Source organism: Kibdelosporangium persicum (assembly GCF_013280595.1).
Classification (GTDB): Bacteria; Actinomycetota; Actinomycetes; order Mycobacteriales; family Pseudonocardiaceae; genus Kibdelosporangium; species Kibdelosporangium persicum.
Window position 1 is genome coordinate 1 of sequence record NZ_JAAATY010000045.1, and the last position, 57,671, is coordinate 57,671.

Below are 57,671 nucleotides of genomic sequence, written 5' to 3' on the forward strand. Positions count from 1 at the left end.
TGTTGGACACCACACCCGAGGAACTACAGGGCTGGCTACGCCGTCACGGCGAACAACCCGACACCTGGACACGTCCCGGTGGCCCCTCGTCAACGGACACGACCAACCTCTGAACCTCACCCACTGTCCACACACGACCCCGGCGCCCTGGTCACAGTGACCACGGCGCCGGGGACTGGACGGGAGATCCCAGCCATGACCAACACATCCACCAACCCCGCTCCCACGCCACGGCACAACCCCACCGACAACACCCAACCCAACCACGAGAAGATCCGCAGCCCGCACCACATCCCGTCCCAAGCGGTCAGTTCCCTGCTACAGCAGTGGTCCGAAATCAGCCATCGAACCTTCATCGCCCACCACTCACCTGAAATGGACGTCAGTCCCGACGACTTGTTCGCCGAGTTGGCCTACAGCGCGCGAATCGCACGAGAAATCACCGCAAGCCGCTGGTGCGTCGTCGCCGAACTGCTTCGCGCAGGCGCCGTCGAGTCCTGGACCGACGTCGCTACCGCAATGGACATCACCGAAACAGAAGCGCGCAGCGGATTCCACGCCTGGATCACCGACCAGATCAATCTACGACGCTGGTCGGGCACCCTCGGACTCACCGACACCCACGCCCGCGAACTGTCCATGCTCGCCCAGGCGGTGGCCCAGTGACCACCGCGCCCTCCTCGGCACCCGACACCGAAGCCGACACGGCCACCGCTCCCAACACCGCGCAAATCCACCTCGACACCCCGGACCATCAGCCACAGAACACCATCACGGCCGACCCACCCCACGCCATCGCACCGGCAAAAGCACGCAACGCCGTCCAGGTGACCACCGTCGCCGCGGTCAGCGTCGTTGCCGCAGTGGCCGCAGTCGTCAGTTTCATGCACATGTACGAACTCGCCGCACGCGCCGGTGAAGGATGGCGCGCGTGGCTCGTGCCGCTCGCGATCGATGGCCTTGTCGTCGCAGCAAGCATGACCATGGTCGTGCGGCGCCGTGCCGGCATGAAAGCCGGTTGGCTGGCCTGGACCAGCATGCTCCTCGGGATCTCCGCATCACTCGCCGCCAACATCGCCGCAGCCCAACCCACCCTCATCGGCAGAGCCGTAGCCGCCTGGCCACCCATCGCCCTACTCCTGGCCTACGAACTACTCATGAACCAATTCCACACCACCAGCACACGAACCACCGCCCACCCCCAACCGACATCAGCACCAATCACCACCCTGCCACCAGGCAAACCGACCACGGCAACCCACCGTGCCACCCTGCCATCAGACGCAGCATCCACGGCAGGACACACCAGCCACAACACAACGCCAGCAGCTGACACACCACACAACTCACCCCCCGCAACAGCGACCACGACGGCACCCGCACCGGCCCTAACAGCCGTCCCCAACCGTGACGAGGACAACGGCGCAGCCATCCGACAAGCCGCCCGACAGCGCTACCTCACCACCCTCAACGACGGCCTACCCTGCACCGGCCGAGAACTCGCCGATATGTACGGCATGAGCGAACGATGGGGCCGCTACCAAATCCGGGCCGCCCGCCGCACCCACCTAACGCCTCTCCACCAACCACACGACCCATCACACCGTGCCTGGGATTGACTCGATTTGACAGACACGCGTATCCGGTCATCGGTGCCGCCAGGCTCGCATCATGGCCAGTCAGCGTCGTCGGCCGTGACGTCTGCCAACAGGTCGTAGGCGCCCGCGACGATGACCAAGGGGCGGCCACGCCCGCGGGCGCCTAGGCCAGTCTCGTCGCCCGTGGCGACGGCCGCCCTGAGCTGCGCCATGAGGGATGGGCCGACGTGCCGAGTGACGGTGTCATCATCCCTGGCTATGGCGACTGTCTGGGGGTCGATGAGGTCCCGGGTGTGCTCACGAGGCCTCTGTCGGGCGTCGACGAGCAGCCGGGCGTCAAGCGTGCTCATTGACGCCCATCATGCAGCGCTAGGGCGACGTGCCGCCATCTATCGGCGGCCCGGAATCTTTGTATCGCTTGGCCGCCTCGCAGCCGCTGTGCGTGAGTCTGACGCGCGACTGGCGGGCACGCTGTACGAAGCCGCACAGTTCTAAGTGGCCGATACGCCGGTCCATGTCATCGTATGAAACGTTCATAAGCTTTCGTAGTTCCGCAATTGTCATCGCCCGCGACGGATCTAGGACGATAAGCACGGCCGCTACCTCTTGAGGCATTTTACACTGGCGCGGTCTGTTTTTGGCTGCGCGCATTTCCACGCCCGCCCACCAAAGCGCCCCTTGCACTACGGCGCGGGAGAACTGCGAACTTTCGGCGATCTGCTGCACCGACTCTCCGCGATCCGTATAGCGTCGTGCCCAATCATGCGCGAACACTTGCCACGCGGGCACTTCATGCCGTTCAGCCATCGGTCTTCGGCGGGTACGTCATCGTCACTTCCCGCGCCGTCTTGCTCGATCGTCCCAAGCGGCACGGTCCGTCGCGAACACGGACCCTTTTATAGGCCGGTAGATGTCGGGGGCAGGCTCTGTTTTCACCGCTTCTTGGCCACTAGCGGTTATTTTATACCACCCTACGCGATCGACAACTGACTTCTCAGCATATCCGCGCATCTCTAGCGTGCGCGCCCCGACCTGCACGTCATTAGCGGTGCTAGTGACATAATCCCGGATCTCGCGAATCCGAAACCGTCTTTCCTGCGAGTTGAGCACGTGGAGTACTGCCCAAGCTGCCTTAGTCATCATCGCTTGACGGACAGCCGCATCCGGATGGCGGGGCGTTCGTGGCCGTCCAGCGCGGCCCCCTGGTGGCGGAATGTCCGCGCCCGCTTCGATCAACGCCGTGCGAACGGTTCCGAAGGAGAACCCGCTATCTTTGGCTATCTTGCGTATGGAATCACCTTTCCCGTCGTCATAGAGGATTCGCCAGCTATTCATATGTTCGCGCCATTCGTAGTTCCCACGTGCCATTTTCTCACCTTCTCATTCTGTGATCGCCGTGCTTGTCCCCTGCCACCTGACGGCAGGGTTCCGTAGTGCCATATGCCCTCTGTCACTGGGCACCTGTATGCGTTGAGCGGCTGCCCGAGGTGGTGACGGCGGCTGGCGCTTCGGGCGGCCGTGCGGCTCGTATACGAGCCTTTACCGCACCATTCGCATGTTGCGACCGGGTGGTACAGTTTGAAGTTGCTGGCGCATGCCATAGTTGGTGAACCTCCCGCACACATAATGCGTCCGGGAGGGGTGCGGCGGCTAGGTGCGTGGTTCGCCGAATACGTCGGCTTTCTTCGGCAGTCGCACCGACTGGTAGGGCCGATGGTTCGGCAAGCTGACAATGACGATCAGCGCTGTCAGGGACAGGTATTCCACGTCTTCAGGCGCATGGCTGGTGATCAAGCGGGCCACGTGCATACCAAGTTCTGTCAGCGTGAAGTACTTTTGACCGTTTATTCCGCGGAATGAGACGAGGTTTCGTGACTGCAAGTATCTTAGGCTTTCAAGTACAAAACTAAGGTCTTCGCCGGCCAGTGCGTCTGCGATCATGGCACCATCCATTGCCCATCCACCATGGAAAAGCGTTACGAGGATACGATGGGTCTTCAACGTACGTTCCGCATGGAACCGCTTAAAACTCCACGCAATGGGCGGCTCTTCGTTGCTCATCACCTAATCCCTGAGTTTCGCTTACGCTTCGCAAGCTCGTCGGTTGCCGCCGTGTAGCCGCTACTGGTCAACACGTAAGTCGGCCCGGGAGTGTCAGACTGTTCGTCGGATTTTTCACACGGTTTCATCACTGGCCTGTTAACGAGGCCGTTTTCGATCATTGTGGCAAGGGCTCTGAACAACGCGTGTGGCGCCAAGCGGGTTTCGGCTTCAATGACGGAAGGTGTGGCACCACCAGGCTTGTCCACGAGCGCCACAAGTATTTTAGGAAAGCTTTCGCTAACCTCTACCTGGGCAACGACAGGCGCCTGCGACCCATTGGCGGCTGACAGACATTCTTTGAGGGACCTACCCGCGTATTCGATAGGCATGGCATAGAGTAGTCGTACAACCTTTGTGCCATTCTCCGTGGGCGCAAAGCTGGGTGTGTCAGTGTCGCCGTTAATGCGGGACACAAAGCCTTGGGTCTCAGCAGAACGCAAACTGGCGCGGACCGATTCGTCACGTACGCCGTGCAGCTTTCCTGTCAACTCTTGGAAGGTGATTGGCGCGTCTGCCTGCGCAAGTTTCATCACCACTTGCTGAGTAAGCGTGAACGGTTTGCTCACCGTACTGCCCCCGGTGCGCATCGTGTGCCGGGATCGCACCAGGCTGGCGGCGCGGCCACCCTGACAGGATGGACGTTGTCAGCGGTAAGCGTGACCGCCAGGGCGACAGTGGTCGCCGCTACTAGTATCCGGTGCATAACGCGCTCTCGATCCCGTGAACAGTGCTTAGAAAGGCCCTTCCAAGGACGGAAACGCAGAAACGGCTACCCGGTATCGCGTCGGGATCATGACCGCTCTTCGCCACAAGAAGAGTGAAGGCGTTAACGCCCGTCCTTGGAAGGGTGTTTGTGACCGGTCGCCTGGACATTGGGCTACCGGCCACGGTCGGGGCGCTGGGAGGGAAGGGCGCCCCTCTTTGACAGCCGATTGATCGCGGCAAACCGGCTGTCAAAGTTGGAAGGCCGATGGCAGGGCTGAATGGTCTGCTGGGGTGTGCACCCGCCATCGGCCGGTCTGTGGTGTCAGCCGCGGCATGTTCGGGCGACGCACTTCACCCGGTCGCGACAAACGCGCATGTTCGTTTGCGGCAACATGGGTGGGCTTGGCTTTTCGGCTTCGTCAGGTCGTGCGAACCGGCGATCACACCGCATGCAGCACCGCCCCAAGCGTTGATCTTCGGTGTACTGCTTGCCGCTGTTGTCGCCCGCGAACCCGCCCATCACGGCTGCGCCGTTCACTGTCTCGGCTGTCGCCATCTACCGGTCTCCTCTCAGTGCGCTGCATGGTTACGGACGCAATGACGTCGCGATTAGCCCAAAGACGTTGTAGACGTAATGCGCCGCGATCAAGCCTGGCAGGTTGCGATACCTGAACCATAGGAGAACAAACGCGGTTGCCCAGATGCAGATACTGCCCATGCCCGCGATGCCATAATGGGCGTGGTAGGCGACGCGGGCAGCTATCACGAATGCTGCGATTTCGAAGATGGATCGTCGCGCCCATGTGAGAACGACGACCACGGCAACCACAACCAGCTCTTCGGGCAGTGCCGACGTAAACACCGCACTAGGCGCAAGGCCGTTGTCAGGCGGAGCGGGCGCACCAAGCCATATCAGCCCGTTCATCGCCACGAGACCCAAGCCCATTGCGGTTGAGCCAAACATGAATGTGTCCATGAACCGCTTCGCATCGAACGGCTTCGTCAAGCCCAACGGGCGAGGCCCCAACACCAACAATGGAACGACTACACCGATGGCAGCCGACACGATGGCACGCAACCACAACACCAGTTGATCAGGGGTACCAAGGGCCTGACGGCCTTCCGTCACGATGACGGCAACGCTGACGTAATTGAAGCCCCACACACTCAGTAGCAAGCCACACGCCACGGCGTAGGCGCGGACCGGCGACGTGCTTTTGACGCGTTCGCTGATCGAATCGTCCACCCAAGTAAGCGGGGCGCCAGCGTCCGGGGGCTTCACGGTGATGACCCGCTTTAGCCTTTCGATCAGTTGCATGTCGGGGGACAACCCTCTCTGTCTTCGCTTGGGGATTGGGTGACGATTTGTGAAGGGTCACGACGTCGAGTGCACGAAGAACCAGCGTGCCGACACCTGCAAGCCGGGGGGCAACGTTGCTGGTGTGACTTAACCGCTGTTGACGTCGTGACCCTTGCCTGGGCTGATTAACAGCCCGGAGCTTTCTAAGACTGCGCGGTAACGCGGAATGAATCGGCGTAAGCAGCTAACCGCGTCGACGCATTGCCTATAGACGTGTGGCGCACCAAAAGACAGAGGCTCTGCGTCCATGTCGTGCTGAAAGACCACTCGACAGATCGCACATGCCCTACCGTCCAGTTGGGCGTCGTTGAAGTCCAACACGGTGAACGAAGACAAAGGGCGCGCAGTCACACTGCATCACCCCGTTGCCCCATGGTGGGGTTCCCAGCGCCAGGGCAGAAACCGGAACCCCACCATGGGTATTGCAGACAAGGCAACGGCTTAGTTCGCCGAGACAAGGTAATCGGCGGCAACTCGTTGCCCTGCCCACCCCCTAGGGTGCGTACCGCGCGGAAGGCAGACCGGTACACACGCGGCTCGTCGGGACGGTGCAGCGTCAACCGCGAGCCAACGTTTAGCGGCCATGACGGAAACCCCGCGGGAGATTCAACCGCCATGGCCTTACCCCGCCCTGACGCGGTCCCTACTGCCCCGGGGACCGGGGTACCGGGCATTAGAGACACAGCGGGGCGCTTGGTGACGTGAATGTGCATGCTCATCGGCGGGGGCCGCCTCTCGCACACCCCACTGCAATGAGCGCGACCACGCCAAGCAAGATCAAAATTGCGACGTCACCGGTAACCGGTATCGCGGCTTCACCACTGGCGAGAGCCGCAAGCGCGGTGTGTACGGAGACGATCACGGTGCAGAGTGTCGAACGGACACAAAAGGACGGCGGGTACATCGCTGCACCCGCCGTCAGGGGGTACAAACTGTACCCCTTTACGCGTTTAGACGTTCACGCCGATGCGCTTCGCCAAAGCTCGCGACTCCCGCTCAATGAGTCGACCACCGGACGTGACGAGCCATCCGGCGATACCCCGTGACAGGGGATGACTAGCCATCGATTCCGTACTGATGTTCGTGGCCTTCTCCAACACATGAAGTGCGCTCGTAGCGTCGCCGCGTTGTTGGTACGCACGACTCGTCTCCAACCAGAGGCGGGCTCGTCGGTCGACGGACGGAATATCGTCCGGGTCTACCCGACTTGCGTACTCCAAAGCCGTGCCAGTCTTACGAAGATCGACTTGAACCGATACACCTGTAAGAGCCGCGTTCGCCCGTCCGAACAAGGTCCACGGGTGCGCGTACTGCTCAGGAACGCGTTCCGCCATCTTCTGAGCATCATCAAGCCCACGAAGGGCGTCTCCCTCACGGCCCATGCGAGCAAGCGTGATTGACGCGTGTAGACGACAGGCGCCCCAAAGAGCGCGTGTGCTGTCCGGGCCGTCATTGAGCCGTGGTTCGAGCAACGCCGCACCGTCGTCAACGAGGTTCCAGGCTTCCTCTTCACGTCCCGTGGCTCTCCATACATTCCCGAGTACCCATGCGGCCGACGCCATAGTTTCCGGATCGTCCGCCTGTTGAGCGGCGTCCATGCACCGGTCGGCGGCAAGCCACAACAGCGCCGAATCAGCCACCCACGCCAATACCTGTTCAGATAGCGCATATGCGCCAGCGAGCGCCGTATATGCCCGACGCCGGTCGTCCCCATCGAGTACCCGGACTGCGCGACGTCCGTCACGAATGATCTGCGGAAGCACGGCACCAGCAGAGGCGCGCGGCGTTGCTGATGTGTGCCACAAGTTCCACGCGTCGGCGGTACGAGCGCATAGGACATCCGGGTTCGGCGGCGGACCTAGCGATGGCGAAAGCGTCACTGACTCGATTGCGTCACGCATATCGTCGACCACCGGGTGACCGCTGCGCCGCTCAAGCCCCATGCGGATCGTCTCATCGCCGGTTAGCTCGGACAGGTCATTCACCCCGAGCACCTCACCGAGCTTAATCAACATGTGGACGTCAGGAGCTCCGCGCTTACCCCTTTCAACGGATTTCAGCCACTCCGTGGAACGACCCACCAAACCGGCAACAACTGGGCGCGACTTTCCTTTGCGTTCGCGGACCGCTTGAATCCGCTCACCGATGGTCAATCCCTCAAGTTCGTCGGCCACCAGGACCACCCTCTTCGCGGTAGACCCCCCTCCGCGTGCCCCCGACCCGTCGACCGGGGGCGTCCCTCCGCGAAGAGGTGCAACAGTAAGGGTACCCGCAGTCACCTGTACCCAAGTGCTGCCCATGTCCGTGGTCCCACGATGCCGCCTGTTGTGAGTCCCGCACGCTGTTGGAAGTAGACGACACGTCCTTTGGTGGCGGGGCCGAAGTCGCCGTCAACGACCAGGGGTGTCATGCCGGGATACCAGCGGTTCAGGGTGCGTTGCAGGCTCTTCACAGCTTCGCCGCGTGACCCAACTTGTAGCGTGGGCCGTCCGCTCGAAGGTGGTGCGGGTACGTCAGATGACGTACCGAAACCCCACCCCCGGGAGTCATCAAAACCGCTGCGGTTGCGGGAAAAGCTCACGTGCACGTGGCTCGTGTGGGGGTTGCTTCCGGTGTATGTGGACCAGCCGCGCCAGTCAGCGCGGGTGATCCTGCGGTTGTAGATCACGTACCCGCCACCGACTAGCCGGGCGTCCCCCGCGGCACCCATCAGCCGGACCTGTTCGGCAAGCCACGCGGCATCGATGCCGCCCCGGTCGACGTCGATTGCCCGGACGACACCGACACCGTCAACGACGATCCACGGTTGTGATCGGACGAGCGGCTAGCGTGTGCCGCGTCGCCGATGGTGCCGTCGCTCGTCCGGTCCCTGGTCGGCCAACGCGTGTTTACAGCGTTCCGAAAGGCCACCAGGGCGCCCGCCAGGCGCCAGGCCACCTTAGGACACCTGCGAGTCAGTCTCGGGGTTCTGGGGTGCTTCTGCGTCGTCGCCCCGGAGCCGGTCGGGGTCTTCGTGGCTCTCTTCGCCAGCCGACTGCGCAACCGGTTCGTCAGCCGGATCAATTGGTTCAGTCATGCGGCAACGATAAGCGCCTAGAATGGGACCGAACAATGTGAATGACGGCGCACCGTAGAGCAGTCGGGTAGCTCGCTGGGCTCATAACTCAGAGGTCGGCGGTTCGAATCCGCCCGGTGCCACTCACGCCACGAGCCCCGGTCAATCAACCGGGGCTCTTTTGATGGATGCGCACACTTAAAGGGTTCGCGCTAGTCACCTTCGAGTACGCGCATGGATAATCAGTCAAGTCTTGTCATAGCAGTCAAGCTACGCGAGCGCGGAATATTCCAATACTCAACCGTGTGCATACGTCGCCGAAGACCTTCGACGTCGTGACTCGTGACTGACGGGGTCCCAACCAGTGCAGTCAACCCATAGAATCGATGTCATGGGCTCAACTGACGATGCCGCTTCGCCGTCGTCGATGGCGATAGATGATGTTGACCGCGCGTACGCGGACGTCGACAGGACGGTTGACGAGCTTGTTGACACGGTGCGCAAGATCCAAAGTGGCCGTCGTCCGGCCGACACGTGGGCGCTGTCCACGCTGATGTTTGGCCGTGAGCACAACCTAGAAACCGTTCAGGCGCAACACATATCTGAGTGGCTGATGGCAGCAGTCATGCGCCTTGCCGCTCAGCCTGCCGCGCCATCGGAGTGAGCCGCGACACGGCCCGTTCAACGTCTGGCGATCATGTGTCTAGCCGCTCAGCCTGTCGCGTTAACTAGCCGCCAATCCCGCGGCTACGATGCAGGGATGCGGATACGCGAGTTTGAGAATCTGCTGGTCAAGGCCATAGAGGCTGATGATCATCCCGAGATCGTCTCAGTAGACCGAGTGGCCACGGACGAGCGGGACACGCGCCACACGCGTGTCCGTACCGAGTTTGCCAACGGTGCTAGGACGTTCGTCATGGTTCAGCAGGTGACTGGGCCGAACATCCCCCGGCATGCCCCTTACAACCTTCCCAAGGAGGCGCTCTAGCCGTGGCTGCGGAGACACCTAAGGGCCGCTGTCCCTCGTGTGGCCAGGTTGCGGCAGGCAGTAGAGGGGACACGGTAGGGCAGCATCAGAAACCTGACGGCAGCCGTGAAACGTGCCCGGGTAGCGGACAAACGGCGAACTAGACAGAGGGGCGAACGTTGCGCGTAGAGCGTTTTAAGGACTACTTGCGGGAAAAGATCATCGGTCTCCCGGACGTTGCAAGCGTTGACACCTACGCCGTAGACGACGCCATTACCGGTATCAAAGTCACGGGCACCGATGGTGTCGAGTTGTACCTACACGTGGTGCGTACGTCGCCAAACGGGGGTGACAACCACAACGAGCCTGAGAAGATCGTCACCAAACATGCAGTGACGATGTAGCGCAGACTGCAACGCAACATGTGACAACGGCCCCGGGGTTGAGACCCCGGGGCCGTGTGCTACCGCTTACCTGTCATGTGTCAATCGTGTAACAGTCGCGCGGTGGAGGACCATGGTCAACATCGCTTAGTTGATCACTAGAACCATCCGGCGATTGAAGATCACGCACCCGGCCACCGGTCAGCCGAGCACCCCCCGCGGCACCCCATAAGCCCGGACCTATTCGGGCCAGCCGCTGCCCCCACCTGTCCCAGGGCAGTTGCCGCCCTCGCGGCACTGCGGCACGTTGGTTGCCGTCCTCGCGGCACTGCGGCACGTTGGTTGCCGTCCTCGCGGCACTGCGGCACGTTAGTTGCCACAGTTATCAACTGACAGAGGCGACACCCTTCACATGTTGTTGATTACGAAGAGTTGCGGCAACACCTCCCCCGAATGTTCGAGCGGGTGTACCAGCTGCGGAAACACCTGCTGACCCCCAAAGAGTCAGTGGCGGAGCGTAAGTCCGTTACTACGATCCGGTTGAATGTCCACTGTGCTGGCACGGTTCGGGTGATCTGCGGCCTAACGTGGACCTTCTTCAGACGGGGGGACGGCTTGCGGAGTTGCCGCGCGGGCTGGGTGCAGGGGAGGCCAGATGACGGAGGCGCGGTCGCCGGGGCTCGGCACAGTGCTGCGCGTACCGGAGTTTCGGGCGCTGTGGGTCGCCGAGGTGCTATCTGTTGCTGGTGACCAACTCGCGCGGGTTGCCCTGGCGTTGTTGGTATTCAGCCGAACTGGTTCGGCAAGCGCGACAGCGCTGACGTATGCACTGACGTTCGTGCCTGCACTGGTCGGCGGCTGGTTGTTGTCTGGATTGGCCGACCGGTGGCCGCGGCGCACAGTCCTGGTAGCCACTGATCTCATTCGAGCAGGGCTGGCCGCAGTGATGGCGGTTCCAGTCCTACCACTCTGGGCGCTGTGGGCAACCGTGATCGCCTTGACTTTGGCCGGCGCCCCATTCAAGGCCGCACAGCAGGCGTTGCTGCCCGAAGTACTAGTCGGCGAGGGCCAGTACAAGCGGGGACTTGCGGTACGGGTAATCAGCAACCAGACGGCACAATTGGTCGGGTTCGGCGCTGGCGGGGCCTTGGTCGTGGCGGTGAGCCCGGCCGGAGCGATGCTGATCAATGCCGGGACGTTCGCGGTTGCCGCGTTCGTCGTTGCCACACGTGTCCGGCGTCGACCCTCCCCTGCCCTGGCTCCCCGCGGCAAAGAAGGCGGCACCGTCGGCACGGATGACTGGGTCGCGCACCAACGTGGTCAACTGCTGGTGCCGTTCGCCCTGGTCTGCCTGACTGGCCTGTTCGTGGTGCCAGAGGGACTGGCAGCGCCGTACGCAGTCACGCTGGGGATGGGATCGGTGGCGGTAGGGCTTTTGATGGCTGCCGACCCGGCGGGCAGCATTGTCGGTGCGTGGCTGGAGAGCCGACTCCCCCACTCGAACAATGGCCTTGGCGGGGTCATCGTGCCAGCGGCCTTGGCGGGTCTGCCGCTCGTGGTCTGCCTCGCACAGCCAAGTCTGGCGCTCGTGGCGCTATTGTGGGCGATTTCGGGTGCATTGTCGACGATCTACCTGCTTCGGTTGCAGCCCGTGGTGGTGCAGCGGACTCCTCATCATCGGCTTGGCCTGGTGATGGGCCGGTACACAACGTGCTTGTACGCCTCACAGGGTATAGCGATCCTCGCCGGCGGGTTGCTGGCGGAACGAGTTGGCCCAGTGTCCGCGGTTGCAGCCGCCGGTGGTCTGGGCACCCTGGCGGTCCTGCTGGCGGCACTGGTCGCTACCCGGGAACGTCATCGTCGTCGCACGGCCCGCGACGACGATGACGCCGAAGCTCATGATGGGAATCTTGCTGACGATCAGGTGTCCTTATTGGCCACGACATCCTCCCGGGGAACTGAGCGGTCGTCCGGTGAACCCTCAACCAGCGGGATGGAGGGCGCACCGGCTGGATATGGAAGCGCGGACAGTATGACGGATGACCGCAGGCGTACGCGCCAGTCTCGGCGTTCTGACCGTCCAGGGGTGAAGGGTTGGGCGCTGTGGTCACGGCGCCCTGTAGCAATTGGGCTGCTGCTAACTGCGGAAACAGCAGCGGTCGCGATCATCGCGTACAGCGCGTGGACACAACCGGTGACTAGGCACGACGTGCTGCTCTGCACTACGTTGGCCGTGCTAGGACTGGTCGCAGCCGAGATGACCCGCACCGTCGAGCGACTTCGACGGCGAAGCACTCACCCGCCTCACGTCAATCTGAGTTCGGTGTGGACGTGCGGTGCGGCGCTAGTCCTGCCAGTGAGTCTGGCGGCGGCCGTAGCGATAGCCCTGTACGGGCACATGTGGATTCGAAGCTGGCGGCGACTGCCGGAAGTTCGTCCGCACCAAGTAATCTACAACGCCACGAACGTGATCTTGACCGTGTCCGCAGTCTCTGTCCTGATCCATCTGGCTCCGGAACAACCGCTGGTCGCGTCCGCCGCGCCACTGACGCTTGGCTGGTTGGCAGCAGCGCTATTCGTGTACTTCGTCGTCAACTCCGCCTTGGCTGCGGCATCCGCGGCCGCTTATCGGCCGGGTGAGCGGCTGTCCGCAAGTGATCTGCTCGGCGACCTCCGTGAAAACGTGCTGGAGCTGGCGACCTTGTGCATGGGCACGATCGCCGCTTTGCTGTTGACGCTCCGGCCTTGGGCGGTCGTATTGGTCTTCGTCCCGCTGTTCATCCTGCACAAGTCCGTCTTGATCAAGCAGTTGGAAGACTTGGCCACCACCGACGCGAAGACCGGACTTCTCAACGCAGCCACGTGGCGGACACTGGCCGACCGCGAGCTTGAGCGCGCCCGACGCTACAGCCGCACATGCGGCGTACTCCTGCTCGATCTCGACCGATTCCGCGAAATCAACAACACCTACGGGCACCTAGCTGGCGATGAGGCGTTGAAGTTGGTCGGCGGAGCTATCGCCGCATGCACCCGCGGTTCAGATCTGGCAGGCAGGTGGGGCGGCGATGAGTTCGTCGTGCTGCTGCCGGACGCCAGTACGGCAGACCTGCTCCCGGCTGCTACACGGCTACGCGACCAAATCGCGAACCTGACCATCGGCAACGAGCACAGACCCCTGTCGGTGTCCGTTGGCGCCGCCGCATGGCCCACACATGGCGCCGATCTCTCCGAGGTGTTCCTAGCCGCCGACAACGTACTGTTCGCCGCGAAGGACAACGGCCGTGGTCGTGTCTGCGTGGCGGACGGGTCGACCAGGCCCACAGCGGCTAGTCAGGAACGTGAGGAAGCTTCTGCTCCCACTGCTGCGCCCACTCCGCCACCGGCCTAAGCGCCGCCAACAACGACCTACCCATGGCGGTGAGCTGGTACCACACTCCGGTCCCAGGCTCACCAGGTCGACCCTGAACCACACGTCGCTCAAGCAAGCCGTACTCCACGCCCTTCGCGAGCGTTTCAGCCAACACCTTGTCTGAAACGGACCCACTCACCAGACCTTTGATCTCTGACGTCCTCCGCTCACCAGGAGCGAGCGCAGTGAGCACGTCCACTGTCCATCGCCGCCTGATCAACAGTGCGGCCTGTCGGACTCCACGTGAGTACCGCGACTCATCCACCACACAGGTGACCTAACCACCCCTCCGGTGTGCGGGACTGGCGCGACACGACCGAACGAACATGCACGTAGTCCGAACGAGTGAACATCACCGCACTCACCGTCAGGTAAGTGCGCGCTTCCCTTGCGGTAAGACGCTGACGGGTCGCTACAACTGCCGTACCCCTCGGGCGAGACATCCCCCAGGGGCTGGAGATGGAAGCAGATGCCGGCCGGACTCGCCGAACGAACAACACAACTGAATCCTCTTGCACGAGGGGCGGGTCCGGACGGCGTCACCGGATAGGAAGATCGCATGGACGGGGGTCTCACCCGCCCGTGACCCATAAGCCACGCCCGACAGATCTCGTGGACCGCCTCGGTCTGGAGTTCGCGGGCGACCTGGCCGGACATTGGAGCCCTGGGGAGGGGGTGCGTCCGGTCACGCACTCCGATCGGTGCGCCCGCCATTCGGTTCGGCAAGCCATGGCTGGTGCGGCGCACCGATCGGAGCCGTCGCCACCCCGGTCAACGGCCGGGATACGAGCCGACCGGTTCGTCTGCCCACAGCTCACCGACTAGGCGGACCGGTCGGCGCTCCACTCATCTCAGGGGAGGGACGATGAGCGGACCAATCCAGCGTCGCCAACCTGGCCACGTCGTGCAATGCGCGAGCGTCCGCGACGTGATCGAACGGTACAGCGGCATGGCCGAACCCTATTCGATGGCTGTCTGGGCCGAAGCCGACAACAGTGCCGTGCTGAGGCTTGTGGCTAGCGTTGACGGCCTGCCCCTCACCGTAGTCGCGGACGCCTCATGGCTCGCGACGCTGTGGCGAATGCGCCCCGGTGACCGGCGGCCTACCCGCATGGCCGCACTTACCGCGCCGTTGGAGGCGCAGTCACGAATCGACCGGCTACTCACGGACGCCACCAGCAAGGCGAACCCGCGGCACTAATCCGAAATACCCGCGTGCCGCGCGCCCTGGGAGGTGTGGCCGTTCCCTCACGCCACACCGGCGTGACTGCACGCGCGTGGCCCTGACCGGAATCTCGGGTGGCCGGGAGCACCCGTCCGGACAGGGCGGTCAGCCAGAGCGGGGCTGACCACAACGGTTCAGGTCGGCGCTCGCGGCGAGGCTCGGCCCTGCCCCGCGCGCCGGCCTGGACCTCTCATGTTCCCCGATCCAAGGCCCAGACCTCGATCGGGGAGACGACGGCAGAAGCGCCGACTCCACCCATCAAGAAGGAAGGTCCTTAATGGTCAACGACGGTGACCAACCACGACCAGACACCAAGCACGTGACGTGCATGCCTCTGTCTGTCCGATCAGCCTCCATCGGGAACCCGCGACACTGCCAGGTCCGCCTTCTGCGGGCGCAGTTCGCGGTCGCTGTTGTCGTCACAGCCTTGGCGGCGGTTGTGTACACCGCCGTTGCGCTCAAGCGCCGCGCGGCGCCCGAAGTAGACACGACTCGGAATCACACTGTGATCTCTGTGGGCAAGGTAGTCGATTCGGTGGAGACCCTGAGAGGTCAAAGCCTCCTCACGGGGAAGACGGTCGTGCGTATCGCATCGGGACGGACCCGATGACCATGGACGCGACCAGCCTGCCGCAGTTGCCTACATTGCGGCACGCGGCCATGCCGTCGTGCCGGCAACCGTGGCACGATCGCGCGACACGTCGGACCGTGCGGATCGGGGTCGACCTGCTCAGGGCGGCAACATGAGTACCGAGAACCTGAACGTGCCGGTGTCTCTGCTGCGGGTTGCGCCTTTGGCGGCTGGTTCAGCCGCGACCGGGACGAGCGGGTATTCCGTTTCCGGAGTACTGCCCGCGCTCAGCCAGCACCTCGGGATCGAACCGGCCGCCGCTGGCCAACTGGTGACGCTGTTCGCGCTGGCCTGCGCGACGAGCGGACCTCTGATGGTCGCTTTGACCCGAGCGTGGCCGAAACGTCGGATCGCGGTGGTGGCGTTACTGATCACTGGGGCCGGCAACGCGTTCACCGCCATGGCGCCGAGCCTGGCCCTGTTGGTGACGGCACGGATCATCACCGCGGTCGGGGTCGCGGTGTACGTGCCGGCAGCCTCGGCGACCGCTGCCGCGATCACCACCGGGAGTCGACGCGCCCGTGCCGTAGCCGCTGTCATCGGTGGGTTGACCGTCGCGTTATTGCTGGGTGTCCCGATCACCACCGCCCTGTTGTCCCGTCTGGGCGGCTACCAGGGTGTGTTCCTGCTGGTCATGGCGGCATGTTTGCTCGCCGCGGCCGCGATCGTGGTGGTAGTCCCCACCGCGGCCACTGCCTCGACTGTCGCTAGCACACTCCACCAACGGCCGCCGGCAAGCGATGGACGAGTCTTGTGTCTGCTTGGCGCTACGTTCATGGCGACGACCGGCACGTTCGCCGTCTACACCTACATCACACTGGTGGTGCAAGAGTCCACAATGCACGACTGGCCAGCAAGCGTGATGCTGGCCGCCTACGGCCTCGGCGCCGTCGCTGGCAACGTGATCAGCGGTCGGTTGACTGATCGTTGGGGCGCGGCCTGGCTGCTGCTGATCGCCACCGGCACCAGCTGCTTGGCGCTCCTCGCGCTCACTGCCGCGGCTGCCTCACCGGTGGGGTTGGTGGGTGTTCTGATGGTGTGGGGTGGTGCGTGCTGGGCGGTTTACGTTCCTGCCAACGTACTGTTGTTGTCCAATAAGGACAATAAGCAGGGTTCCACCTTGTTGAGCCTCAACGCCTCTAGCGTCTACGCCGGAATGGCGACCGGCGGTCTAGTCGGTGGCGTGGTGATCGAGGCCGCGGGTGTTGGCACGGTGCCACTCGTTGCCGCCGCTGCGGCTGTGATCGCTGCGGGGTTGGCGTATCTCGGCGCGGTACGCCGGCGCGAACCGTCACGGATGCCCAAGCCGTGAACTAAGTTCGTCAAGAAAAGATTCTTACGTCTCGTTTATAGATTTGCCTTGACGCGACGTAGCCCAACCAGTCGCGCCTATTTTGTTGCGACTGCACAAAAATCATCACGTGATAGGGGAGGCTCATGTCTTTGAAAACGCGTCTGATTGGTGCCCTGTTCGCACTCACAATGGCGTGCAGTGCCGGAGTAGTCTCGGCGCACGCCCGGACAACCAATAGTGTCGGAGGTTCACAGAAGGTTGCCCAGGCAGCGCCGGTTCGAGAGGGGACGGTATCCGTGCTCGCCGCACGAAGGTGCGATCCGAACTATTGGCAGATCAGCGGCAACGGCGTGCGTATTAGGCAGACGCCGGGCGGCACTGCCCTCGGTCATGCGAACTACGGGGAACGCGTGGATATCTGGGCCCGCAGCGGCGTCTGGGTGCGCGTCTATTTCAAGAACCGCCCATTGTACGTTCACCCGAGGTCCGGGTGGGTTCACCAAGACTACGTGGAGTACCGCCAGCCAACCTGCTGGTAGCGGCTGGTCTCCCGCTCGATTAGACCTGGTCAAATCAAACAGATTCGGCAACGAAAATTGATGAAAGTCCGTCCTGAGGAGAAAATTATGCGACACGTTAAGCGTGCCCTGGTCGTCTTGGTTGCCGCACTCGCCGTCATCGGCCCTGGTGGCACAGTTGCCAACGCTCAAAACGGTTCCGGTAGAACGCCGCCAACACAATCGAAACCGTGTAAGGCGTACTTCTACGTCGCTGGCGACGGTGTGCGAATCCGGGCTACTCCCGGCGGGAGAAAACTCGGTCTCGCATGGTACGGCGAATCGGTTCGGATCGGCACGGTTGTCAATGGCTGGCGTCAGATATGGCTGCCGAACCGGTCTGGTCGGCCAGGAACGGCAAGCGCCGGCTGGATGAGCGACAGGTACATCGAACTCGTTCCTTGCGTGTGATTTGCCTGCCTATGGACATCCTGGCTTGTCCGTAGGCTCGTCAGTCGTGTACGTGCCCAGCTGATGTCGGAGCAGTCGAGGGGGCTGTTCCGGACAGCCCGGGCGGTCGTTCCGGTACGGGAGCGACCACAGGTTCGGGCCGACCGGCCGCGTGGCGTGGGTGTTTCAGCCCCCTGGCACCCGTCACACAGGACGGTCGGCCCGAACTGCTACCACTGCGCAGGGCTTGCCGAGGTTATGACGTGGGCCAGCACCCGGCGAACCAAGCGCCCGCAGCGCTGGGCTCGATCTTGGAAAGGACCGCCACATGGACATGACCACCGCACGAAACCAACCCCAGCACGCACCCGCCGAACTGTTGGCGGAAGCGTGCACGTTTCTGGCCAGTGCTGAACTTCGTGGTACCTCCGCCGCGCGGTTGGCCACGGTACGCGAGGAGATCACGCACACTGGGACTTACGCCCACACCGCCGACGAGTTGACCTGGGGAGCCCGGATCGCCTGGCGCAACGCGACCTCGTGTCTCGGGCGGGCGTACTGGCGGGCATTGGAGGTGCGTGACCGGCGGGAGGTCACCACGGTCGACGAGTTGGCCGAAGCGTGTGTTGAGCATCTGCGAGTGGCGACCAACGGCGGCCGGGTGCGGTTGACCATCACCGTGGGACCGGCGGCTGATGCGGGGCAAGCCTTGCGTGTTCTCAACCATCAGCTGGTTGGATATGCCGGGCATCTCCAGGCGGATGGCAGCGTGGTCGGCGATCCGAAATCGGTGTGGCTGACTCAGCTCGTTCGTTCTCTCGGTTGGTCAGGAACCGGCGGCAGGTTCGACGTGTTGCCGTTGGTCATCCAACGCGCCCCGGGGGAACGGCCATGGTGGTACCGGTTACCGCGGGACGTGGTCATGGAGGTTCCGCTGAGTCACCCGGATCTGCCGTGGTTCGAGGCGCTTGGGCTGAGGTGGTACGCGCATCCGGCGATTTCGCATCAGCGGTTACGGATTGGAGGGGTGGACTATCCGGCCGCACCGTTCAGCGGCTGGTACACCGCTACGGAGATCTCAGCTGAGAACTTGGCTCGACGGTACAGTGTGCTGCCAGAGATCGCCCAGCGGATGGGGCTCGACACCACCAGCACGCGGACGCTGTGGCTGGATCGGGCACTGGTGGAATTAACCACTGCGGTGCTCCACAGCTACCAGCGCCACGGCGTGATCGTGGTCGACCACCACCACGCCGCGAAGTCGTTCAGCACTCACGAGAACAGCGAACTCGCCGCCGGGCGGCCCGTGTATGGACGGTATTCATCTCTAGTGGCGCCGACGGCCGCCGCCACGACCGACGTCTACTACCGGTCCTATCGTAACCGGGTCGTTGTGCCCAACTTCTTCCCACCGGCACCGATCGACCTCGATCCGGACGCCGCCAATGGCGCTCTTCGGTGACCGCGGTCGCGGTGCAGACAGCGGGCATTACTGATCATCGCGTGTTTCGCCGTCCAACTATCCACACAGGATGCTTACCAGGAATCGAAATCTACTTAGCCAACGACTGTGTGGGTTTGGTGATGGTGGCAGTCACGTCGGTCGGCCCGCGTCAGTGGACACGGTCCTGCCGGAGTGCACATGGCCCTGGTCGCCGCCTACTTCCTCGTCCAGGCGGTCACGGCGTCCACCCGTTCACCTGCTGTAGCCCGACAGTTTCGGCGAAGTCCGCGGAGACATGGACGTGGACGTGCCGGACATTCATCCCGCAACAGTCCAACGTCATGACACAACTCGCAGATACGCACCACTAGCCATTGGACCCGGTCGCAACCGGGCTCCTTTTGATCTCGGGGAGGGGATCATGAGCGTAGAGAACACGTGCCCACTACCGTCACTCTTGACCATCCGGCCACACCAAGAGTCCGTGACGTTGACCTACTCAACCCGCGTCGCGGTCCCCGCCAAAGGCAACCGCCATCACTCCACTGTGATGGTGCGACAGTCGTGGGGCATGCGATGACAAAGGCGGCGCAGTTCACCGAGATACCCACCGATGGCGTTGCGCCGGCAGGTAAACCGTTGCCATGTATCGGGGTTGATCCCGGGCAGACCTGGACCGCAGCGGTGTTGCGGGTCGGTGGGTTCGGGGAACACGGATGGACCATGGGGCCGGTCGACAAGTACGGCGTAATACGCCGGGACGCGTTGAACGAGGTGGACGCATGGGACGCGTTCGCGCTCTACATTGTCCGGCTGGTGGACGCGTTGGACGCGTTGGTGGAGTACGCCGTGACACGGTACGGGGAAGTCCGTGTAGGGGTAGAGGTTCCCTTAGTTCCGGTGGGATGGCGGCCGGGGTCAGTGAAACGGTTCCAGCAACTTCCGATGAGGGACTGGCTCATCCCGCGGCAAGTCGCGGCCGCGGTTCTGGGGCAATATCCTGAGGCCAAAGTGATCCGACCGGACGGGTTCGGTTCCCGTCCTGCCTCGGAATACCCAACCGAGCTGCGCGGGACCAGACCACCCGGATGGGGGCCGAATGAGACGCCGAACAGGGAGCGGGATCACGAGAGGGCGGCGTATGACATCGCCGGCGCCGCCGCGCGGATGCCGCGATGACCCACTCCCCCGGGCCTGGACCTTCCGAATCTGCGTCGGACAAAGCGGCCAACCAGCAGAGCAGGCAACCGGACAAGCCACCAACCGGGCCACGGCCGGAGCCGGATACACCCGGTCTAACACAACAGCCACCGCCACCGTCTCGACCTCGGTCGACCCGGTGGCGGTGGCAATTACGGCGCTGGATGCCGTACTGGCTCACCAGCCGTCGCGCGTTCGTGGCCACAGTCCGTTCCTGGTGGGCCTCCCCTGCCGCGGAAGAAGTTCGCGCCGCGTACCACGACACCAAGCGGGCGCCTGGCTGGGTAGTCCTGGGCATGATCGGCGTTTTCTGGCCGCTCACAGGCTTCTCACTCGTCCCGGTCGGCGTGGCCGTTGTCGTCTGGTTGATCATGATGTGGACCACCAGCGGTATCAGGTACTGGTTTCTTCGCCGTCGAGTTCGGCGAGTTCTGCGCCCGCTGATTGGCCTGCTGGCCCTGCTCGTCCTATCCGTCCAGGCGGGTATCTGGGCGTGGCTGCTGTCGATCGGGGTGTGGTTGATCGTCGCGGGTTTGACAGATACTTGGCGGGCTCACCATCGCCTAGCAACATGGATCGTCGGCGCAGTCTCGCGCACCACCAAAAATGATCCAGACGAATTCGACCTGCACACCACCGAATGGGACGGCCGGCATCTGCTGTACGCCGAAGTCGACTTCGGACCGCTCGTACGCACGGAGGACGCGGCGGCACGCGACCGGATTGCCCAGGCAGTGGCTTGGAGTCTCCGGCATGCCGGCCGCTACACGGTGTCCTGGCCGGCCGGTCGAGCGTCGTTCGAGATCACCGCGACACCGACGCTGCCCACATCAATCTATGAGCAGGACTGGGGCGACCTGCCAGGCATTCCGATCGGCGCAACCGACGCGGAACACGCCGATGGAGTAGTCGACACAGTCGAGGCGGAGACCGGGACCGTTCTCGAATCACTTCCGATAGTCCTTGTAGATCCAACGAACTCTGACAAGCACATCCTCGTGGTGGGAGGGACTGGCGCTGGAAAGTCGGTGTGGATGCGGGGGTTCATCGCCCGTGGCATGCGGAAGGGGTGGTGGCCCGGCGGCGTGTTCATTCTCGACGGAAAAGGAGGCTCCGACTTCATCGTCTTTGAAGGCAGAGAAGGAGTCCACTGTGTAGCGCGACATCCGGACGAGTGGACCGAGTGGCTACCGCGCATCTCCACGATGATGCGCCAACGGTATGACGAGGATGCCGACTACGAGCGAGGCAACACGCCAAAACCCAACTTTCCGCGTTACCTGGTCGTGTTGGACGAAGTACAGGAGATCCGCGCCACGCTAGGCAAGAATGAACTAGACCCGATCCTCCAACAGATCTCACGCCAAATACGCGCCAGTAAGGGAAAGCTACTGGTGGCCACACAACGACCGGACGCCGAGGACGCTATTCCTGGTGCGGTGCGGGACATGTTGGAAGACCGCATCATTCTCGGCTACATGTCCGACACTGGGGCCCGCATGGTTCTCGGCAAGGACTGGCGGGAAGCGGTGGACGAGTACGGCTCGAACACCGTTCCAGGTCGGGGACTGGCGCGTGTCGGCGGTCACCTACGTCGTATCCAGGGATTCTACCTGGATACCCCCAGGGAACACCCCGAGGTCGAGCATCTCTATCCGCCCAAAACCGCTACGGTTGGCGTGACGCAAAGGAACCAGGCCAACGCTGAGTCGGCAACTACGACGCAGTGGGCACCAAGACCGGCAGCGGACGCGTCCAGCAACCCCCAAAAGGCCGCTCAGGTGGCCGTAGGCGCCGCCGAAACGAGCGCCGGCGGCAAGGAGGCCCCCACAGCAGTCGACGCGCCGCCAAGAGCGGCACCAGCACCCCAAGAGAACAGAGACGACCAGGAGTTGCCACGGCCACCGCGGAGACGCCGACGAACCATCTAACGCGAAGATCACCCAAACACGAATGGGCCCCACTCTTGATCATGGAGTGGGGCCCATCTTGTCCGTTCCGTTTGAACCCTGCGCATGGGGAAGGCTGACCTGCGATCCGCAAAGTAGGTCCGGACAAGCAGCGGCCGCAGTGTCCGGACTTACTTGGCGGATTCGCTGGGCTCGGCGCGATGACGGCATGTCTGTGCCGCACTTGGAAGGCGCACCTACGAGAGCTGCCCCAACTGCCGTCGACCACTGTTACCGACGTGTCGGAGCGTGTGACTCGGCCGTAGCGCTACATCGTGTCCAACGCCAGCCTTCCTGTTGTCCTGACTCCATAGCAGTCGCCCGAGCGATGAGGTCGCGATGGTAGCCCCGCGCGCTTCTAAGGGGATCGTTTCGGTGCGCCATGGTTGCATCCTGTTCGCGGCTGCGCAGTACTTCTATGGCGCGGCCAGCGTCGCCCAATACGCAAGCCACAAGGAAGAAGGTCTTACCTAGCAAATGCAGGCTGCCGACTGTCGTCTTCACATGCTCCTTGCCCCAGCGAGTAGCCCGGTATCCGAGTAGGCCGTCAGGCCAGTTCTCGGACGGCGCAGGCTCCCACACGTCATGGACGACTCGATTCCGCCAATTTACGAGTTTTTCCATCACCTTGAGTGTGGACAGGACCATCGCTCGCGCTTCCGTGTCCATCGGTGGGTGCCGGATCCACTCATTCGTCGTGGCTTGTTCGACCATGGTCCGAACGTGCTTGACCTGTGTGCCGAGGGTGCCATCTCGGAGTATGAAATAGATCAACCCAGTGCCCGTCATAGCCTCGGCCATCTGCTGAAGTGCCATCGACGCGTGCCCGCTACTCATGGTCACGTCCCCGATGGCGGCAAGCATCGCCGTTCGCGGATTATCGCTCACACTGACATGGTGACAGCTCATCGCGCGTGTGGACTGCTAGACACGCTCCCCTGTCAGCCAGTCCCGCAAAGTAGGATGCCCGCAAGGTCCAGCCGGACAGGACAGTACGTCTCGGCTCGGAACAGTGATGTACGGCCCGGTCGCACTCCTCGGAACATTTCTGCCGACTCTGTCGGCAGTATATCCAACGAGTCGGCCGGGACGGTGGGCGAATCGACACGAAGTGTCGATTCGCCAAGGGGTCAGTGGCGCGCGTTCCGCAGCCGGTGCCGCGCCTCCGGTGGGGGAGGGGAGGGGTGCGGATATCTCCTGCGGGTTCGCCACCGCGTGATCCATCTGCGGCCTCGAAGTGCGGGAGTTGAACAGGGCTTAAGGACCCTGCCCCTCCCCCACTGCTGGCATGCATCGGGGACGGTCACCAGAACGCGTGTTCCTGGCGACCGCCCCCGTAGGTGCTCTGCTCTCCCAGTGTCCACTATGGAAGGCGGACGCTAGTTGATGTCCCACGCGAATCTATGCTTTGCAACTGACGGGGACTGGCGCGAGGGATTGGCTCGGCATTAGTCCGATTGTGGACGGTCACGACTCTGCCGAAGATCGGTTCGTCCCTGCGCGTACCCTCTTATCCACATTCGGCGTTTTTCTACGTCGGCCGACGTGTGGGCGGCCGCCCATGGGCAAGCAGTGGCCGACAGGCCGGCGCGGAAGGCGTCGCGACCATCGTTCTGGATCTCTAGAATATCTTTCGGTCCGAGCGAAACCGCCGGACTCTCCATCATATGGGGGGACTGGCGTGGCGTCTCGGTCATGCCGTGACCTCTCCGATCGATTGGTGTTGTGCCGTTCTGGCGGCTTTCCGGTCTGAGTCTCGACCGAACCACTCGTACCGCCATTCCGCGTAGGTGATCCGGCCGTGTCTACCGAACCAGGTCTTTAGTTCTTCGCTGCCGTACTTGCGGACACGGCTAGCCGGTCCTGAGAACAGGGTTTCCGGATTGACGCCGTGCGCCCGTCCGGCCCGAGAGAGTAGCACTCCCCTACAGTCGTTCTCCGCTTGCAGATACGAGGTGTACAGATGTGCGTCGTATTCCTCGCGACAGACTTGCTCAGGCTTTAGCCGGCGGCTGCTGCGTCGTGATGGATTGGTGAGAGGACTGGAGTCTTCCCACTCGCGCAGCCAAGCCGCTTCCCGTTCGGCTTTCTCGTGGCGTTTCCGGTCAAGGTCGGCGGCTATGTTGGCGTCACGCTGCCGCTCCATCTGTTCACGCCAATCCAGTGTGGACAGAATTTGATCTACGGCCGCCGGGTCGTCGTGCACCCTGTTCAACTCGGCGGACAGATCGTCATCCGACCAATGCACGGTTGCCTCTGGCGTGTACTGCTTGGCTCGTGTCGGCGGAGCCTGACCCACCGCGGGACCGCCGGTGGCACATTCGTAGTCGCCGATTGCACGTTCCAGCAGCGCGACATAGTGAGTCTCGCGGTCCCAGTCCGCACGGTCGGCGGCCTTGCGCGCGTTCCGGTCGTGCCTGCCGATTCGTTGCCTGATGTTGGCTAGTCCTCGTTGAATCGGATCGAAGCATCCTGGGCAGCGTCTACCGCCCTCGCTGATTGCCCTACACACAAACCCTCCCCGGTTTGTGCCCCCTTGCAATCCCCCTGTGTCTCCTGTGTACACGAAACGAGACGGGGACGCGCGCAGCCCGACGTACAGAGCAGTGTGGTTCGTCAACGGCGCGAACACGTGGGATGCTGAGAGTGAAGGGAAATGGACGTGCTCGGGGAGGGGTGCGAACCATGCAACTGTCATTGCTGATCGCTGGTGTGACGCTGTGCGCGGCGGCCAGCGCCGGGATCTACACGGATCACCTGGCGGACCAGCGCGCACAAGTAGCGGCATTGCGGGCAGAGGCCGAGCTAGCCGAAGGGCAAATCCTGCCCAGGACGCCATCGGAAGCGGTACGAAGTCTGCACAGTTTGATCAGTTACGCGGGTGACCGCGCATCCGCGGGCCCGGCATGTTCCCTGATGACTCCCCTGGCGCAACGGGAGTTCGCCGCCGTGTACAGACAACCTAACTGCCTCGCCACCGCCCACATACTTCAAGCCCAAGTGACCGACCGCACCAAGTATCCAAGGTTCCGATTTACTGATCAAGATCAGGTTATCCAGGGCGATCACGGCACAATGGACGGATGCGCCATCACGTGGCGCAGCGCTATCGACCCTGCCGGCACACCCGACCCCGGCCCCCGATTGGGCCGGTTCACACTGCATCGGATCGCCGGGTTAGGCTTCAAGATCACTGGCGTAACACCATGCGCATCAAAGGGTTCGACCGCCACACCCGACCCACGGCCCACCCTCGCAAATACTCCCCCGGCCGGCTCGGCGAGTTCACGACCGCCGGCGCCACCAATGTCACGCCCTACCGGATTGCTACCCAGTTACGCGCCAAGCGTGCCCGCCATCCTCGCTGGACGTATCGCCATGAATGATCCTGGGGCATGTGAGCTGTTCACCGCAGCCGGCCGTGCGCAGTTCGCCGCCGCACACAAGGCCGCCGATTGCCCGGCCGCGGTCGCGGTCATGCGCGCTCAAGTTGTCAATCCCACGGTGTATCGCAACCCTCACACCATCACCACTCAGACAACCGACGTGACCGGCCGGACCGTTGTAGACGGTTGCCGCCTCAAGTGGTCGACCTGGGCCGGCCCGACTGTCCCAGGCCCCCAGATTGGCCACCTAGAGCTAGAGCACCCGCCGGGCAGCGTTGGCTATCTCATCGCGGGGTATACGCCGTGTTGAGTAAGAGAAGTCTGTAGATCGCTGAGATTCGGCGGAGGAGCGTAAAGACACCTTGCGCGTGACATCTTAAGCTACTATAGTTATACGCGTCGGAGGGACCGCAGCCCCACCTGACAACCACCGTGACAACACCCCCTGGCGAGAGGACAACGTCATGCGGACTACGTACACCGCGCGGATGCCGGGCGGCATGTTCCCCGAGTTTGAGCCGACGACCGCACCGGCCGCGCCGCAGTCTGTGCCACTGTTCGATCTGCCCGCCGGCGTGGGCAGCGCGGCGAAAACCGTTGACTACGGAACGCCCACGGCGCCGGCGCGCAGTGCGGTAACCTCCGGCCTGTTCGACACAACGCTGACCGTCGGAAACGGATCTTTCGGTTTTGGCATCACCGACACCCAAGACACGTTCCACTACCTCGGCGTGTGCACCCCGTGCACCCGTCCGATCCGGACAGACAACACCACCGGCGCCCGCAGAATTGCCGCGTCGTGCCCGGAATGCGGGAACGGCATCACGTGTGAGCGCCTGGTGGCTGTCACCACCGTGGACGTGTGCGACGCCCGGTGCATGAACGCGACCGGGCCGTCATGTTCGTGTGCATGCGGAGGCGCCAACCACGGCGGAACATGGGGCGTCCGCACCCGTACGGATCTACAGTTCGTGTCCGCGTTGGAAAACTACCGTGCACAGGTCACGCGGACACAGGCCAAGAAGGCGGCGAAGGCACAGCGTGAAGCCGACCGGCGCAAGGCCGCGTTTGCCGAATGGGCAACCGACAACGAGGTTCAGACGGTCCTGTCTTTCTTGCGATCCACCGACATCAACAACTCATTCCTAGACGACATGTCGGCCCTGATCGAACAGGGCCGAATGTTGACCGATCGACAGGTGGCCGGCGTGGCGAAGTTCGCCGAGAACGCCCGCAAGGCAGACGCACGCCGCGCCGAAGCCCAGAAGCGCCAAGCAGAAGGCAAACCTGCCCCAGTGGGCAAGGCCGTTGCGGTCGAAGGTGTCATCGTGAACGTCAAGACCACGGACGGATACACCTACGGCTCCGTTACCACGCGCATGCTTGTAGATTGCGTGGACGGCTACCGCGTCTACGTGACTGTGCCCCGATCACTAACTCCTGTGATCACGGTGGACACTCTTCCCGCACTGCGCGGCAGGAAGGTCCGCTTCGTTGCCGACCTTGAACCCGCCCGCAACAGCGACGACTCGTCATTCACCTACGGCAAGCGCCCACGCAAGGCCCAGTTCGTGGACTAGCCCCACAGGACAGACGCACCACAAGCCGCACTGCGTACGCGTTGAGCCGGCCGGGGCAGCTCCGGCCGGCTCAACGCGTTCCCCCTTTCGATTCCCCAGTACGCCGCGGCGCGAGCGCCCGGAATTACGCATCCCACACCGGTCTGCTCCCCACGAACCCGTTGTCGAAAGTCGTTGACCTCAGCCAAGAAAGCCTTGCCGATGACATCTTAAGCTACTATAGTTATACGCGTTGGTGGGACCGCAGCCCTAGACCAACAACCACCGTGACAGACCCAGAGGAGCAACCCCCGTGGCCAGTCCAGTAGCGGGCAACCGCCGAACCAACTACACACCGGAACAGCGCGCAGAGCGAGACGCAGCAGACGGCGCTATCCGGGACAAGGCCGCAGAACTGTTGGCCAACCCCGACGCCATGGCCGCAATGGTGGCCAGGCTCATGACCACCACGTCACCGAAGCTGCTGCGCTACTCCATGCGCAACAACGCGATGCTGGCCAGGCAAGCCGACGACCGCGGCATGACCCTGACCGACGTGGACAGCTACCGCGGATGGCAAGAACGCGGCCGCGCGGTCCGCAAAGGCGAACGCGGATTGCGCATCGTCGCCCCGAAAGGCACAGAGCCAAGCGACCAGGCCGAGCAAGACAAGGTGAACCCAAGCCACGACAACCACGCCGGGCAGAACGAGAACGAAGAGACCCGCGTCAGGTTCCGCATGGTCTCAGTCTTCGACATCAGCCAAACAGACGGCATCGAAGACGCCGAACCAGTCGAGACCGAAACCGTCAACGACCCCGCCACCGTCCTGCATGCCAACCTCACCGAGGAAATCCAGCGTCTCGGCTACACCATCGCCACCACCGACCAGGCCAACGCGACCGTCACAGTGCAGGGCACAACGGTCACCGTTCCCCACACCCAACCGGTCCCCGAACTCGCCCGCGCGTTGGCCATCGTGCTCAACCTCCCCAAGGCAGACCGCCCGACGCCGCAGACCACCCGAACGAACGCAGATACCGCGACCACCGACGCCGGCACCAGCATGGTCACGTCGACCGACCCAAACGCATCACAACCGGTTCGCCTCCCACTGGGAGACGACTATGGCACCGCCACCGGAACCGTACGAACCGAATGGACCACGGGCCGGGTCTACTTCGCCCTACGCGCACCCCGAGTCACCGGTACGTGGACCGTGACCATTGACGACCCAGCCGACACCGAACGGCCAACCCGGGTTAACGTCGACTACGGCGAGGACGACGGCCGCAACCTCTACGGCAGCCTGGGACGCCGGCGCCCACACCGCCCGATCATCAACGGTATCGACATCGCCGGCGGGACCCACGGCATTCCCCTTAGCAACCCCGCTGAATTGGTTCGGTGGCACGTCAACTGTGACCGTCCTACCGGCAGCTACAACAGCACCCGCACCCCTGACAAGACCACCGAACGCATGGCCGCCGTACTGCGGGCCATCGTGCACCACATCGCCGACCGGCCGGACCTCGCCGAGCTGCACCACGTCGCTGCCCGCCTGGCCGCGGTGTCCCGCACACGCGAGGAAGCCAACAAGGCCGCACAACTTGATCAAGAAATCACCGACCTCGCCGCCAAGCGCGACCGACACAACCAACGAGCCGAACAGCTAGCCAACCTCGCCGCCGACAGCGACCAGCTTGCACTGTTCGCCAGCAATTAGCACACCGTCCGGTGATGGCCCTCCCGCCATCACCGGACCACACTCAACCCCGCCCCGACGATGCCACGCACTGGGGACCGGCACCGAAGGGACTGGCACCGTCCCGACACAACGCCTACTCGTCAGCCCGCGGTTACCGGTCCGCCATCGCGGCAGAAAGGTCAGCCGCCGGCGTCTACCCGTGAAGGGGGCACCTCCACCTTCGGTCTGTGTCAAACCCTGGATGCAGGAAGATTCGCCCAGTGGGTCGTTGCCCAGTGTTCCCCACTGCTCAGCCACGGTTGCCCATCCACGGGAGTGGACTCGACCCAAAGCGTGCAATCAGGGTCGGCGCTTGGGGACTGGCGTTCAGGACTGGCGTGGCTTCTTAGGCATGAAAGAGGCGCGGAGCCGTTTCCACCCGGAGGTGGCCGCAGCGGCCCCGCGCCTACCACCGTGACCCTTTCCAGAGGAGAGGCATCACTAGACGCAGTGTAGAGCACCGCAAACGGGAGCAATCGACAGCTTGCCCTACTATATTTGTTCAGGCCGACCGCTGATCCACCCGTCAAGCTCGTTGATCACGTCAAGGACACGCCATGATCCCCTTCGGACGGACCACCGTCGACCGTGCCGGCATCGCCAAACTGCACAACATGAGCTGGCGCAAAGCTGAACGCGCCAAGCCATGGACCTTGCCCGCACATCCGAAGCCCCTCACACCACCCAATACACGACCGGTGCTGTGGGATATGGCGCAGGCCGAGGCCTTCGCCCGCGGCGCCGCCGTCCCTGCACTGCCGACCGTCAGTCACCCGCAGGATGCGCTGCACTTCACCGAGGCCGCCGACATCGCCAAGATGAACCACGACTATTGGGAGCAGGAGGTACACCGCGGCCGGCTCCCCAAACCAAACATAGAAGTCCATGAAGGCGTCTTCTTCTACTCCCGCGAAGTAGCCGAGCAGGTGACCGCCCAGCGGCAGGTACGCAGAACCGGCGGTGGCCGTCCGCCCGGAGCAACCGAAAAGATCAAACGCGCGGACATCCCCCGACGCGTGGCCGAACTCTTCGACCTCGCGGCGGACAAGGGCGACCCGGAACCTTCCATCGCGGAAGTTCAACGAACTCTAGGAATCGCGTACTCCACGGCACACAAGCACGTCCACCTCATCAAAGCCCAACGCGCGGCAGCCGCAACAACGCCCCACAACCAGACGGTGCCCAGCCAGCAGCCAAGGTGAACCGTGTTCTTGCCGGCGGCATGCCGCCGGCACGTCATCTGTGCCGCGTTGCCGCACGTGGCGGCAACGCGGCACACAGGCCTGCCGCCCAGGCCGCAGTGGCCGACACAACATTTTGATCATGAAACGTGGAGCGGAGACTGGCGTACCTTCACAGCCGGATACTGGCGGCACGCCAGACGCGGAACGCGCGGCCCGCCCGTAGACCAATCAGGTGATCATCCGTGGACTCACCTCGCGGTAAGTCAAGAACTTTCCTTGCGGTAAGGCAGCCACTACCAGCTACAACTGTCGTGACGGATTGCTGCCGACGGATGCGCCTTGCTCGTCACTTGCTTCTTCTCGCCGGCAAGCATCCTTCATCTCGGGGAGGGGATGAAGCATGAGCACACCAACGCCCGCGGCCGGCCCTACTGGCGAGATCCCTACACAGCCGGGCACAAGACAGCCATCAGCTCGCCCAGTTCGATCAACGATCGTCACTGGCCCGCGGGCACGACACCTCAGGAACACACAGGCCCCCTGTCCACAAGCGACCGACGTGGTATCCGCCCTCGCAATACCAACACTGCACACCGCAGCAACAGGACAGCTTGAGCCCTTACCCATCGTCCAACTGCCCGACCTACCACGCGACACGTCCATGCTGTACGGAATCGGCTGTGTGGACGCATCCGGGCGGATATCGGAACGCCACATGATTCACGCTCTCGACTGGAAACCCGGACAACGGTTTGACGTCACCCTGATCACCCGCGGCATCGTCATTCGTGCGTCACCAGACGGATCGACCGTCCTACCTCGGACCCAGCGGCTCGTGGTACCGCTGACCGCCAGGCGCCACTGCGACATCACTGCCGGCGACCGCCTTCTTCTCGCCGCCGCACCACAACACGGCGTCATCATCGTCCACACAGCGACAGCACTGGACGAAATGCTCATCCAGTACCACGCATCCTCAGCGGGCACTCCATGACCGACCACCCGACTAGGCGCGAGCCGAACCAAACCGACGAGATCGCCGCCGCGAAGATGTTGCTGGCCAAACTCGGCATCACACCCACAGACCTCCTGGCCGACGCTACCAACGCCTTGGCCAGTCCGACGTTCGCCGAGTACATCCCACGCGTCGCGCAAGCCGTCAGCGCCGGGACTCGACGCGCGTACTCCACCTACTGGAACCGAATCATCACCACATGGGGATCACGACAACTCACCGACGTCACCGCACTGGACATCACCCAACTCGCCGAACACATCAAAACAACCGCAGCTCAACGACGAAACACCCGCGGCGGACGCAGCGCCGCCGAACACACCATCTCCGCACTGCGCTGCCTCTACAAACACGCCGTCGCCGACAACATCCTCAACGACACCAACAACCCCGCCACGCGAGTCCCCAAACCACGACGCCTACCCAGCACCCGCCGAGCACTGCCTACCAACCGACTCGACGAAATCCACCACGCAACAGCCACCACCGGCAACGATCCCGCACTGGACACGTTGCTGATCAGGCTTCACGTCGAGACCGCATGCCGACGAGGCGGCGCACTAGCTCTAACACCAACGGATCTTGATCCGCAGCAGTGTCTTGTGCAACTACACGAGAAGGGCGAGACCTTACGCTGGCAACCCGTTTCGCCCACGTTGATGACCCACCTGGTCAATCACGGTAAGACCCGCGGTGGACTAGACACTGAACACCCGTTGCTGAGATACACAAGCGGCCAACCCATCAGCGCACGCCGCTACGACCACCTCTGGCAACGCCTCGGCCGCCACCTACCCTGGGTCGCCACCCAACAGGTCAGCACTCACTGGCTTCGACACACCACCCTGACCTGGGTTGAGCGCAACTTCGGCTACGCCGTCGCGCACGCCTTCGCCGGCCACACGGACAGCAGGAACGACAGAAACGCAACCACGACCTACGTGCAGGCAACCGTTGAAGAAGTAGCAACCGCGCTCGCGGCGCTCACCCGCGAACCACATCCACTAGCCTCCGACCTCACGCAGGTGTCCCTCATGGACATCCCTATCAGAGACCGCTCGGCACCACGGGACAATCCTCCAGATTCACAACACGGCGCATGAGCCTTGGCGGTTATCGTGCCGCGGCAGCACGCTGGGCCTGGACGATCTCCCGTAGTTCGGACGGGGCCAACCAGTGGGTGCCGCGGTGGATCATGCGGTGGCGATCCACGCGTTCAACGACTTGGAGTTCGGCTCCCACAAGACGACAAGTGATAGCACACCCTAAACCATTCTATTCAAGGCGTTCCAGTTACCGCAGCTCCAGATTTCCAGATGGACAACACCACCGCACCAGCGCGTAGAGATGTTCCTGAAGAGCGAAGCCGGTCAGTCGAGGACTCCTGCCGACCTGAGTCGTCGGGGAGATCTGCGGATCGATCCGTCCGGCCGTCGATGGCGAGACCGAGGAGAACCCTTCCGGGGAACAGGCGTCCTCCGATGTGGTCCCGAGTGGCGTGGACGCCACGAGGGGCACTCGTGACGAGCACGGCTCGTCGCTCGCCCCGATCAGCCGGACGCCTCCGGCGGACCAGCAATCTGCCTGAGTAACCGGGTGACCCGGTAGTGGCCGTAGGGGTGAGGTGGCCTACAGCACATCTTCCCGATTCGCGCAACCCGTCTGACCTGGGAAGTGCAAAGAAGACCCAACGGGTGGATACGACATCTGGTTGCACGAGTGTGCTTGACACGAGCGTGACGGCGTGAGTCCATTCTTTTAGCCCACCACCTAATTCTGTGTTTAAGCAGAGGTAGGTAGGTGGACGATGGAGCCTGTTTGGGGCTGGACGTGGGTCAGAGAGGCCCTGTCCTCCGGGTTTGACCCGGTGACGCTGATCTTTGTGGTCCTGGGCGTGCTCGTCGTGTGGCTCGCCCGGCGGTTGTTGGTCGCCCTGCCCAAGATCATCGAAGAGCACTACCGCACGAAGCGGCTCCGAGAGGTACTCAAGAACGAAAGAGCCATAGCGACTGGCCATGTTGAACTCAGCCCTGACGGACACCTGATCATCGGTCCGGCCGACAAGGATGAACCGGCCGACCAGGCGGAGCCTGCCGACGACCCGACCGAGGTCGTCCCGATCCGGCGAGATCCTTCGCAGCAACCAGACCAGCAATCGGCATGAACAGAGGTCCGTTGTCGAGGTGCGCTGCGAGCTCGTCAGGGCTGCGACCGGGCCAGGGCGGCAGTGGCGTGTCGCGCAGCATCCGTGTGGCGGCACCCGCCGCGGCCCGTGCCGCCGGCGAAGCGGTTGACGGCTCGCCCAGTGCGCCACAGGACCTCCGGAGTCGGCACCGGCGCCATGGCCATCGCCTCGACCACGACATCGGGTGCGCGTCTGATGAGCGTCGATCTTCAGGAACATATCGCCGCCGCGCAGGTTTGTGCGCTCCTACGACTGCACACCGAAACCGCCGCCCGGCGCGGCGGCGCCCTCGCTCTACGCCTCATGGACCTCGATGTCGAGCATTGCCTGGTGTTGTTGCGGGAGAAGGGCGGCACCATCCGCTGGCAACCCATCAGCCCACCACTCACCACCGCGCTGGCAGACCACGCGGCGTGCCGTGGAGCAGTGCTGCCGACCGATGCCCTGTTGCGGTATCGCGACGGACACCCGTGCACGACCCGTCGTTACGACCACTTGTGGCACCGCATTGGCCAGCACCTGCCCTGGGTAGCCACCCACCGCATCTCCACGCACTGGTTGCGGCACACCACCTTGACCTGCGTGGAACGCCATTTTGGCTACGGCATCGCCCGTGCCTACGCTGGCCATACCGACACACCACCGGACCAGCCACCACCACCTACATCAAGGCGAACCTCCACGACGTCGCCACCGCACTATCCGCGATGACCGGACAACCCCACCTCTCGCCCTTCACGACAACGCACAGTCTTAGGGAACTGGTCAGATGCCGCGACGACCGCCGATGTGCCACACGTCCAGTGTGGACGCATGCCGCGCCGCCCCTCGAAACGTTCGACGCCAACCACGTCCCGTCGACCGCCCCACCTCGACAAACACGCGTATCCTCCACGGTATGAACACGCCAGCCATGCCGGGAGGCACAGTCGCCGCTCAAACTCCACAGTGGATACACGTCGCTGAGACGACCGGACTCCTATACACGCCAAACCACTATGGAACCGCGACGGCACGTGTAGTAGTATTTCCGGCATGACTTCCCCGATCCGGGGAAATCTCACCGTGCCAAGTGTTCGAATCCCCCCTCGGACACACGCACTACCTACACGAGAGCAGGACGTCACATAGACGGCCTGCTCTTCCGCTTTGTAGACCATCTGTACGTCCAGCTTCTCGTACAGCCTGGCAAGTCCGGCGGGCTTGGCGTCCTTGATCACAGCACCGACGTCACCCAATGAGTCGATCATGGCGTAGATCTCAGCCGACGAGATCTCCGTGTCGGCAGGCACACGATCCAGCTCCGCCCTCGCCGCTGTCCGCTCGGCTTGAGCCTGGTTCATCACCTCAATGAGTGCACTCGGGTCGACTCCGGCGCCAATTGCGTCTTGATACCGCCGTAGCCTCCGCTCAGCCTCCGCCAACCGCTCCTTGGCCGCGTCCCGCGGGCTCGGACTCGCTTCCGGCTGCGCGCCCAGCAGAGCGGCCACTGTCTCGTCCACGTTGTCCGGGTGGAACACCCGCCCGATCCACGCGTTCAACCTCTCCGTGACCACGTCCTCTCGCAGATTGACCGTCTTCGGATGATCTGCGAGCGCTGCTGAGCCCGGTGCCATGGTCCGAGCCGTGCACCGGTAGTAGGCCCCGCTTCGGATGGTCGCACCCTGCATCTTCCGGTTGCACTTTCCACAGCGAACCCGGCCGCGCAGCAGGTACGACCGCGCGTCGGTGCGCCCGCCGCGTTCTGCCTTACGCGCTGTTGCCAGTCCGCCAGCAGACTTCGACCGGCGCAGAAGCTGCGCGGCCGTGAAGGTTTCCACCGACACGATCTCCGGGTGCGCAGGCTTCCGCGACCGGACGATCCGGTCCGGCGCCGCCCGGCGAAACCTCGTCACATGCCCGGCTCCGACGTCTTCCGGGTCCAGCAAGGTCTCGTGTTTGGTCCACCGGCCGAAGAACGCGTACCCGGTGTACCGCGGGTTGTCCAAAATGGCCCGGACCGTGCTGCCCTGCCACCCGTCCGCCAGCCGATGACGGTTCTGGTCCGGCCGACGTGCGGACGGAGACGGGATGCCGTCGCGGTTGAGGCCGTTGGCAATCGCCCGGTCACCGGCTCCGTCCAGGTACTCAGCGAAGATCCTTTCCACCACGGCCGCCGAAGCGTCATCGATCGCAAGCACGCGGAGTCGGTACCCCTCCGCGGCCTTCCTCGGGTTCGGATGCGGACCGCCATCGACGGCGACGTACCCGTATGGCGCCCGGCCGCCCTGGTGACGGCCCTCATTGACCACCTGAGCGTCCATCGCTGCCCTTACCCGAGCCTGAACATGCTGCCGCTCAGACTCGCTCATCCCACCCAACACACTCATCAACATCTTGTGCGACGGGTTCCGGGCGTCGAACTTGCCGCCCAGCTCCGGCACCCAGAGGTCAACGCCGTACGCCTGGAGCCTCGGCGCGATAAGTGAGAACTGGTTGCCGAACCAGCACCGCGTCCCTTCGCCGACCACGATGGCGTTCCAACCCCGCCAAGGGTCCTTCAAGGCGGCGAGCAGTCGGGCAGCCTCCGGCCGACGCTCCCACGGCACCGACCGCGACTGACCGATGTCGAAGAAGTCCGCCACGATCTCGCCGCCCAGCGGCTCGACGAACTTCCGCGCGTTCCCCACCTGCCAGGCATGAGACGTCTCAGGGTCCTGGTTGTCCTCGGTCGAGCACCGGCCGTAGCTGGCCATCGGACCAATCCCGGCGTCAATGTCACTCGTCGCGACTTCGACACCCAGGATCTCGTCCAACGTCGCCCATGGGTCCTGGCTGATTTCAGCACTCACGACAATCCTCTCCATCCAGGACTTCGACCGTGGTCAGCTCGACCAGTATTGCAAGCAGTATGCGGTATACCTCTGGCGTCAGCACAGGAAGTTCAAGCGGAAGGTGGACCGTGACATCCTCGGCACCCGCGTTCACTCTGTACCACCACGAGGGGCAGGCACCGAGCCGAAATCATCCATCGCAGTTCGAATGTCGGCGGTCATGTACCCACGAACTCGGCGCGTGCCGCCGTCCTCGCTGGGCACGTACTGCCGGACCGGCTTGCATCCCAGTTCTGCCATCTGCCGGGCGAACCCGGTTGGCTCGACCTCCAGCGCCTCGACCAGTTCGGCGGTCGGCACAAACTCCCGCGTGTCCAACTCGTCGCCCAGGTGCTCAACGACCGACGCGAGCGGTTCCGGCAGTTCGTCACCAGCGCCACTCGGCCCCAGCGCCATGACCACAGCGGATGGATCGAGCGCACGCGTGGTGTCATCACCGGCCGCGTGGCCAGTCAGTGTGCCTGCGGCCTCCCGTAGCTCTCGGCCACGTGCGCAGACCGTTCGCCACTCCTGATTCGGCATGTAGAAGGTCCGAACAGTCGTGGCCAACATGTCCGCGCCGGCCGTCTCACCGTCCGGCCGCAAGATGCCGACACCCTTGTGACTGGGCAGCAGCGTGGACGCGTCATACCCACGCGTGTTCATCTGTTCGCCAAGAACGATGTTCGAATCCCGCCAGTCCATCACCCGCAAGGCGAACCGAGACCCAAGGACTGCCCGCAAGCGGGAAGGAATAGTGTTCGAGTCCGGCCGCTGGGTAGCCAGGATGACCACAATGCCCGCCGCTGGACCCTTCCGAACCAGGTACGTCAACAAGTCCGCGATGTAGGCGCCGATCGTGGTTTTCTTCCCACCGACCTCCTGCCGAGTCGGGTTCTCCAGAAACACCTGAACCTCATCGATCACTACCGCCGTGATCGGCATCCGCAGGTTGACGTCACGCGAGATCTGCGGCGTGATCTTCGACTCTGGGCAGATCTCATCGTCCAAAGTAGCCATGCCTGCGTAGCGGGACTGCACTTCTGCCGCCAGTTCCACCAAGTAGTCTCGAACCGACTCGACATGCTGTAGCTCGTCGCCGCACACGAACCGGTGCGCTACTTGCTCCGCCGCATCCCAGTCCTTACCGCCCTTGCCGTCGAACACGTACAACCGCGTGTACGGATCCAGGATCAACCCTGCAGCAGCCAACCGAGTAGCGAACGTCTTGCCCTGCCTCGGAATCGCTCCGACCAACAGCGACGTCCAGACCAACGGAAGATCAATCCGACGGTTCCGCGCATCCCTACCAAATGGAACCGGCCGCCACGCATCCCAGTACTCGACATCGAGCAGCGGTGTACGCAGCGGCGGACCGGCGTACGGATCTTCATCAGCGACCCACAAGAACACGCGCCCGGCGTGTCCGCCTCGGCCACGGACGCGTTCAACGATCAACTGCACCTCGTCAACCGCCAGCGCCGATGCCAACGCGTCCCGGTGCTTGATCACGTCATCCGCCTTGCGCGTGGCAGGCAGATCGACCGTGATGGACCACCCGTCGCCAACCCGTGAAGCGCGCTCGACCAGCCGAAGCGATTCGTCCTTGCCGATCAGCTTCGCGTCCCGGAACGCATCGACCAGCACCTGAGGGTCCATCGTCCACGTCAGCGCGCGCGGCCCGGCCAACACCGCCTTGCGCCCCGGCGAGCCGTCTTTCCGACGCCCAACGATCGCCAAGACCACGGACCCAACGCCACCCGCGATCCACAACGGAGCACCGCCGTACACGAGATCAACGAGTCCGACCACGAACGAACCGAGCACGGCCACGAGGCCAGTGACCTTCCAACGGAACAACGTCAGAGCCCGGATCTCCACGAACTTGTCGGCAAGCTTCTCGGCATGCTCGGCCGCCTCGCGGTAGTCGACCACTCGAACCCAACGCCGCCACGCACGCACCGACACGACTAGCCCACGGCCAACAGCACCGACGAACCGGAATGGCGCCCGCAGCAGCCAAGCCGCCGCGTCCTTGACGCCTTGCCGCGACTTGAAGACATCCGGCACCCGCCGTGAACGCCGCCACCAGTTCATGAACCCGCCGGAATTCACATGTACGTCTGGCGTCTCGTCGACCAGTTCACCATCCAACACGGCCCGCACAACCTCGTGCCCGCTCATGATGCCGCCTTGAGCGCCGCAGCCAACTTGGACGACAAGCCGCGCGAACAACCGGTGACCTCACGAACCCACGCAGGCGTGACGACGGTGTCCCGCTTCCGAGCGGCCCGCGCCACGGCCAGATACTCGGCGAACGTCGTCCGCCGCGGACTCGCCGCCGCCTCGACGCACTTGGACGCCCGACCAGCAGCCTCGCCCAACTTGTCCCGCAAATCGGTCACCGCCTCGGCAGCAACGAACACAACCAGAGGCGGCACCGAATGCAGCACGACCGACGCCGCTGAACCGGCCGCGTAGGCGGCCCACGTGTTCATGACGTACGTGGCGGCGAGCGCGAACCACTTCGCCGCCCGCACCCATCCACCAGTCCGAACACCGTGCCGCGCGAGAACCTGCTCCGCTCGAAGGATCGCCAGCAGAACCAGCGACACCATCGGGTCCAGCAGCCACGCAGCGAGCCAAGGCAGAGACCACGGCGCCGCACCGGCAGCAGCGAACCCCTGAACGTTGGTCATCGTGAACGCCAGCCCGAGCAAAATCCCGGTCCAACACAGCCGATCCACCTGAGCGGCCACGGTTTCCACCGATTCAGCGCTCATCGCCGACCGTCCCGCGTAGTCACCGTCAACGCCCGCGTCAGCGTGTACGAAGCGAACAGCGCAGGCAGGCCCAGCACCGCCAGCAGCAACCACCCTGTACCGGCCTGAGTGATCACCAACCACTGAGCAACGACGATCAACCCGGCCGTGAACAGCACCCGCCCCGCGAGCGACATGAACCGGCCACCCGACCGGGCCGCCTCGGCCGCAGCCTTCGCCCGGCGCGAACCAGCCCGCCAGACCATGAACAGCACCATGAGAACGCCCAGACCAGCCATCATCTCGACCGGCGACAGACTGATGGTCGTCATGGCGCCACCTCGTCCTCGGCGCGTTCGCCACGTTGACGCCAGTGCGGGTACAGCGCCCGGCGGTTGTCCTCCGACAGCGCGCCCCACACGCCCATGGTCTCCAGACCGGCCGTTCGGAGCTCCAGCTCCAGGCACTCGTCCTGAACCGGGCACCCGGAGCACATCACCGCGGCCAACTCTTGATCGGTGAGCCGTTCGTCCTGCCAAGCAGGCTCGTCGTCAGCCCATCCCCACATGCACAGCCCGTCGCGGAGAACGAGCTCCGCCAGAACGGCACGCGGCACCCAACGCAGCCGATCCAGCCGCCAAGCGATACCGATCAGCAGGTGGTCAGTCGTCATGACGTGCCCCCGGGCTGTTCCCAAGCGGCTCACCCAGCAGCTTGACCAGCACAGACGCGGGCAGCACCCGCCGACCGTGACGGCCGACAGTGCGAAGCGTCCCGAGCCTGATCGAACGCGACACGGCCGAAGGAGCGACACCCAGAATCCACGCGGCCTGCCGGACGGAATACGAAGAAGACAGAGAAGTGCGCATTGCAAAAGTCCTTAGTTTGACGATTTCAGCAACATAGTGTTGATTTCAGCGCTCAATAGCGCGTGAGATACCGACCGCAGCGCAAGACGCGTCGTGTCACGCCACGGAAAGGCGCGGAACCGCTAATCTCGGCGCCGAGGCGGAGCGCGGAGGAATAGGTGTCGGAGGATTGGGCGGCAGTCGCCAAGGCCATCAACCAGCGAGTCAACGAACTCGGGTGGCGTCAACGCGAACTGGCCGAACGCTCGAACGTGTCGCAGGCGATCGTCCGCGAAATCCAACACCACGTCGTCGAACGCCGACGCAGCGCCCGAACCCTCGAATCCCTCTCGACAGCGCTGGGCCTGCACCCGCAACACCTCGATGCGGTGTTGCACGGCCGAACCCCTCCCTCGCCCGGCGAACCGCCGGCTCACCAGGGAACAGACGTGATGTCCCGTTTGGACGGTCTGGAGAGGCGCCTCGACGACATCACTGACCGTCTCGACGATCTGAAAGCCGATCTCGCGAAGATGATCGAACATGTCCGGAAGACCCGGTAGCGTAGCGCGGTGTTTGCCATGCCACTAATTCCACTGCGAAATGCGCGGCGAAACGATGCATCACCAGTGCACAACCAGTGCAGGTTCAATGCATAAAGCGACGCGGGGGACGCAATGAGCCTGGTAAGCGGCTGGACCGGCAAGACCGCAGGCGCACTCCAAGCAGCCTTACGGATGAGCAACGAAGCATTCGCGCAGCACCTCGGAATCGGTGTCCGCACCGTCGCCGCGTGGCACAAGAAACCGACCTTGCGCCCTCAATCCGAGATGCAACGAATCCTCGACACGGCACTCGAACAGTCCGCGCCCGCTGTCCAGGCACGCTTCGCGGAACTCAGCTTTAAGACCAGCTCAACCCCAGACGACCGCCTGTCAGCCGACCCGAACATCACCTCAGCACTGGATTGGCTCGACGAGCACGCAGGCTGGCAACCAGGGACAAGCCGCCGCGAAGTCGCCAGCCGAGTACAACACGTCGACCCGCACGAACTGGAGCTCCGCGGCCGCAAGCGTGGCCGTGTCGATCAGCAGCAAATCGCCCGTGCGCTCACCGAGTACTATGGCAACCCCAGCGGCCTGTACGGCGCCGGAAACGGCGTAACCACAAGCATTCTCACGCGATCAGACTGGTTGGACCTCGCCTGCCCACTGATCGCCGCGCACGATCGCCTGACGCTCACCAGCGCGACCCGTCAAGCCATTACCCTCGATGCCGAAGCAGCCGGACACGCCGCCCAACGCCTAGCCGAGACACTGGCGCTGGGCGTTCGGATGGTCGATATGCCGCTCTACCACCTGCTCGGCGTCGACATCCGTCGCGGCGAACTCGGCGGAACAGTCGGAGTAAGCACGTTCGTGCACTACGCGCTGACCATGGATCTCCTCGAAGGCGAACTGGTCGACGCGCTGACGACGGGCGCGAAGTCCCACCCTCTGCGCGACCGCTACCTACCCGACCTCGACAGCGTCCTAGATCTGTCGAACCGTCTCTGTGCAGGCGGCACATTGGCCGTGACCGCAATAGCCCGCCCAGCGGACCCATATCGCGGCCCTGCCGACTACGTTCTCCTGGTGCAGGAACGCTCAGGAAACGTGGTCAACGCCGCACGTCGGCTGGCCCCGATCCCCAAGGGCTTCCACCAGCCGCTCACGGACTACCGCGCTGACGCCCAAATCGGCGCCACCCTCCGACGCGAGATCGAAGAAGAACTCTTCGGCCGCGACGACGTCGACAACACCGTAGGTGAACAACGCTTCGCCGACCCGATGCACCCAAGCAGGCTGTCCGAACCGATGCGTTGGCTCATGGCCGACCCCAGCCGCATGCGCATGGAGTGCACAGGATTCGGCCTCAACCTCGTCAGCGGCAACTACGAGTTCGCCGGTCTGATCCTGATCGACGACGAAGAGTTTTGGGTCCGCTACGGCGGCGTGATCGAAGCAAACTGGGAAGCGTCGACGCTGCGCCAGTACTCCACTCTCGACAGTGAGCAGATCACACATCTGATCCAAGACGTGGCATGGAGCAACGAAGGCCTTTTCGCCCTACTGCAAGGACTTCGCCGTCTCCGTGAGCTAGGCGGTAGTAAGATCAACCTGCCCGAGATCGAATGGGAGACGAGTTAAGTGGCTGCGAACTGGACGCACGGCAACGCCGGAGAAGACACCGGAGACACCCGCGGCTGGCTGCTCGGCCACTTCATCGACCCATCCGAAGGCGTCCGCTCATCAAAGGACGTCGAGGTCAAGTGGGGCGTGCACCCCGCCGGCGACAAGCGTCCCGAATGGACTCACGACGACCAGCGCACAACGCTACTTCTATTGGTGCAAGGTAACTTCCGCCTCGACCTCACCGAAGGAAGCTTCAATCTGACCAAACAGGGCGACTACGTCCTATGGGGACCAGGTATTGACCATTCATGGGAAGCGATCGACGAGACGGTGATCATCACCGTACGGTGGCCGTCAGCTTCGGCAGCCTGACCCGCTCCCCACCCAACTCGCTCAGTCGCCGCAACCCGAGCAGGAACGCGAACAGTCCTTCGTTGCTCCAAGACTCATCAGCGACCAGTTCGCCGACCAAGTCAGCATCCAGACTGGAGTACACCCGAAGGCCAACCGCCTCCCAGTTCGCCTCGACGTGACCACCGAAGCGCGTCCAGAACTCCTCGTCGTCGATGACGACCAGCCCCGCGAACTCGTAGTTCCCGCTGACGAGATTCAGCCCGAACCCCGTGCACTCCATCCTGAGCCGCCCGTCCACCTCCATCAGCCACCGCATCGGCTCGGACAGGCGGCTGGGATGCATGGGCGCGGCTAGCCGATGCCCACCGACCGTACCGTCGACCTCGGCACGCCCAAACAACTCCTCTTCCATCTCCCGCAGGAGAGTCGCACTGATCCGCGCATCAGCCCGCGAGTCCTTCAGCGGCTGATGAAACGCCTTTGGGATCACCGACAGCCGACGCGCACCGTTGAGCACGGTCGCCGACCGCTCCTGCACCAAGAGCGCGAAGTCGGCAGGACCACGGTACGGATCGGCCGGACGCGCGATCGCGCACAAGGCGAGCGTCCCACCAGCACAAAGCCTCCTCGGCAGGTCCAGCACCGCAGCCATGTCCGGCAGGTAGCGGTCCCGCAGCGGCAGTTTCCCGCGCTGACCAGCGAGCGAGTCAACGAATTCGCCCTCCAACAGATCCATCGACAGCGCGTACTCAGCGAACGACGAGAGCGTCACCGTGCTGCTGACCTCGCCGGACTGAACGGTGACGTCCAGCAGCCGGTAGATCGGCAAGTCCGTCATCCGCACGTCCAGCGCCGCAGCCTCGGCCAGTCGATTGACGGCATACCTCACATCGACATCGCCACCAGCCGCCGACGTAGTTACGAGGTCGAACCGCTCGTTCTCCGGCACGAGCGGAGTAGAAAGATCAACCCACTCCGACCGCGTCACGATGCTGGTGACCAACTCGCGGTCCTCGACCCGGACGCCGTACAAGCCATACTCATCAGCCGGGTCGTAGTACTCCCCCAGTGCCCGAGCGAGCTGACTCCGACCGACACGAGCGCGCCGGACCATCCGATCGTGAAGTGCGTCAGTATCCACCGACGCCAGCCGCGAAGTCACTTCCCACTGGCTCGACTCAGGCAACCAGCCCACGCGCGCGTCCAACCAGTCGAACGCCCCGCCGAGCCTGTCGACGTCCACTTCTACTCGCACGGCCGGTTCCTCCGACCGCGGCGGGCTCAGCAGCTCCTCAATGCTCAGATCGAAGATCTTCTCCAGTAGTCGAGCAGTCGCCGGACGAACCTCGCCCAGTGGCCGTCCCTTCGGCCCGACGCCAGAGGCCAGCCGCTGAAGATGTCGCGCGCTCACCGTGCCGAGCTTGAGCTCCTTGTGTTGCCGCGCGAACACCTCTGTGAACTCGGCGAACTCTTCGATGCTCTGCCGCCGTTCCTTGATCTTCTGTTCAAGCACAGTCCGGAACGTGCGCATCGAAGAATCTCCCGTCCGCTCCACCCGAGTAACGAACAGCCGTCACTAACCAGCTGATTTCAGTCTCGCACGAGCAGCAATCACGGCTTTCCCGACCCGTCCCACCCGGCCCGACAATCGGCGCACGTGTCCCACAGCAGGACACCTCACATCCACCATCCGACCTGCGCCAACACCGCGCGGGACGGCTGGACATGCAGGACATGAGCCCGTCCCGCCGGCCCATATCCCGCCCGAACCAGGCCGAAGCCGCGAATGTCGCCCAATGTCGTCCCAAGATCGTGTTCAGAGTCGCGGTAAGCCGACATGCTGATTTCAGCCAGCCGAGATCTCCCGGATTGGATCGAGGCACGGCAGCCCGGCGGGGACGAATGATCAGGCGTCAACCCACCGCCGGGCAAACGTCGCGGGCGAGCCGAACTGTCCCGGCTCGCCCGCGACCAACCCAAGGAGATGCCCTCGTGCCCGCGACAGCCAGCGCGGCGACACGCCCCATGTGGGTCGTCAGCATCGTCGACGACGCTGAACACGCGGTCACCCGAGACGACCTCGCCGCCGGCATCGCCTCCGGCTCCGGCACCTACCGCGCCTTATGCCAAGCCACAGTCATCCCGCCATCTATGACCGAGCCACCCGGCAGCCGCTGCCCGTACTGCACCGCAGTCCTTCGCCTCCGCCGCAGGACCACCGCATAGCCTCCGCCTTCACAACTCACACCATCGGGGAACGCACTATGTCCACCTGCAACACCGAGTCACGCCACGACGCTGAGCTCTGCCCCGACTGTGGGCACCCCATGGTGCGTCCGTCCGTGCCGAACCTCATCAGCTACCCCAAAAACGGCCCTCTCACGAAGACCACACCGTTGCAACGCGTCCTCGCCCTCGCCGAGACGGCCAATGTGGACGTCTTCGACCTCGCCAACGGCGCCCCGACGGAAGTCTCTGCACTCGTCACCGTCAGCCAAGACCCCGACGACCTCGCCGCCACAGTCGGCCTCGCCCCAGACCTCACCGAAGACCTCCGCACCGACGTGATCGCGTTCGTCATCGCTCTCGTCGTCGGCACGCCCCAAACCATCACCAACACACCGCAAGCCACCGTCGCCATCAGCCGAACCCCACTCGAACCAGCCGCGGACGGCCCCGGCCACCTCGCCCGCCACATGCTCTACACCTGCGGCCGCACCACACCATCCGCAACCTTCGCCATTGCCGCCGTCTAACTCCCCACAACCCAACGTTGCCCACAACTGCCCAGTCCTCAGCAGCAACGAACACCACCAGGAGAGCCGAGGTGCCCGAACAGAACCATCCTCCGGACCTACGCCGCAACCTCGGAGCCAAGCTCCGCCGAATGCGAAAACAAGCCCATCTAACCCTAGAACTCGCGGCACCGAAGCTCGACACAACCCGAAGCGCACTCCACCGCGTAGAAACCGGCCAGACCAAGGCGAATGTCCACCTAGTTGTTGCGGGTCATGAGGTTGTTGACGCCGGATAGGGCCTGAGGATGGGGACGGGTCTTTCAGCGGCAGGATGAGAAGTACCACCAACTCGTCCGTTGAGCAGAAAGACCCGTCCGTGCTCCACCGTAACGCCCCGCTGTCTGTTGAAGGCCGCCGCCGTCTGGTCGAGCGCTGCCAGACCCGTCCGATCGCGCATGTCGCCGCGGAAATGGGGATTTCCCGGCAATGCGCCTCAACGTGGGTCAACCGCTACCGCCAGTTCGGCGAGGCTGGTTTGCTGGACCGGCCCAGCGTCCCGCACCACCAGCCCACGGCCACCCCGGCCGAGGTGGTAGCCCGCATCGAACAGCTCCGCAGGCACCACAAGCACTCAGCCCGCCGGATCGCCCTGGAACTAGCAGGCGAGGGCATCACCATCTCGGTGCGCACCGTCAGCCGGCACTTGGCCCATCTCGGCCTCAACCGCCGGAAGTTTCTCGACCCGAGCGGTGAGACCAACCGGGCACCCCGCAAGATCCACGCCCGCTGGCCCGGCCACATGATCCACCTCGACGTGAAGAAAGTCGGGCGGATTCCTGACGGTGGTGGCTGGCGGGCCCACGGCCGCGGCAGCGAGCAGGCGCGGCGGTCCAGGCGGGCCACCGGCCGGCGAAACCCTGGCGGCCGGCGGGTGTCTTACACCTACCTGCACTCCGCGGTCGACGGGTTCTCTCGGCTGGCCTACACCGAGGCCTTACCGGACGAGAAGGCCCGCACCGCGATCGCGTTCCTCTCCCGGGCCCGGGCGTTCTTCGCCGCCCACGGCATCACCCGCATCCATCGCATCGTCACCGACAACGGCTCCTGCTACAAAGCCAGCAACTTCGCCACCGCCCTACACGCACTCGGGACACGCCACCAGCGCATCACGCCCTACACACCCCGCCACAACGGCAAAGTCGAACGCTACAACCGGATCCTGGCCGAAGAATTCCTCTACGCCCGCACCTGGACCAGCGAACAACAACGATCAGAGGCTCTTCCGGTGTGGAATATCCACTACAACTACCATCGACCCCACACTGCCGCCGGAAACCAGCCACCAGCCACCCGGCTGCGCGCCGGCGTCACCAACGTCATGGCCTCATACAACAGCGCAGCTGGTGGACGCCGGCGAACCGTTCGTGTACCGGCCAGGCGCCGGGTGCGCCGACTGTCCGTTCGCTGCAGTATGTCCCGCGCTGCACCGAACTCCGGGACTGCTGGGTGTCCAAAACCGACGGCGCCCCCGGCGAAGCTGGTCCGCTACGTCGGCGCGCAACCACGCTATCTGCCCGGCCCGTGACTATGGGCGTCGCCAGCGCCTGCCCGTCGACCAGGGCGTCGAGCGTAGGTTAGCGGCCGAACGCGGGCGGGCGGTGCACCGGTACCTCGAAGACCGCCACCACGCAGCCACCTGTCCCTGCGACGCCCGGATATCAGTAGACTGGGTGCCGCTGGGCTTCAGCCTCACTGAGGAAGACCGCGCACTCGGCACCACGCTCCTGCGTCACCATGCCGTGGTGTGCCCGGTTCGCCACACGCGCAGCTCCGCTGACCTCCGGGTAGAACCCAACCTGGTCTTCGATGACACCGACGCCGACACGGTCGTCATAGCCAAGCCTGATCTCCTGTACCACGACGGCACCACGTGGGTCTGGCGAGAGGTTAAGACATCGGCTTCAGCTCGCCGTGGGACGCGTCCTTGGCTCGAGCAATACCCACAGCTCGCTCTGGCCACCATTCTCGCTGCACGTGACGACTTCGGGCTGGGATTCGGCCGGGTCGAGCTGGAGGTCCTCCGTCCCGGCGGTGCCGACCTCTACACGCTCGACCCACGGACACCAGAGGTCCGTCAGCACGCTGAGACGGTCGTCCGCGATTCATTCGGCCAGTGGCATGACGACGACCGGTTTCTCCCCACGCCAGGCCTGCATTGCGCCGACTGCGAAATGTCCCAGTGGTGTTCCGCTCGGGCAACACCCGGAAAAGAGACATGATGGACGCGACGACCTTGCTCAACCACCTTGCCCGTGGCATGCACGCTCTGTCCGACCACGACAGTGCTGGCCCGTCGGTTCCTCCGTACCCAGACGACACCCAATACGCCCTGGATCTGGTAGTCCGTGAGTGCCTCGACCACGAGCGAACGCCGCCGACAGGAGTGCCTGAGCTGGTTCGGTGGTGCACGGACCTCGCATCAGAGCATTGGCCGTACCAGCCCGGCCAGAGCGGGACAGCCCTCGTCGACCCGGTGCACCACACTCGGACCCGAGCGTGCGCCGAGCTGGCAGGAGTGGCAGCCACCGCCGACGCGCTCATGGTCGAGGCTTTGTCCGACCTTCCTGAAGCCGAAGCAGCCGAGCGATTTCAATTTCTCCGGTCACATGTTCTGGTCGGACCTGACACACAGCGCGAACTCCTGATGAAGAACCCGAAGGCCGCGTCGGTCTTCAAGTTCATCAAGGCTTTGTACCTCCCAGTTCCGGCCGCCTGGGTCGTCCGGGGACGGGTGGCCCTGTGCGAGTGTGGCCTGCCTGCGCAGTCGGATCGCCTCGCGGGCGAACTGATCACCTGGTGCGAACGTGAAACCTGTCCGCCAGGGACCCGGGTCGCGCAACGGCTGCCGACCGGCCGGGCGTTCCTGCTTCATTCCGCGCTCCGGCTCTTCATGCACCTGCCGTCCTCATTAGAGGATCGCGTTCGGAACAGTCTCATGGCCACAGGCCTTCCGGTCCGCACACTGGATCTCGCCACGCGGCGCCACGAAGTCGAATTTCCTGGCAGAGCACCAGTTTCCTTTCGATGCTACGACCGGATGGTCGGCTCAGTCCTCGCCATCGACGCTACAGCTGACCGAGTGGACATCGCGGTAATCCCGGACAGCTGTGCGTTGGCCACGCCTGTCGCCCGCCAGATTTTCGCCGCCGCACTTCCGCCCGGATCACATGTCACCCTCGCGACCGAAAGCGAACTACGCGCCAGCACGATCAATGACCGAAAGGACACCTGATCCGCGACCCCGAACCTGTGCTGGCACCGGTACTGGACGCCCTCAACGAAGCTGGCCTCCGATCGGATCAGGCAGCTTTGCTGTGTGACGTCGAACTGGGGCTCCGGTTGCACGAACGACTAAACCCCGCCGAAGCGGTAGGCGCGGCTTGGGTTCTGTTCTGCGGAATTCCCTACGCCCGCGGACGCGGACTTGTGACGAGGGACGAAGCGGCTATCGTTCTCCATTCGGCGCGCTTCTCGTTGTGGACCTTGCGTCGACGAACAACATGGCACGACGCCCTGGCCACTTACCAGGCCCTGGACAAAAGGGTCAGGGCCTTCGACGTACTGAGCCCGGATACCCGGATCGTCCGGTTGCCGACCGAGGGCATCGCCGATGACCGATTTACCCAGTACGACCAGCTACTGGCCGCGGCCCCTCCCTTCAAAGGCAGCCCAGCCACCTTCGCTCGGCAAGGATGGCACCAGTTCCAAGCTGGCCGCGCGACCATCCGCGTCGATCTGCCCGATACCGCGCATCTCGCTCGGCCTGCCGGACACGACATCCATTTGCTTCCGCCCGGAAATGGCGATCCGATACCGGTGAACTGGGACGAGCTGATCGACACAGCTAAGGACATGGACGCCATCGAACCCCACGATTGGGCGCGCCGTATGCGTTCAGTCCGGCTCCGGACGCGAGGAAAATCGACGTTTCGCGAGAAGCGCGAGTTCACCGTCGCGGGAATCCAGCACCTCCTCGGCATCGTCGGAGCGGGGAAAAGCACCTTACGTGACGTGCTGACCGTGCACCTTGCCCGACAGGGCGGTCGGATCACAGTCGTGGTTGGCGACGTCGCCGAAACCCTTGAGCTGGTCAGGCTTTACAACCTATACACCGGAGGCAAGGCGGCTCCGATCCTGGGTGCGTCGGGCAAGGAACGGCATGCACAGCGGATGCACCGCAGACTCGCCGGGCGCGGCGAGGCGAACGTCCTTGCCCACAAGGATCCCGGGTTCAGCTACCTCGGCACATCATGCGTGCTGAACACGCTCCTCAGCGACCAGGACGATGTCCTCGCGTTCAACCAGGCTCCGTGCACGCGGCTCCACCGCCGCACCGTGCGGCCCGACGCCAGAAGAAAGTGGTCGACGGTGCCGGTGACCTGCCCCTACTGGGTTGGGTGCCCGCGGTACCGCGGAGCGCACGAATTGGTGCAGGCCACCATCTGGGTTTCGACGCCAGCCGGTCTGGTGGATGCCGCGATACCACACCCACAAAACGCCGAGAAGATTCGTTACCTCGAGGCCGCCTGTAGACGCAGCGACCTCGTCATCATCGACGAAGCCGACCGGGTACAGATGCAGCTTGACCGGATGTTCGCTCCCGCAGTCACGTTGGTTGGCGGCTCGGATAGCAGGTCGCTGCTGGATGACCTGGTAGGTCACAAGACCCGGGAGCTGTTCGAAGGTGCCCGGACGCAGCTGTCCGACCACGATGTCGAGGTCTGGACGGCCGCAGTCAACACAATTACCACGACCACCGATCGACTGTACGCAATGCTGGTCGCCGACCGTGACCTTCGGGAATGGGTACGGACCGGCTACTTCAGCGCCTGGACCCTACAGCTCCGGCTGATCGAAGAACGCTACCCCGACGACGCGACCGACGTGGAAGAGCCTCGCCGAGATCTAACTGACCTGCTCGACGAGTTCCGGGACAACCCTTTCGGCGATCGCGCCGGCAAAGTCACGCCGGAGCTGACGGCGCTTGTGAACGAGGTGCTCACCACCGGACGCCAACCGGCAACCAGGCGAAAGCTGACCGATTTCCTGGTGGAGTTGTTCGACCTGTCCCGATTCTGACGAAGCTGGAGCTGGCGTACAAAGAGCAACAAGAACAGCCCAGGCCGGCCAAGCGCCGGCACAAGCCAGCGCCGGATCCGGCGGACTGGCTGGACAAGAAGCGCCGCCAGTTCGAGTTCACCCTACTGCTGTCGGCGCTGGAACCGAAACTGGCCCTGATGAACGCAATGTGGCCTCGCGTCGAATCGGTCCTGAAGCTGGGTTTCAACGACATGTACCAGCGACCGCCTGACTACGGCCCGATCGTCCCGGAAGCACCGAGGGGAAACGTACTGGGCTTCCAGTTCATCGTCGACGGGCCGCCACGGCACGGCGTACAGAGCGGTGAGCTGCGGTACTTTCGGTGCAGTGGCATCGGGCGGGAACTGCTCCGCGCCATGCCCGACCTTCCCAGAGTCGACGGCCGCCCGGGCACCAACGTGCTCCTGATGTCGGGTAGCAGCTGGGCAGGCAGTTCCAGCCGCTACCACGTGTCGGTCCCGGTCGGCGTCATCCTGCTTCCGGCCGAAGATCACCTCAAAGCCGTGGTCGGCGGAACCGAAATGCGGTTCGAGTTCCTGCAGAGCGGAGCCGGGACCGAGACACTGAAACTTTCCGGCGCTGATCTCGACGAACGACCGGAGATCATCCGCCGCATGGTGACCCGCCTGGGCGAGCCCGACCACGACGGCAGCATCCTGGAGCGCGAGCTGCGAGAATGGCCTGATGCCCGGCGGCGGATCCTCCTCCTGGTTGGCAGCTATGACGAAGCGGAGCTGGCGGCCGACACCCTGCACACCCTGAGCTCGAGGTGGAAGGGCAGGGTGGTGCGGCTCGTGTCCGACGACGCCGAGGTCGTCGTCGGAAATGACGACGAACGACACGCACCGGTCTTGCGCCGCGGCGACGTAGACACCCTTCGCCACACCGATGCGGAGATCCTCGTGGCACCACTGCTCGCCGTAGAGCGCGGGCACAACATCCTCAACGACGACAAGGTCGCTGCCATTGGCAGTGTGTTCTTCCTGGCTCGACCCAACCCCCGGCCCGACGACCTGGGGCTCGCGGTCCATACCGTGAACGACTGGCTGGTCCGGTTCACCGATAGCACCGACTTCGCCGAGCATCTGCGCGAAGCGACCGATGTGGACGAAGGCGCCTCAGCGATCCGCAAGGAAGCGCGGACCCGCTGGTACCGAGCCCTCGCCAGGTCTCTCGGCTGGAGCTCGCTCGGCGTCGACCGTGACACGGTGACCTGGGATTTGCTGGTGCTCATCTGGCAGGTGATCGGCCGTCTGGTGCGCGGCGGGGTGCCTGCACGCGTCGTGTTCGTTGACTCTGCGTTCGCACCGGAAACGGCCGCAGGCAAACCAGCCGACGAAACGTTCGCGACCAGTCTGCTGCACAACATCCATGCTGTGCTCACGCCGTACCTGACCGCGGACTCGACCGAATCGGCTCACGATCGCTACATCGTCGACGCGCTCTACCGGCCGCTCTGGGCAGCGCTGGACCGCCTTCTCAACGACAGGACCTCGGAATGCACTCTCTGATCACTCCCTGCGCGTACGAACCCGACCCCGACGCCGGCCCGTGGGTCGAAGACCTTCACGTGACGACGTTCGCCGAGCAGTGGCGCACCGAACTGACCGATCTGTTCGCGCTGGGCTGGCGCAGCCGGGAACCATTCGCCGGGCTGCCGGTCCGGAAGCTCGACAGCCTCCTCCGCGCGGTGGCACCGGGGATACTCGCGACCGGCCGCGGTGCCGCCGCCGACAGTTCGGTGCCGTGGCTCTATGCGCGGGAGCCGCTTCCCCACGACATCGTCCTACCCGCGTTCATGAGCTGGGTCGCTGCTCTCCGGCCAGAATCCGAGCACCAGGCCGCCACCCGTCGCGTGCTCGACGCGGTCCGCCGGACGGAACCGGAATGGTCGACCTGCGCGGTCGAGCTATCCGGTGCCGACGTGTCCCCAGGCGGGACCGCTTCACCACACCGACGGCTCTATGCGCTCCTGCCCGAGCTGCTGGCTCTTCGCCTGGCCGAGCGCCCCTTCCGCGCCGAGGGGACGCACACGGACATGTGGTTCCGCGCGGTCCGGCTCGAACACGGGGCGGAACTGGTTTCGTGGCCACCGCAGAGGTTTCGGAAGAACGGGGTGGATCACCGGTACTCGGCCCGGTTGGGGATCACTCTGCACACCGTGCCGTTTTGCCCGTCGTTCCGCGTCCACGTGTCGTCGGGAATTCGCCGATGGGTGACCCGTTCTCCCATCTGGGTTCCAGCCGGCCGCGGCGCCACCGTGCTGTTCGACCTTCCGTTGCCCTGGCAGGAAGAGACCGAGTCGCGCCGCCTCCGTCTGGTCGGAAACGCGATGAAGTTCTCCGTCTCCGACGGGCGGTACTCGTGGCGGGGGCACAGCCCGGTGGAGATCATCGACGACCTCGACATCGTGCGGCGTTACCCGAAACTCGAAGACCTCATCGCCGACCCGCGCGCGTGGCTGGCCGGCTAAGGCGGCGTCATGGCGGCGGTAGTGCACAGCACCGCGATGGGCCCACACAAGATCGCCAGCGGCCTGATGCCCGGGGAACGGGCTGACCTCGACAACTGGGTGGAAGCCGGGCTCCGTCCTTGGCTACGCCGAGTTTCTTCGCTGAAGCGGGCGTTCCGCGTCACCAAGCCGGTTCTGCTTCCGAAGGTGCCAAAGACCGACCCGGTGCGTCGGGCTGCGGTGGAATTGCGGGCTGTGTCGGCCAGGAGAGCCTCGCTGCGTGCCGTCTTGGCAGGGGAACCGCTGCACGTCGACATCGTCACTGTCTATCCGGAGACACGGGAGCACCTGCTGCGGCAGCTTGCCCTGCTGCTCGGGGCTGCCGATCCCGGCGAAGGCGACCACCGCCGATGGTCCGTGGACGGCCTCGAAGTTGAGCTCGTTCTGTCTGACGCAAGCTCTCTCACCAAGGCCCTGAAAACCCTGCCGGACGCGCGGCTTCACGCCGCTGAGGCACTGCGCGCGCGGCGAGCCGCGGTGGCAGCGCGGTACTCACCTCGCATCGGTCGGCCAGGATTGGCTCTAATCGAGATTCCCGGCGCCGACCGGTTCACGGTCCCCGGCACGGATCCGAAGCCCGCCTTGCGGCTTGGGTTTGCGACACCAGGCGGCTCTCTCAGTTCATCCAGATCGCTGACGACCACACCGCGGATCCGGCGACCCGCGCCGAAGCCGCGTGCAGGGACGGCCTTCGTCAGCTCGGCGCCTTCTCTACACCAGTACACCGGGCAGGCACCGGCGTCCCGGCTGACCTCCAGTACGTGGCCCTGTGGGTGGTGCGCAAGCAGGCCACGACTACGACCAAGCGAGCGAGCCGGCATCTCGTCGCCGTGCGAGTACAGCCCGCCGATCCTGAGCACCCGGTCCAGGGCTGGGACGACCGCGTCCAGGACTGGGTTCCGTACGCGGACCTCCTTGTTTCTCTCGCGGCGGGCGGAAACTCCGCCGACGACGTCCCAGCGAGTGGCCTTCGTCCGCTTCTTACGGTCGAGGACGAACGAGCCGACATCGAACGACGCGTGCGCGCAATCCTCTTCCAGGTCCGGAACCAGCCGACACTGCTGCTTGCGAACGCAGGTAACCTGCGAGACTCATGGCGGTGGCTGGGTAATGAGACCCTGGTGCGGGACAAGCTCGGCTTTGCCGGCGAACCGGACCAACGCCTGGGTGCCTTCGGCGAGCACCTGCGGGTTGTTCTGCTCCGCGACCGCAACAGCCGGGACGAGGTCCCGCAGTGGTACGCACCTGGCAAGGACAACGACACGCCCGGCTTCGGTGTCGGCCTGTGGGTGTCGCAGGACGGGGCGCCGGACAACCTGGTCTTCGCCAGCACAGCAGACGTGCCCAAGAACTTCCCCAAGGTCCCCCGCGGACTCCGCAAGCTCTCGGGGAGGGAGGGCGCCGGCCCTGCGCCCACGGTGGCTGCGTGGAATCCGCAGTACCTGGAACTGACGGTGCTGGGCTGCCCTGAACAGGACGAGGCGGCGACGTGGGCGGCGATCGCCCACCAGCTCAGGTTCCACGACGACTACGTTCCCCTCGCCCGGCCTCTACCGATGCACCTGGCCAAGCTCGCTGAGGAGTACCTGAGCCCACAGCCCACGGACGGCGGTTCGCTGGGGTAGTACCACCTCGGGCTGCCGCTGGTGGACAACCCAGCGGCACCCCCACACCAGCACATCACAGGGCGCTGACAACGGCCTCCCATAGGCTGTAGAAATGGCATTTGGCGACTCGCGCGAACCGGCAGGCAAGGGACCACGGTCCGTCCCCAAGCCGAAACGGCTTGCACACCTCCGCGTCGACAATCGCGGCTACCCGATCATCGCAGCAATCGGCCAGGCGCCCGGAGACATCGACTTCGGCGCGCTGTCGGAGCCGCGAAAGCTCGCATTGGCCACCTTCGACCTCTGCGCAGTGTGCGCGCTTCCACTTGGCCAGGAGCTGCGGTGGCAGGTTTCCTTCGACGAAGCAGCGGCGACGGCGAAAACGTTCATCTCGAGTGAGGCACCGGTCCACGAGATCTGCGCTCTGTACGCAGCCCAGGTCTGCCCGCTCGTTTCGTCTCCGTACGCCCGACACGGCGACGAAATCCGTAAAGGCATGAAGCGTCCCAAGGTCACCTTCCTGACCGGGTTCCGCCGGACAGCACGGGTCTTCGGCCAACGCTCAGGGCTTCAAACTTCCGAGTGTGTCCTGCATTTCGAGACCACCGGCGTCGAGCAGCGGCTGAAGCTGTCGACCTCAGCCGAAGCGATCGAGGCCTACCAGCGAGCGCTCGAGGCCGAGGTGGAGGTCACGATCGACGACACTGAGCGAGAGATTGCCACACGCCTCACCGAGCTGACGATCCAGGAGGGTGAAGATTCCGGCAGTGTGATGGCAGGAGCCGCGTGGTTCGCGGGCGGCGCGTTCTGTCCTAAAGTCGGCAACGTGCAGGGCATGCGGCGCTTCACCGAAGACCCGATCTACACGGCTCTCGCACGACGGGTGCTACTGGAACCTGGATTCGCGAAAAAGTTCGAGGAGACGGACGACCTCTACACCCGCGCTGCAATCAAGTGGCTCAACAGCCGTGACCACCTGCCGGAAATTCTGGCAAGCTGGCGCAAAACCGCGTTGAATCGAGCGCTGAGCGGTCGGTCGGCACCTGACAAGAGCAGCGGCGGAGTTAATCTTAAGAAATCCAAGCGCAAGCTTCAAGGCGCCGCTCGGCGCAAGAACCGCCGATGACCCCGACACGGGAGCTGGGTGGCGTTGCCACCGGACCCTCTGGCCTGGTAGCGGCGCGCGGGCGGGGTGGCGTACTCAACGCGTGGGGTGCTGGAGCAGCGGAATCTGCGACTGTCGGCGTGAAACGACGTGACAGCGAGAGTGCGGCGCGAATTCAACCGTCGGCAGGTTTGGTCGCGTAGAGGGCTTCGGGGTGCAGCGAACCTGCCGGTCGCCGTCCGACCTGGGCTAGCTGCTGTCGTGGCCATGCATCGCGGGCGAATGACCTGGCGAACCTATTCGTGAATCCGGATGGGCCGACGTATGGCTGCGGGGTTGATGTTCAACATGGACACTTGTGAGGTTCCCCCGGTAGCTCGGAGACTTTGAAGCATGGTCCGATAGGACCTGAAGGGAGTCGTCCGTGGCAGCACCGAAGAAGTACCCCGACGAGCTGAGGGCTCGTGCAGTCCGGCTGTATCGAGAGTCTGATCCCAAGCCGGTGATCCGCCGGCTGGCCGAGCAGCTCGGGGTGCATCACGAAGCACTGCGTAACTGGATCCGGCAGGACGAGGCCGACCGCGGCGAGCGCGACGATCGGCCCACAACCAGCGAGTCGGAGGAACTGCGCCGACTGCGGCGGGAGAACGGGAACTCAAGCGTGCCAACGAGATCCTCAAGGCCGCGAGTGCTTTTTTCGCCTCGGAACTCGACCCGACCCGGCGACGGTCGTGAAGCTCGTGCAGCAGCTTCGCGGCCGCTTCGGGGTCGAGCCCATCCTCCGGGTCCTCGGTATCGCCTCCTCCACCTACTACGGCTGGGTCCGGCGCCAGACAGACCCGTCACCGCGGCAGCGTCAGGATGAGGAGCTGGTGGCCGAGATCGTGGAAATCCACACCACCTACGGCAGCCCGCGGGTGCACGCGACGCTGCGCCGCCGCGGGATCCGGGTGTCGCGCAAGCGGGTCGAGCGGCTGATGCGCGGCCACGAGCTGCAGGGCGCGTTCCTGCGCAGAAGGTGGCGAACACCCTCGACCCGCCGCGATCCACGAGCGACGCCGGCGCCGGACCTGGTCAACCGGGACTTCACCGCCCCGGCCCCGGACCGGCTGTGGGTTGCCGACGCCACCCGTATCCCCACCGGCGAGGGCGTGTTCTGGCTGGCAGCTGTCCGTGATGCCTTCTCCAACCGGATCGTGGGCTGGAAGACCAGCGACCGCTGCGACACCAGCCTCGTGCTCGGCGCGCTGGAGTACGCGATCTGGTCCCGCGAGGTCCGTGACGGGCAGCTGATCCACCACAGCGACCGAGGCTCGACCTACACCTCGATCCGCTTCGCGCAACGCTTGGCGGACAACGGAATCCTGCCGTCGATGGGCTCCGTCGGCGACTCCTACGACAACGCGCTGATGGAGAACTTCTTCTCCACGCTGAAGATCGAGCTCGTGTACCGGAACTCGTGGCATACCCGCGACGAGGCCGAGAACGCGATCTTCAGCTACATCGACGCCTGGTACAACACCCAGCGCATCCAGAAAGAGCTCGGCTGGCTCAGCCCCGACGAGTACGAGGCTACCTGGCACGCCGATCAACTCGAGCCATCTATCATCCCTGCGTCCCCAACCGGAGCCAGGTAATCAACCCTCCGAGTTATCGGGGGAACCTCACTTGTGCGACCGATCCGTGAGATGACGCGGGCTTTCGCCACGTCAGGTGCACCTTGGACGCAGGCACGTAAAACCACAACACGAGCCGCTGTGGCCAGCGAACCCTCTGCCATCGCCAGGTACCACATGGACTCTGGAAACTGGCTGGAAAACACAGGTCGAGATCGCACCTCCGGCTGTCGGGACGCTGTTGGACACGCTGTCGCGAGGAGACGAACTGCCCCAGCGAGGCATCACCCGGGCGAAGTGGGACAGCCTTGGCGCATTCCTGTTCCCGCACGAGGAGATCTGGTCTGGCACCAACGAAAGCCCCCGCTCAGTCCTCGTGTGCCCGGACCCGAGGCTGTGGCAATTGCCGCTCGGCGCGCTCACCCGGGACGGTGTGCACCTCGCCGGCGTTGCCGAACTGGTCCTCACCCCGAGTCTGCGCACGGCGGCGCTAGTAGCCAGCAGGAGTCGTACCCGGCAGAGCCGGCCACTAGGCCCAACAGTCAGCATTCTTGATCCGCGACTGCCTGGGCACGACGTCGAACGCCAGACGCTGGA

The 57,671-nt window shown here is 64.1% G+C and carries 46 protein-coding genes, 1 tRNA gene and 3 pseudogenes (1 of these 50 running past the window's edge); 34 read left to right on the forward strand and 16 right to left on the reverse strand.

Going from position 1 to position 57,671, the window contains the following annotated elements; translation table 11 throughout:
* Positions 1-195 precede the first annotated feature (195 nt).
* The gene (locus tag GC106_RS42980; protein ID WP_173141967.1) at positions 196-666 is read left to right on the forward strand and encodes a hypothetical protein; all 471 of its coding nucleotides are present in this window, start codon (positions 196-198) and stop codon (positions 664-666) included.
* Positions 663-1,619 (forward strand): DUF2637 domain-containing protein, encoded by a 957-nt coding sequence (locus GC106_RS42985; RefSeq protein ID WP_173141968.1) that lies wholly within the window; start codon positions 663-665, stop codon positions 1,617-1,619. Before GC106_RS42980 ends, GC106_RS42985 begins: the two co-directional genes overlap by 4 nt.
* A gap of 50 nt (positions 1,620-1,669) precedes the next feature.
* On the opposite strand, the gene GC106_RS42990 is transcribed toward GC106_RS42985, so the two are convergent.
* The 7 genes from GC106_RS42990 to GC106_RS49845 all read right to left on the reverse strand — a co-directional run bounded on the left by GC106_RS42990 (position 1,670) and on the right by GC106_RS49845 (position 8,476).
* Positions 1,670-1,948 (reverse strand): DUF7341 domain-containing protein, encoded by a 279-nt coding sequence (locus tag GC106_RS42990; RefSeq protein WP_173141969.1) that lies wholly within the window; start codon positions 1,946-1,948, stop codon positions 1,670-1,672.
* A gap of 481 nt (positions 1,949-2,429) precedes the next feature.
* Complete coding sequence (locus GC106_RS49840; protein ID WP_376777823.1) at positions 2,430-2,966, reverse strand: helix-turn-helix domain-containing protein; 537 nt, start codon at positions 2,964-2,966, stop codon at positions 2,430-2,432.
* 282 nt (positions 2,967-3,248) lie between these two features.
* Complete coding sequence (locus GC106_RS42995; protein ID WP_173141970.1) at positions 3,249-3,659, reverse strand: hypothetical protein; 411 nt, start codon at positions 3,657-3,659, stop codon at positions 3,249-3,251.
* Positions 3,659-4,267: a MarR family transcriptional regulator gene (locus GC106_RS43000; RefSeq protein ID WP_173141971.1), complete on the reverse strand. Its 609-nt coding sequence runs from the start codon at positions 4,265-4,267 to the stop codon at positions 3,659-3,661. Before GC106_RS43000 ends, GC106_RS42995 begins: the two co-directional genes overlap by 1 nt.
* Positions 4,268-4,992: 725 nt before the next feature.
* The gene (locus GC106_RS43005) at positions 4,993-5,724 is read right to left on the reverse strand and encodes a hypothetical protein (protein WP_173141972.1); all 732 of its coding nucleotides are present in this window, start codon (positions 5,722-5,724) and stop codon (positions 4,993-4,995) included.
* A gap of 992 nt (positions 5,725-6,716) precedes the next feature.
* Positions 6,717-7,940: a helix-turn-helix domain-containing protein gene (locus GC106_RS43010; protein ID WP_312873351.1), complete on the reverse strand. Its 1,224-nt coding sequence runs from the start codon at positions 7,938-7,940 to the stop codon at positions 6,717-6,719.
* A 101-nt stretch (positions 7,941-8,041) separates the two neighbouring features.
* The gene (locus GC106_RS49845; protein ID WP_376777824.1) at positions 8,042-8,476 is read right to left on the reverse strand and encodes a peptidoglycan-binding domain-containing protein; all 435 of its coding nucleotides are present in this window, start codon (positions 8,474-8,476) and stop codon (positions 8,042-8,044) included.
* 414 nt (positions 8,477-8,890) lie between these two features.
* Here GC106_RS49845 and GC106_RS43020 point away from each other — a divergent pair.
* From GC106_RS43020 to GC106_RS43035, 4 genes are all read left to right on the forward strand, one after another.
* A tRNA-Met gene (locus tag GC106_RS43020) sits at positions 8,891-8,964 on the forward strand.
* A gap of 248 nt (positions 8,965-9,212) precedes the next feature.
* Positions 9,213-9,485 carry a hypothetical protein gene (locus tag GC106_RS43025; protein ID WP_173141975.1) on the forward strand — a complete coding sequence of 91 codons (273 nt, stop codon included), beginning with the start codon at positions 9,213-9,215 and terminating at the stop codon, positions 9,483-9,485.
* 96 nt (positions 9,486-9,581) lie between these two features.
* Positions 9,582-9,809 carry a hypothetical protein gene (locus GC106_RS43030; RefSeq protein ID WP_173141976.1) on the forward strand — a complete coding sequence of 76 codons (228 nt, stop codon included), beginning with the start codon at positions 9,582-9,584 and terminating at the stop codon, positions 9,807-9,809.
* A 1,017-nt stretch (positions 9,810-10,826) separates the two neighbouring features.
* Complete coding sequence (locus GC106_RS43035) at positions 10,827-13,559, forward strand: MFS transporter (RefSeq protein WP_173141977.1); 2,733 nt, start codon at positions 10,827-10,829, stop codon at positions 13,557-13,559.
* Here GC106_RS43035 and GC106_RS49850 read toward each other — a convergent pair.
* Positions 13,498-13,848, reverse strand: coding sequence for a winged helix-turn-helix transcriptional regulator (locus GC106_RS49850; RefSeq protein ID WP_376777825.1), 351 nt, complete (start codon positions 13,846-13,848; stop codon positions 13,498-13,500). The genes GC106_RS43035 and GC106_RS49850 overlap by 62 nt on opposite strands.
* A 597-nt stretch (positions 13,849-14,445) precedes the next feature.
* Here GC106_RS49850 and GC106_RS43045 point away from each other — a divergent pair.
* The 5 genes from GC106_RS43045 (at position 14,446) to GC106_RS43070 (ending at position 22,252) form a co-directional block, all read left to right on the forward strand.
* The gene (locus GC106_RS43045; protein ID WP_173141979.1) at positions 14,446-14,781 is read left to right on the forward strand and encodes a hypothetical protein; all 336 of its coding nucleotides are present in this window, start codon (positions 14,446-14,448) and stop codon (positions 14,779-14,781) included.
* 767 nt (positions 14,782-15,548) lie between these two features.
* The gene (locus tag GC106_RS43050) at positions 15,549-16,748 is read left to right on the forward strand and encodes an MFS transporter (RefSeq protein ID WP_173141980.1); all 1,200 of its coding nucleotides are present in this window, start codon (positions 15,549-15,551) and stop codon (positions 16,746-16,748) included.
* Between the two features lie 1,263 nt (positions 16,749-18,011).
* Entirely contained in the window at positions 18,012-19,139 is a 1,128-nt protein-coding gene (locus GC106_RS43060) for a nitric oxide synthase oxygenase (protein WP_217281668.1), read from the forward strand.
* Between the two features lie 558 nt (positions 19,140-19,697).
* Positions 19,698-20,300: a hypothetical protein gene (locus GC106_RS43065; RefSeq protein ID WP_173141983.1), complete on the forward strand. Its 603-nt coding sequence runs from the start codon at positions 19,698-19,700 to the stop codon at positions 20,298-20,300.
* A gap of 185 nt (positions 20,301-20,485) precedes the next feature.
* Positions 20,486-22,252 (forward strand): type IV secretory system conjugative DNA transfer family protein, encoded by a 1,767-nt coding sequence (locus GC106_RS43070; RefSeq protein ID WP_173141984.1) that lies wholly within the window; start codon positions 20,486-20,488, stop codon positions 22,250-22,252.
* Positions 22,253-23,718: 1,466 nt separating this feature from the next.
* On the opposite strand, the gene GC106_RS49855 is transcribed toward GC106_RS43070, so the two are convergent.
* Together GC106_RS49855 and GC106_RS43075 are read right to left on the reverse strand one after the other, a co-directional pair.
* On the reverse strand, positions 23,719-24,051 hold the full coding sequence (locus GC106_RS49855) for an Rmf/CrpP family protein (RefSeq protein WP_376777826.1): 333 nt from the start codon (positions 24,049-24,051) through the stop codon (positions 23,719-23,721).
* Positions 23,964-24,782 (reverse strand): hypothetical protein, encoded by an 819-nt coding sequence (locus tag GC106_RS43075; RefSeq protein WP_173141985.1) that lies wholly within the window; start codon positions 24,780-24,782, stop codon positions 23,964-23,966. The genes GC106_RS49855 and GC106_RS43075 overlap by 88 nt, the downstream gene beginning before the upstream one ends.
* Before the next feature lie 1,338 nt (positions 24,783-26,120).
* Here GC106_RS43075 and GC106_RS43080 point away from each other — a divergent pair.
* The 7 genes from GC106_RS43080 (at position 26,121) to GC106_RS43110 (ending at position 34,057) form a co-directional block, all read left to right on the forward strand.
* The gene (locus GC106_RS43080) at positions 26,121-27,236 is read left to right on the forward strand and encodes a hypothetical protein (protein ID WP_173141986.1); all 1,116 of its coding nucleotides are present in this window, start codon (positions 26,121-26,123) and stop codon (positions 27,234-27,236) included.
* A gap of 292 nt (positions 27,237-27,528) precedes the next feature.
* The gene (locus GC106_RS43085) at positions 27,529-28,941 is read left to right on the forward strand and encodes an ArdC family protein (RefSeq protein WP_173141987.1); all 1,413 of its coding nucleotides are present in this window, start codon (positions 27,529-27,531) and stop codon (positions 28,939-28,941) included.
* A gap of 578 nt (positions 28,942-29,519) precedes the next feature.
* A complete protein-coding gene (locus GC106_RS43090) occupies positions 29,520-30,164 on the forward strand; it encodes a hypothetical protein (protein WP_173141988.1) in 645 nt (214 codons plus the stop codon).
* 643 nt (positions 30,165-30,807) lie between these two features.
* A complete protein-coding gene (locus GC106_RS43095; RefSeq protein ID WP_173141989.1) occupies positions 30,808-31,140 on the forward strand; it encodes a hypothetical protein in 333 nt (110 codons plus the stop codon).
* On the forward strand, positions 31,137-32,264 hold the full coding sequence (locus GC106_RS43100) for a tyrosine-type recombinase/integrase (protein WP_173141990.1): 1,128 nt from the start codon (positions 31,137-31,139) through the stop codon (positions 32,262-32,264). The genes GC106_RS43095 and GC106_RS43100 overlap by 4 nt, the downstream gene beginning before the upstream one ends.
* A 704-nt stretch (positions 32,265-32,968) precedes the next feature.
* Entirely contained in the window at positions 32,969-33,325 is a 357-nt protein-coding gene (locus GC106_RS43105) for a hypothetical protein (protein ID WP_173141991.1), read from the forward strand.
* Between the two features lie 216 nt (positions 33,326-33,541).
* Positions 33,542-34,057 carry a tyrosine-type recombinase/integrase gene (locus GC106_RS43110; protein ID WP_173141966.1) on the forward strand — a complete coding sequence of 172 codons (516 nt, stop codon included), beginning with the start codon at positions 33,542-33,544 and terminating at the stop codon, positions 34,055-34,057.
* Here the strand turns inward: GC106_RS43110 and GC106_RS43115 are convergent.
* The 5 genes from GC106_RS43115 to GC106_RS43135 all read right to left on the reverse strand — a co-directional run bounded on the left by GC106_RS43115 (position 34,045) and on the right by GC106_RS43135 (position 39,633).
* Complete coding sequence (locus tag GC106_RS43115) at positions 34,045-36,192, reverse strand: recombinase family protein (protein WP_217281669.1); 2,148 nt, start codon at positions 36,190-36,192, stop codon at positions 34,045-34,047. The two genes, GC106_RS43110 and GC106_RS43115, sit on opposite strands and share 13 nt — an antisense overlap.
* Before the next feature lie 117 nt (positions 36,193-36,309).
* Complete coding sequence (locus GC106_RS43120) at positions 36,310-38,382, reverse strand: FtsK/SpoIIIE domain-containing protein (protein WP_173141993.1); 2,073 nt, start codon at positions 38,380-38,382, stop codon at positions 36,310-36,312.
* Entirely contained in the window at positions 38,379-39,074 is a 696-nt protein-coding gene (locus GC106_RS43125) for a hypothetical protein (RefSeq protein ID WP_376777827.1), read from the reverse strand. Before GC106_RS43125 ends, GC106_RS43120 begins: the two co-directional genes overlap by 4 nt.
* The gene (locus GC106_RS43130) at positions 38,978-39,292 is read right to left on the reverse strand and encodes a hypothetical protein (protein ID WP_173141995.1); all 315 of its coding nucleotides are present in this window, start codon (positions 39,290-39,292) and stop codon (positions 38,978-38,980) included. The genes GC106_RS43125 and GC106_RS43130 overlap by 97 nt, the downstream gene beginning before the upstream one ends.
* The gene (locus GC106_RS43135) at positions 39,289-39,633 is read right to left on the reverse strand and encodes a WhiB family transcriptional regulator (protein WP_173141996.1); all 345 of its coding nucleotides are present in this window, start codon (positions 39,631-39,633) and stop codon (positions 39,289-39,291) included. The genes GC106_RS43130 and GC106_RS43135 overlap by 4 nt, the downstream gene beginning before the upstream one ends.
* 354 nt (positions 39,634-39,987) lie before the next feature.
* On the opposite strand from GC106_RS43135, the gene GC106_RS43140 reads away from it, so the two are divergent.
* From GC106_RS43140 to GC106_RS43150, 3 genes are all read left to right on the forward strand, one after another.
* The gene (locus GC106_RS43140; RefSeq protein WP_173141997.1) at positions 39,988-40,371 is read left to right on the forward strand and encodes a helix-turn-helix domain-containing protein; all 384 of its coding nucleotides are present in this window, start codon (positions 39,988-39,990) and stop codon (positions 40,369-40,371) included.
* A 174-nt stretch (positions 40,372-40,545) separates the two neighbouring features.
* Positions 40,546-41,997: a transcriptional regulator gene (locus GC106_RS43145; protein WP_246368133.1), complete on the forward strand. Its 1,452-nt coding sequence runs from the start codon at positions 40,546-40,548 to the stop codon at positions 41,995-41,997.
* Complete coding sequence (locus GC106_RS43150; RefSeq protein WP_173141999.1) at positions 41,998-42,354, forward strand: signal peptidase I; 357 nt, start codon at positions 41,998-42,000, stop codon at positions 42,352-42,354.
* On the opposite strand, the gene GC106_RS43155 is transcribed toward GC106_RS43150, so the two are convergent.
* Positions 42,320-43,867 carry a transcriptional regulator gene (locus GC106_RS43155; protein ID WP_173142000.1) on the reverse strand — a complete coding sequence of 516 codons (1,548 nt, stop codon included), beginning with the start codon at positions 43,865-43,867 and terminating at the stop codon, positions 42,320-42,322. The genes GC106_RS43150 and GC106_RS43155 overlap by 35 nt on opposite strands.
* Positions 43,868-44,678: 811 nt before the next feature.
* Here GC106_RS43155 and GC106_RS43160 point away from each other — a divergent pair.
* The 13 genes and pseudogenes from GC106_RS43160 to GC106_RS43215 form a co-directional block, all read left to right on the forward strand.
* Entirely contained in the window at positions 44,679-45,092 is a 414-nt protein-coding gene (locus GC106_RS43160) for a hypothetical protein (RefSeq protein WP_173142001.1), read from the forward strand.
* 71 nt (positions 45,093-45,163) lie between these two features.
* Entirely contained in the window at positions 45,164-45,370 is a 207-nt protein-coding gene (locus GC106_RS49860; protein WP_376777828.1) for a helix-turn-helix domain-containing protein, read from the forward strand.
* An 80-nt stretch (positions 45,371-45,450) separates the two neighbouring features.
* A pseudogene (locus GC106_RS43165) lies at positions 45,451-46,467 on the forward strand (IS481 family transposase); the annotation flags it as partial.
* A 31-nt stretch (positions 46,468-46,498) separates the two neighbouring features.
* Complete coding sequence (locus tag GC106_RS43170) at positions 46,499-47,353, forward strand: PD-(D/E)XK nuclease family protein (protein WP_312873356.1); 855 nt, start codon at positions 46,499-46,501, stop codon at positions 47,351-47,353.
* Positions 47,353-48,366: a pPIWI_RE_Y domain-containing protein gene (locus GC106_RS43175; RefSeq protein ID WP_173142003.1), complete on the forward strand. Its 1,014-nt coding sequence runs from the start codon at positions 47,353-47,355 to the stop codon at positions 48,364-48,366. Before GC106_RS43170 ends, GC106_RS43175 begins: the two co-directional genes overlap by 1 nt.
* 17 nt (positions 48,367-48,383) lie before the next feature.
* A complete protein-coding gene (locus GC106_RS43180) occupies positions 48,384-50,213 on the forward strand; it encodes a pPIWI_RE_Z domain-containing protein (RefSeq protein ID WP_173142004.1) in 1,830 nt (609 codons plus the stop codon).
* Between the two features lie 377 nt (positions 50,214-50,590).
* Entirely contained in the window at positions 50,591-51,745 is a 1,155-nt protein-coding gene (locus tag GC106_RS43185) for a hypothetical protein (protein ID WP_173142005.1), read from the forward strand.
* Positions 51,733-53,355 (forward strand): annotated as a pseudogene (locus GC106_RS43190) (pPIWI_RE module domain-containing protein); the annotation flags it as partial. The gene GC106_RS43185 and the pseudogene GC106_RS43190, both read left to right, overlap by 13 nt.
* A 152-nt stretch (positions 53,356-53,507) precedes the next feature.
* The gene (locus tag GC106_RS43200) at positions 53,508-54,371 is read left to right on the forward strand and encodes an RNAseH domain-containing protein (RefSeq protein ID WP_173142007.1); all 864 of its coding nucleotides are present in this window, start codon (positions 53,508-53,510) and stop codon (positions 54,369-54,371) included.
* A 94-nt stretch (positions 54,372-54,465) separates the two neighbouring features.
* Positions 54,466-55,479: a hypothetical protein gene (locus GC106_RS43205; protein ID WP_173142008.1), complete on the forward strand. Its 1,014-nt coding sequence runs from the start codon at positions 54,466-54,468 to the stop codon at positions 55,477-55,479.
* A gap of 403 nt (positions 55,480-55,882) precedes the next feature.
* Positions 55,883-56,095: pseudogene (locus tag GC106_RS49865) on the forward strand (transposase); the annotation flags it as partial.
* Positions 56,096-56,189: 94 nt separating this feature from the next.
* Entirely contained in the window at positions 56,190-57,095 is a 906-nt protein-coding gene (locus GC106_RS43210; RefSeq protein ID WP_312873353.1) for an IS3 family transposase, read from the forward strand.
* Between the two features lie 220 nt (positions 57,096-57,315).
* Positions 57,316-57,671, forward strand: the 5' end (the start) of a protein-coding gene (locus GC106_RS43215; protein ID WP_173142010.1) for a CHAT domain-containing protein. The gene runs 487 nt beyond the window's last position; 356 of the gene's 843 nt are visible here — the first part of the coding sequence; its start codon is at positions 57,316-57,318; its stop codon lies off the right edge, out of view.

Coding starts and splice junctions, on each gene's coding strand:
- GC106_RS42980 (WP_173141967.1), top strand. CDS start 196: ATGACCAACACATCCACCAACCCCGCTCCCACGCCACGGCACAACCCC.
- GC106_RS42990 (WP_173141969.1), bottom strand. CDS start 1,948: ATGAGCACGCTTGACGCCCGGCTGCTCGTCGACGCCCGACAGAGGCCT.
- GC106_RS49840 (WP_376777823.1), bottom strand. CDS start 2,966: ATGGCACGTGGGAACTACGAATGGCGCGAACATATGAATAGCTGGCGA.
- GC106_RS42995 (WP_173141970.1), bottom strand. CDS start 3,659: ATGAGCAACGAAGAGCCGCCCATTGCGTGGAGTTTTAAGCGGTTCCAT.
- GC106_RS43005 (WP_173141972.1), bottom strand. CDS start 5,724: ATGCAACTGATCGAAAGGCTAAAGCGGGTCATCACCGTGAAGCCCCCG.
- GC106_RS49845 (WP_376777824.1), bottom strand. CDS start 8,476: ATGGGTGCCGCGGGGGACGCCCGGCTAGTCGGTGGCGGGTACGTGATC.
- GC106_RS43025 (WP_173141975.1), top strand. CDS start 9,213: ATGGGCTCAACTGACGATGCCGCTTCGCCGTCGTCGATGGCGATAGAT.
- GC106_RS43030 (WP_173141976.1), top strand. CDS start 9,582: ATGCGGATACGCGAGTTTGAGAATCTGCTGGTCAAGGCCATAGAGGCT.
- GC106_RS43035 (WP_173141977.1), top strand. CDS start 10,827: ATGACGGAGGCGCGGTCGCCGGGGCTCGGCACAGTGCTGCGCGTACCG.
- GC106_RS43045 (WP_173141979.1), top strand. CDS start 14,446: ATGAGCGGACCAATCCAGCGTCGCCAACCTGGCCACGTCGTGCAATGC.
- GC106_RS43050 (WP_173141980.1), top strand. CDS start 15,549: ATGAGTACCGAGAACCTGAACGTGCCGGTGTCTCTGCTGCGGGTTGCG.
- GC106_RS43060 (WP_217281668.1), top strand. CDS start 18,012: ATGACCACCGCACGAAACCAACCCCAGCACGCACCCGCCGAACTGTTG.
- GC106_RS43065 (WP_173141983.1), top strand. CDS start 19,698: ATGACAAAGGCGGCGCAGTTCACCGAGATACCCACCGATGGCGTTGCG.
- GC106_RS43070 (WP_173141984.1), top strand. CDS start 20,486: ATGCCGTACTGGCTCACCAGCCGTCGCGCGTTCGTGGCCACAGTCCGT.
- GC106_RS49855 (WP_376777826.1), bottom strand. CDS start 24,051: ATGGCGGTACGAGTGGTTCGGTCGAGACTCAGACCGGAAAGCCGCCAG.
- GC106_RS43080 (WP_173141986.1), top strand. CDS start 26,121: ATGCGGACTACGTACACCGCGCGGATGCCGGGCGGCATGTTCCCCGAG.
- GC106_RS43090 (WP_173141988.1), top strand. CDS start 29,520: ATGATCCCCTTCGGACGGACCACCGTCGACCGTGCCGGCATCGCCAAA.
- GC106_RS43095 (WP_173141989.1), top strand. CDS start 30,808: ATGCTGTACGGAATCGGCTGTGTGGACGCATCCGGGCGGATATCGGAA.
- GC106_RS43100 (WP_173141990.1), top strand. CDS start 31,137: ATGACCGACCACCCGACTAGGCGCGAGCCGAACCAAACCGACGAGATC.
- GC106_RS43105 (WP_173141991.1), top strand. CDS start 32,969: ATGGAGCCTGTTTGGGGCTGGACGTGGGTCAGAGAGGCCCTGTCCTCC.
- GC106_RS43110 (WP_173141966.1), top strand. CDS start 33,542: ATGAGCGTCGATCTTCAGGAACATATCGCCGCCGCGCAGGTTTGTGCG.
- GC106_RS43115 (WP_217281669.1), bottom strand. CDS start 36,192: ATGGAGAGGATTGTCGTGAGTGCTGAAATCAGCCAGGACCCATGGGCG.
- GC106_RS43120 (WP_173141993.1), bottom strand. CDS start 38,382: ATGAGCGGGCACGAGGTTGTGCGGGCCGTGTTGGATGGTGAACTGGTC.
- GC106_RS43130 (WP_173141995.1), bottom strand. CDS start 39,292: ATGACGACCATCAGTCTGTCGCCGGTCGAGATGATGGCTGGTCTGGGC.
- GC106_RS43135 (WP_173141996.1), bottom strand. CDS start 39,633: ATGACGACTGACCACCTGCTGATCGGTATCGCTTGGCGGCTGGATCGG.
- GC106_RS43145 (WP_246368133.1), top strand. CDS start 40,546: ATGAGCAACGAAGCATTCGCGCAGCACCTCGGAATCGGTGTCCGCACC.
- GC106_RS43155 (WP_173142000.1), bottom strand. CDS start 43,867: ATGCGCACGTTCCGGACTGTGCTTGAACAGAAGATCAAGGAACGGCGG.
- GC106_RS43175 (WP_173142003.1), top strand. CDS start 47,353: ATGGACGCGACGACCTTGCTCAACCACCTTGCCCGTGGCATGCACGCT.
- GC106_RS43185 (WP_173142005.1), top strand. CDS start 50,591: ATGCCCGACCTTCCCAGAGTCGACGGCCGCCCGGGCACCAACGTGCTC.
- GC106_RS43205 (WP_173142008.1), top strand. CDS start 54,466: ATGGCATTTGGCGACTCGCGCGAACCGGCAGGCAAGGGACCACGGTCC.